This window comes from Streptomyces sp. a15 (genome assembly GCF_059026085.1).
This window is the reverse complement of record NZ_JBWLKM010000073.1, coordinates 1-41,373: the sequence shown is the minus strand read 5'-3', so window position 1 is coordinate 41,373 and position 41,373 is coordinate 1. Positions and strand designations below refer to the sequence as shown.

Genomic DNA, 41,373 nt, shown 5'->3' with positions numbered 1-41,373 from the left:
TTCTGGATGACGTCACGGGCGGCGCCGATGCCGTCGTAGTAGCCGGCCCGGCCGCCGATGCCGATGTCCTCGGCCATGGTGATCTGTACGTGGTCCACGAAGGACCGGTTCCAGATCGGCTCGAACATCGTGTTGGCGAAGCGGAGCGCCAGGATGTTCTGGACGGTCTCCTTGCCCAGGTAGTGGTCGATACGGAAGACCTGGTCCGGGGCGAAGACCTCCTCGACCGTCGTGTTGAGCTCCTCGGCCGACTTCAGGTCGTGGCCGAAGGGCTTCTCGATGACCGCGCGCCGCCAGGAGCCGCTCGACTGGTCGGCCAGTCCGTGCTTCTTCAGCTGCTGGATGACCACCGGGAAGGCGCCCGGCGGCACGGACAGGTAGAAGGCGAAGTTGCCGCCCGTGCCCTGGGCCTTGTCCAGCTCCTCGATCGTGCCGCGCAGCCGCTCGAACGCCTCGTCGTCGTCGAAGGTGCCCTGGACGAAGCGCATCCCCTGGATGAGCTGCTGCCAGACCTCCTCGCGGAACGGCGTGCGGGCGTGCTCCTTGACGGCGTCGTGGACCTCCTGCGCGAAGTCCTCGTGCTGCCACTCACGCCGTGCGAAGCCGACCAGCGAGAAACCCGGCGGCAGCAGACCCCGGTTCGCGAGGTCGTACACGGCGGGCATGAGCTTCTTTCGTGACAAATCGCCCGTGACGCCGAAGATGACCAGGCCCGACGGCCCCGCGATACGCGGGAGCCGTCGGTCGGCGGGGTCACGCAGCGGGTTGCTGCTCGACAAGGTGTCAGCCCTCCGAGGGGGCGAGGCGCTTGAGTTCCGCCTCGGTCGACTTGAGCAGGTCGTTCCAGGACGCCTCGAACTTCTCGACGCCCTCGTCCTCCAGGAGCTGGACCACGTCGTCGTAGCCGATCCCGAGCTTCTCGACCGCGTCGAGGTCGGCGCGGGCCTGCTCGTACGTGCCGGCGATGGTGTTGCCGGTGATCTGACCGTGGTCCTCGGTGGCGAACAGGGTCGCCTCCGGCATGGTGTTGACCGTGTTCGGCGCCACCAGGTCGTCGACGTACATCGTGTCCTTGTACGCCGGGTCCTTCACGCCGGTCGACGCCCACAGCGGACGCTGCTTGTTCGCGCCCGCGTTCTCCAGGGTGCTCCAGCGGTCGGTCGAGAAGACCTCCTCGTACGCCTGGTAGGCCAGACGCGCGTTGGCGACGCCGGCCTTGCCGCGGGCCGACTTGGCCTCGGGGGTGCCGAGCGCGTCGAGCCGCTTGTCGATCTCGGTGTCCACACGGGACACGAAGAAGGACGCCACGGAGTGGATCTTCGAGAGGTCGAGACCCGCCGCCTTGGCCTTCTCCAGGCCGGACAGATAGGCGTCCATGACCTCGCGGTAGCGCTCCAGCGAGAAGATCAGCGTCACGTTGACGCTGATGCCGCGACCGATGGTCTCGGTGATCGCCGGCAGACCCGCCTTGGTGGCCGGGATCTTGATGAGGGTGTTGGGGCGGTCCACCAGCCAGGCGAGCTGCTTGGCCTCGGCGACCGTCGCGTGCGTGTTGTGGGCCAGGCGCGGGTCGACCTCGATCGACACCCGCCCGTCCTGGCCGCCGGTGGCGTCGAAAACCGGGCGCAGGATGTCGGCGGCGTCACGGACGTCCGCCGTGGTGATCATGCGGATGGCTTCCTCGACCGTGACCTTGCGGGCGGCGAGGTCGGAGACCTGCTGGTCGTAGCCGTCTCCCTGCGAGATCGCCTTCTGGAAGATCGACGGGTTGGTGGTGACGCCCACGACGTGCTGCTGGTCGATCAGCTCGGCGAGGTTGCCGGACGTGATCCGCTTGCGCGACAGGTCGTCCAGCCAGATCGCCACGCCTTCCTCGGAGAGGCGCTTGAGTGCGTCTGTCATGGAAATTGCATCTCCTACGTGTCGTATATGAGCGTCAGCGCTGGGCGGCGGTGAGGGATTCCCGGGCCTTGGCGGCCACGTTCTCGGCAGTGAAGCCGAACTCCTGGAAGAGGACCTTGCCGTCGGCCGAAGCACCGAAGTGCTCCAGGGAAACGATGCGACCGGCGTCGCCCACGTACTTGTGCCAGGTGAGACCGATGCCGGCCTCGACCGCGACTCGCGCCTTGACCGCCGGCGGCAGGACGCTGTCCCGGTACCCCTGGTCCTGCTCCTCGAACCACTCCACGGACGGCATGGACACGACCCGCGTCGGCACACCGTCGGCCTCGAGCTGCTCGCGCGCCACGACGGCGACGTGCACCTCGGAACCGGTGGCGATCAGCACCACCTCGGGCGTGCCCGTGGAGGCCTCGAACAGGACGTAACCGCCCTTGGCCGCGTCCTCGTTCGGCTCGTACGTCGGCACGCCCTGGCGGGTCAGCGCCAGGCCGTGCGGGGCACCCTTGCCGAACACCTTGGTGTAGCGGCGCAGGATCTCGCGCCAGGCGATCGCGGTCTCGTTGGCGTCGGCCGGGCGGACCACGTTCAGACCCGGGATGGCGCGCAGCGAGGCCAGGTGCTCGACCGGCTGGTGGGTCGGGCCATCCTCGCCCAGACCGATGGAGTCGTGCGTCCACACGTACGTCACCGGCAGGTGCATCAGGGCCGACAGGCGCACCGCGTTGCGCATGTAGTCCGAGAAGACCAGGAACGTACCGCCGTAGATACGGGTGTTGCCGTGCAGCGCGATGCCGTTCATCTCCGCGGCCATCGAGTGCTCACGGATACCGAAGTGGATCGTGCGGCCGTACGGCTTCGCCTCCGGCAGCGGGTTGTCCGCCGGGAGGAACGACGAGGTCTTGTCGATCGTCGTGTTGTTCGAGCCGGCCAGGTCGGCGGAGCCGCCCCACAGCTCGGGGATGACCGCACCGAGCGCCTGGAGCACCTTGCCGGACGCGGCACGGGTGGCGACACCCTTGCCCGCCTCGAAGACCGGGATCTTCTCCTCCCAGCCGGCCGGCAGCTCGCCCGCGGCGACGCGGTCGAACTCGGCGGCGCGCTCGGCGTTGTTGTTGCGCCACTCCTGGAAGGACTTCTCCCACTCGGCCTTGGCCTGACGGCCCCGCTCGCCCAGCGCGCGGGTGTGGCCCAGGACCTCGTCCGCGACCTCGAAGCTCTGCTCCGGGTCGAAGCCAAGGACCCGCTTGGTGGCCGCGACCTCGTCGTCACCGAGCGCCGAGCCGTGCGCGGCCTCGGTGTTCTGCGCGTTCGGGGCGGGCCAGGCGATGATCGAGCGCATCGCGATGAAGGACGGCTTGTCCGTCACCTGCTTCGCGGCCTCGATCGCGTTGTAGATGGCGTGCGGGTCGAGGTCGCCGTCCGGCTTCGGGGCGATCCGCTGCACGTGCCAGCCGTACGCCTCGTAGCGCTTGGCGGTGTCCTCGGAGACGGCCGTCTCGGTGTCACCCTCGATGGAGATGTGGTTGTCGTCCCACAGGAGGACGAGGTTGCCGAGCTTCTGGTGGCCGGCCAGCGAGGACGCCTCCGCGGAGATGCCCTCCTGGAGGCAGCCGTCACCGGCGATCGCGAAGATGTAGTGGTCGAAGGGGCTCTCGCCGGCAGGCGCGTCCGGGTCGAACAGACCGCGCTCGTAGCGGGCGGCCATCGCCATGCCCACCGCGTTGGCGACACCCTGGCCCAGCGGGCCGGTCGTCGTCTCCACACCGGTGGTGTGGCCGTACTCGGGGTGACCGGGGGTCTTCGAACCCCACGTCCTGAAGGCCTTCAGGTCGTCCAGCTCCAGGCCGAAGCCGGCCAGGTACAGCTGGGTGTAGAGGGTCAGGGACGAGTGGCCCGCGGACAGCACGAAGCGGTCGCGGCCGACCCAGTCGGGGTCCGCCGGGTCGTGCCGCATCACCTTCTGGAAGAGGGTGTACGCGGCGGGTGCCAGGCTCATCGCCGTACCGGGATGGCCGTTGCCGACCTTCTGTACGGCATCGGCGGCCAGGACGCGGGCGGTGTCGACGGCCCGCTGGTCCAACTCGGTCCACTCGAGGTCTGTGGTGGTCGGCTTGGTGCTCACCCTGGGTCAGGGCTCCTCTCCACATGTCACGCATGTCGAATGCCGGTGCACTGAACGTCCCGGCCGTTGTCGAGCCTACCCCTGTAAGAACGTGCGTTTTTTCGAGTCATTACAGACTGCCGGGACTCTTCGGGATCCGCCTCCCGACTGGGCCGTTCCGCATTCGGCATGTGAATACGGAACCGCTCGTCCGAGTGCTCAATCGAGTGCCGCGCGGCTCTTCCGGCGGCGCTGCTCAAACACGACCCCACCCCCGCGAATGTCGGGGTATGGGCAACGTCTACAGTGGCGTGGTACGCGCGAGCCTTTACCGGGACTTCACACGGCTGGGCTTGCTGGGATGTCTCTGTAGGGGTGTGCGTGACGGCCGTCGAATCCCGTCCAGCGGGGGTGCTCGGTGCGAGCCAGAGCCCGAGCCACCGGCCGTTCGGGGCCCGTGTCAAGGCGTTCGTAGCTCTGACCAAGCCTCGGATCATCGAGCTGTTGCTCATCACCACGGTTCCGGTGATGTTCCTGGCCCAGCAGGGCGTCCCTGATCTGGAGCTCGTCCTGCTGACCTGCATCGGCGGCTATCTCTCCGCGGGCGGCGCCAACGCGCTGAACATGTACATCGACCGCGACATCGACGCGCTGATGGACCGCACCTCGCAGCGTCCGCTGGTCACCGGCATGGTCAGCCCGCGCGAGTGTCTCGCCTTCGGCATCACCCTCGCCGTCGTCTCCACGCTGCTGTTCGGCCTCGCCGTCAACTGGCTCTCCGCCTGGCTGTCGCTCGGAGCGCTCCTCTTCTATGTCGTCGTCTACACGATGATCCTCAAGCGCCGAACGTCGCAGAACATCGTGTGGGGCGGCATCGCCGGCTGCCTCCCGGTGCTCATCGGCTGGTCCGCCGTCACGAACTCGATGTCGTGGGCGCCGATCATCCTCTTCCTCGTCATGTTCTTCTGGACGCCGCCGCACTACTGGCCGCTGTCCATGAAGGTCAGGGAGGACTACGCGCGCGTGGGCGTGCCGATGCTCCCGGTCGTCGCCTCCAACAAGGTCGTCGCCCGGCAGATCGTGCTCTACAGCTGGGTGATGGTCGCGGTGTCGCTGCTGCTTCAGCCGCTCGGCTACACCGGCTGGTTCTACACGGCGGTCGCGCTGCTGGCCGGTGGCTTCTGGCTGTGGGAGGCGCACGGCCTGCAGAACCGGGCCAGGGCCGAGGTGACCGGCGCCAGGCTCAAGGAGATGCGGCTGTTCCACTGGTCGATCACCTACGTGTCGATCCTGTTCGTGGCGGTGGCGGTGGACCCCTTCCTGCGGTAGACACCCTTGTCGCTTCTGACGGCCGGGGTGCGTGGTCAAGGCCACGCACCCCGGCCGTCGCCGTTTGATCTACCCGTCGGTAGCATCCTGGCCATGGCAGACACGCAGCAGGTGGACCCGAAGGCCGAGCGCAAAGTGACCCGGCTCGCCAAGCAGATCAGCAGCTTCTCCAAGGAGCACGGCGGGGCCGAGGGCCAGATCGCGTACCTCGGGGACCGCGGCGCCCGCATCGTCCTCGTCGGCGAGGACGGCGCCTGGGGCGACCTGGTGGCCCCCTCGACCGCCCTCGCCGAGCAGGCGGTGGCGAAGTCCGGCATCACCGTCCACGAGGACTTCGACGGCGAGTTCGCGGCCAAGGTCAAGACGGGCCCGTACGAGTGGAGCCGCATGGCGGGCATCCAGGTGGGCGGCCCGAGCAACGGCTGAACAACGCCCTCAAGGGGCGCGGGACTGTATCGATGTGCGGCTCCGCCGCGTGGGCGCGACCAGACAGCTACATGCGGCCCGCAGCCGCCAATTACCCGTACCCCAGTGACTAATCCGCGTTCGGCTCCCCCGCGGAGCGCTTCGCACGGGGTGTGTATACGCAACACCTGATCCCGGGTGCACCCGTTAGGCCCTGTAAGCCAGCGCAGCGTCTTCGCGGGGAGTCCGGATGATCGAAACGCCGTCCCTCGTGGACCAGTACTGTCACGGCGTCCTGAGAACGGAGCTGGGCCTCGGTACCTTCGAGGCCCAGTTGGCCCGGACCGAGGGGCCGCCCGCGCCGGGTACGACGCTCTTCGACACGCAGACCGGGTTCGCGGTACGCCGTTGGTGCCCGCCGTTACTCGGTCTGGAGCCGCACTGCCCGCCCGCCCGCTATCTCGCCCGGCGCCGTGAACTCGGCGTACTGGAGTCGGGCCGTCGGCTGCTGCGCGGCAGCGGGATCACGACGTATCTGGTCGACACCGGGCTGCCCGGCGACCTGACCGGCCCCGGCGAGATGGCCTCCGCCGCGGCCGCCGAGGCCCGCGAGGTCGTGCGCCTCGAACTCCTCGCCGAACAGGTCGCCGACACCTCCGGTACTGTCGAGTCCTTCCTCGCCAACCTCGCCGAGTCGGTGCACGGCGCCGCCTCGGGCGCCGTGGCCTTCACCTCCGTGGCGGGCGTACGGCACGGACTCGCGCTCGCGCCCGAACCGCCGGGGCCGGGAGAGGTCCGCGGCGCCGCCGGCCGCTGGCTCGCCGGACGCCGGGTGGGCGGGGAGCTGAGCGACCCGGTGCTGCTGCGGCACCTGCTGTGGATCGCCGTCGCCTCGGGCCTGCCGCTGCAACTGCACGCCGGGCTCGGCGAACCGGGGCTGCGGATCGACCGTACGGATCCCGTGCTGCTCACGGACTTCGTCCGGGCCACGGCCGGCCTCGGCACAGACCTCGTGCTGCTGCACGGCTACCCCTACCACCGGCACGCCGCCCACCTCGCCGGGGTCTTCCCACACGTGTACGCCGACTCGGGCGCCGCACTCGTACGGACCGGGGCCCGGGCCGCCACCGTCCTCGCGGAGATCCTGGAGCTGGCCCCCTTCGGCAAGATCCTCTTCTCCAGCGGCGCCCAGGGCCTGCCCGAGCTGCACGTCGTTGGCGCGCGGCTGTTCCGGGAGGCGCTGGGCCGGGTGCTGGGCACCTGGGTCGCCGAGGGGGCGTGGTCGCTGGCGGACGCGCAGCGGGTGGCGGGGCTGATCGCGGCGGGGAACGCCAGGCGGGTGTACGGGCTGGAGTGAGCCGGTGGGCCGGTGGGCCGGTGGGCTACGGCGAGGTGGCGCTCACGCCCGCGTCAGCGTCGCCTCGCTCGAAGGGCCCGGCACATCGGCCACGACCTCCGCCCGCTCCCGCAGGGACAGCAGCACACGCAGCACCGCGATCCACACCAGGGCCGAGCCGAGCATGTGCAGGCCGACCAGGATCTCGGGCAGGTCGGTGAAGTACTGGACGTAGCCGATGACGCCCTGCGCGAGCAGGATCAGGAAGAGGTCGCGGGTGCGCCCCAGCGGCCCCTTGGGGGAGTCGACCGCCTTGAGGACGAACCACAGGGCGAACGTCAGCGACACCACGATCCAGGCCAGCACGGCGTGCACCTTGCTGACGGTCTCCCAGTCGAGCGGCATCCGCTCGACCTCGCTGGAGTCGCCCGCGTGCGGCCCCGCACCGGTCACGACCGTGCCGACCAGGATCAGCAGGACGGAGGCGGCGACCAGGAACCACACCAGCTGCTGCACGGACCTGCCGACCAGCGGCCGGGGCGTCCCGTCGCTCTCCCGGGTGCGGTGCCACATCACCGTGGCGATGGCGATCAGGGCGGACGTCGCCACGAAGTGGGCCGCGACCGTATACGGGTTGAGGCCGACCAGGACCACGATGCCGCCGAGGATCGCGTTGCTCATCACGACCCAGAACTGCGCCCAGCCCAGCCGGGTCAGGCCGCGCCGGTACGGCTTCTCGGAACGCGCGGCGATGATCGCCCAGCCGACCGCCGCGCACAGCACGTACGTCAGCATGCGGTTGCCGAACTCGATGGCGCCGTGGAAGCCCATCGCGCTGGTGGCGGTCAGCGAGTCGTCGGTGCACTTGGGCCAGGTCGGACAGCCGAGCCCGGATCCGGTGAGCCGCACCGCCCCGCCGGTGACCACGATGAGCACCGACATGACGAGCGCGGCGAGGGCCGCCCGCCGGACCGTCCGTGGGGTCGGGGTCCAGCGTTCGGCGATGAAGGCGAGCGGGTTGCGGACGGCCGCTACGGAGTCGGCGCGGGTCACTTTTGGCACGCGTCCCATCGTAGGGGGCCGCTTGTGCACGAATTCACTTGGGTGGGTTCCAGCGACCGCCTCAGGCGCCGATCGCATCCTTGATGTGCTGGGCTCGGATGAGGTACGCCGAGGCCTCTTGGGCGTTGTGGGTGCACACGGCGAGCCTTTCGTACACGGCGACGAGTGAGGGATGGACGTCCGTCAGCCGACTGCAGATGATGTCCTCCGCCTCGCGCAACGCCTGCTCGGCGGCTCGGCGGTCCCCGGCGCTGAGGAGGACCGGGCCCAGCCGGGACAGGGTCTTGGCGCGGTAGTGGTGATCGCTGCTGTACTTCGTGACGTAGATCTCCTCGGCTTCTCGAAGGGTCTCCAGAGTCTTGGCCGTACGGCCTTGTGCGTGCTGGAGGGATCCGAGCTTGTTGAGGCAGGCGGCGTATTTGTGCGCCTCCGCCTCGCGGCGCTTGCGATTCGACTCGACCACCGCGTCGAGCAGCTGCGCCGCCTCCCGGAGGCGGGCGCGGGCCTCCCGGTGCAGGCGCCGCCGGAGGTAGGGACGGGGTGTCCGGCGGGCGCGCAGGCGCAGTTCCTCGCCCTGGCGACGCCGTACATCGCCGAGCGACTTGGCGATCTGAGAGGTCTCGAAGTCGTCCATACCGCGCGAAGCCTTCAGAACCTCGAGGGCCTCGCGCAGCTCTTGTTCCGCCTTTTCCAGGTCACCGCGGTCCTGAGCCACGATTCCCACGTCCCTCTGGAGCATCGCGCGGAAGATCTTGTGCTCGCGCGGTTCCTGGCTGCCGTTGCGCGGGATGCGGCGGCCGGCTTGCGCGTAGCGGTCGAGTGCTTTGGCGAGCTGTCCGGCATTCCGATGGATCATGCCGGCTTCCTGCTCAGCGACGGCCCAGTCGAGCCCGTCCCACTCCGCGCCGTGCCGTTCGTAGATGTCTATCGCCAGCTCGACGGCCTCCAAGGCCTCGGGGAACTGGAGGTTCTCGCGCAGAATGCCGCCAAGTTGGCGCAGGCACTGCGCGCGCAGAGGGAGGAAGGCGGGATCGTCCGGCCGCAGGAGGCACTGGTCCACAGCCCGCGGCGATGAACTGGTCCTCGGACCCTTCGGTGGTGCCGCGTTGGGGATCGGCGAGGCGCAGTGCACTGAGGTCGGCGAGTCCCCGCCGTACCAGCCTCTTGAGCCGCCGGTCGCTCTCGATCACGAGATCGTTCCAGGGCGCCGGATCGGTGGGAGCCACAGGATGCCCGGGAGGAGTCGGGATGGCGCTGCCGTCGACACAGAGCTGGACCGTCCAGCACTCGCCGGGGCGCAACACAACTCGGGACCAGGTCAGGGTGCCCCCTTCGGGGCCCTGGGAGGTTTCGGGCTCGGGACCGGACAGCACCCGGATCCGGGCGCGTCCGGTGCGGGAACTCCAGGCGAGCGAGGCCGGGGCCGCCGTGCACCGCACCACGGGGCGCCGGTGTCCGCGTTTGACGTCCGCGATGTCGGCGAGGTCCGACGCGGCGACCAGCTCCGCCCGCAGTCGGCGTCCCAGCGTGCCGATGTTGCGCAGCGTGATGGTCTCCGTCGCCCGTTCGGACGCGTTCGACGATCAGGGTCGGGTCGTCGGTACGGTCCCGGGGGTAGCGGTGGACGGCGGTGAATCTCACCTGGTGAGGAGCAGGCACAGGGTGTGCAGCACACGTCGGTCGTGGTCGTAGAACCCCTCCGCCCGCTCGCCCCTCAGTTGCCCGTCACGGGACGAGGCCGCGAAAGCGGGAGCGGCCACGCAGATGACCACGTCGTGCAGGAGCGGCTGTAAGGCGCGTGGTGCTGAAGAATCCGCAGATTCGAACACGGGGCGGGTCTTCCCCGTTCGCGCACGTCCCATTCACATCGCTCACTCCCAGCGGAAGAACTTCCCCGCCGCCGCCAACCCCACGACCGCCCACACGCCCAGAATCCCCAGGTTCCCCCACGGCATCCCGGCCCCGTGCTGCAACACGTCCCGCAGACCGTCCGACAGCGCCGAGATCGGCAGCAGCCCGAGCACGTCCTGGGCGCCGGCCGGGAACTTGTCCAGCGGCACGATCACGCCGCCGCCCACCAGGAGCAGCAGGAAGACCAGGTTGGCGGCGCCCAGCGTGGCCTCCGCCTTCAGCGTGCCCGCCATCAGCAGGCCGAGCCCCGAGAACGCGGCCGTCCCGAGGACCAGCAGAAGCAGTACGGCGAAGGGGTTCCCGTGCGGCGACCAGCCCAGGGCGAAGGCGATCACCGTCAGCAGGACGATCTGGAGGACCTCCGTGACCAGCACGGCCAGCGTCTTCGCGGCCATCAGGCCCCAGCGGGGGAGGGGGGAGGAGGCGAGGCGCTTCAGGACGCCGTACCGCCGCTCGAATCCCGTCGCGATGGCCTGCCCGGTGAACGCCGTCGACATCACGGCGAGGGCGAGGATGCCGGGGGTCAGGAAGTCGACGGCCTCGCCGGCTCCGGTGTCGACGATATCCACGGAGCTGAAGAGAACGAGGAGCAGTGTCGGGATGACGACCGTCAGCAGCAGCTGCTCGCCGTTGCGCAGGAGCATCTTCGTCTCCAGCGCGGCCTGCGCCCCGATCATGCGGGGGAGCGGCGCGGCACCCGGCCGCGGTGCGTAGGTGCCGGTGGTACCGGTGGTACCGGTGGTCATGAGCGCAGCTCCTTGCCCGTGAGCTCCAGGCTGTGTTCTCCCGGGGGATAACCCCCGGACCCCCAGCCGGTCCCTGTGCGAGCCGTAATCATGAGCGCAGCTCCTTGCCCGTGAGCTCCAAAAAAACGTCTTCGAGAGTGTGCCGTTCGACCGAGATCTTCTCCGGCATCACCCCGTGCTGCGCGCACCACGAGGTCACCGTCGCGAGCAGCTGCGGGTCCACCTTGCCGCCGACCCGGTACGAGCCCGGCGTCAGCTCCGCGGCCGTGCAGTCGGCGGGGAGCGCCTTGAGCAGGGACCCGACGTCCAGTCCCGGACGGCCGGAGAAGCGCAGGGTGTTCTCGGCGCCGCCGCGGCACAGCTGCTCCGGGGAGCCCTGGGCGACGACCCGGCCCGCGTCGATGATCGCGACGTCGTCGGCGAGCTGCTCGGCCTCGTCCATGTGGTGCGTCGTGAGGATCACGGAGACGCCGTCGGCGCGCAGGTCCCGTACGAGGTCCCAGGTGGCGTGGCGGGCCTGCGGGTCGAGGCCGGCGGTGGGCTCGTCCAGGAAGACGAGTTCCGGGCGGCCGACGACCGCCATGGCGAGCGCGAGCCGCTGCTGCTGGCCTCCCGACAGGCGCCGGTACGTCGTCCGGCCGCAACTGCCCAGCCCCAGACGCTCGATGAGCGCGTCCACGTCCAGCGGGTGGGCGTGCAGCTTGGCGACATGCCGGAGCATCTCGTCGGCCCGGGCACCCGAGTAGACGCCCCCGGACTGCAGCATCACGCCGATGCGAGGGTTCAGCTGTCGCGACTGTCGCACCGGGTCGAGGCCCAGGACGCGCACCGTGCCGGAGTCCGGCTTCCGGTACCCCTCGCAGGTCTCGACCGTCGTCGTCTTGCCCGCGCCGTTGGGGCCGAGTACGGCCGTCACGCCCGCCTTGGCCACCAGGTCGAGGCCGTCCACCGCGGTCTTCGTGCCGTACCGCTTCACCAGGGCCTGGACCTGGACCACGGGCTCACTTCGCATGGGTCCAGAGTCTAGGTTCGCGAACCGGAGCCCAGACCGGCGGGTGCGAGATCTCCACCCGGCCCGGGCGGACGGGCCTCAGACCTCCTCCTCGCGCGACCGGTGCACGGCCAGCCACCGCTCCGCGTACGCCACCGCCTCCGCCACGGGGAACAGCCGTACGTCGGCCGCGCCCACCTGTCCGCGTTGTACGACGGGACGGTCCCGCTCGAAGTCATGCCCCAGTTCGTCGAACCGGTCCGAGTCGATCGACACCTCGGTCACCACCTCCCAGCCCGCCGGTCCGGGCCTGCCGACCTTCACGCGCGGCGCCGGTATGCGGTACTCGGCCAGGTGGAAGCTGGTGCACGCGTCGTAGCCGGCGCCGAGCAGCAGCACGCGCGCGTGGAGCGTTTCCAGTCGGGCCAGGGGGCTGTGCTCGCCGAGTCGGCAGTCCGGCGCGTGCCCCTCGATGATCTCCGCCGCGCGCGGGCCGACGGCGGCGAACGAGGTCTGCGGGTGCGCGCTGCGCAGGGCGCCCGGCCAGGTCCGTACGGTCTCCGGGATCACGCCGACCCCGCGGCTGGGCGTGACCAGGGGGTCGTACGCGGGCATGGTGGCCCGGATCGTGTCCCACCACGCCTCGGGGACCGGCGGGTTTGCCCACAGGGCCGGGTCCGAGAGGCTGCCGGTCTGCGTGGGGACGACCAGTGTGCCGTCCGGACCGAGCGTGTCGAGAATTCCCTGGACGACCGCCACGGCCCCTCCGCAGACCCATCCGAGGGAGCTGAGGGAGGAGTGGATCAGGAGGATTTCGCCTGGTTCGACACCCAGGGCGCGCAGCTGGGTCGCGAGGGTGTCCCGGGTGACAAGAGGGCCGGTGGGAGGGGGTGTGGGCATGGTTGTGGAGTGTCCCGGACGGGGCTCGCCGACGCCACCGATTTGATCGATCAAAGATCGTTTGCCCAGGTCAGATTAGGTAAACCTAAGTGACGCAGGGCACCGTCCGCCGTGCCGGACGCCGCTTGCCTGCCTCAGAGGAATTACGCAACAATGGCGTTGTGAAAAACGTCGGCGAGGCTCGGGAGACCCCCACGGGGGCCCCGCAGGAGGAGCTAGCGACCGGTGAGCGCTCGACGCGCAACCGGGTCGCTCGGTCCATCCTGGACCACGGGCCGTCGACCGCGACCGAGCTGGCCGGACGGCTGGGGCTCACCCAGGCGGCCGTACGCCGGCATCTGGACGCACTGGTCGCCGACGACGTCGTGGAGGCCCGGGAGCAGCGGGTGTACGGGGCGCGGACGCGCGGCCGGCCCGCCAAGGTCTTCGCCCTCACGGACTGCGGCCGCGACGCGTTCGACCAGTCCTACGACAAACTCGCCACGGACGCCCTGCGCTGGATCCAGGAACGGTTCGGCGGGGACGAGGCGGTCGTCGCCTTCGCCCGCGCCAGGATCGCCGAACAGGCCACCGCCTACCGCAAGGCCATCGAGGCGGCCGCCCCCGAAGAGCGGACCGAAGCCCTGGCCAAGGCCCTGAGCGCGGACGGGTACGCTGCTACGGCGCGAAGCGCACCGGTCGGCGAGCAGCTCTGCCAGCACCACTGCCCGGTGGCCCACGTCGCGGAAAAGTTCCCGCAGCTCTGCGAGGCGGAGACCGAGATCTTCTCCCAGCTGCTCGGCACCCACGTCCAGCGACTGGCGACCATCGCGCACGGCGACGGCGTCTGCACGACGTTCATCCCCAAGATTTCCCACACGACTGACAACGCATCTGCAAGCACGGCCGGGAGGAACCCCGCATGACGCTCCCCACGGAGACTGCCCACCCCGAGCTCGAGGGCCTGGGCAAGTACGAATACGGCTGGGCCGACTCCGACAAGGCCGGCGCCTCTGCCAAGCGCGGCATCAACGAGGACGTCGTCCGCGACATCTCGGCGAAGAAGAGCGAGCCGGAGTGGATGACCAAGCTCCGCCTCAAGGGCCTGCGCCTGTTCGGCAAGAAGCCCATGCCGAACTGGGGCTCGGACCTGTCGGGGATCGACTTCGACAACATCAAGTACTTCGTACGTTCCACGGAGAAGCAGGCGGAGTCCTGGGAGGACCTGCCCGAGGACATCAAGAACACGTACGACAAGCTCGGCATCCCCGAGGCGGAGAAGCAGCGCCTCGTCGCCGGTGTCGCGGCCCAGTACGAGTCCGAGGTCGTCTACCACCAGATCCGCGAGGACCTGGAGGAGCAGGGCGTCATCTTCCTCGACACCGACACCGCGCTGAAGCAGCACCCGGAGCTCTTCAAGGAGTACTTCGGGACCGTCATCCCGGTCGGTGACAACAAGTTCGCGTCGCTGAACACCGCGGTGTGGTCGGGCGGCTCCTTCATCTACGTGCCGCCGGGCGTGCACGTCGAGATCCCGCTGCAGGCCTACTTCCGTATCAACACGGAGAACATGGGCCAGTTCGAGCGGACCCTGATCATCGTCGACGAGGGTGCCTACGTGCACTACGTCGAGGGTTGTACGGCGCCGATCTACAAGTCGGACTCGCTGCACTCCGCGGTCGTCGAGATCATCGTCAAGAAGAACGCCCGCTGCCGTTACACGACCATCCAGAACTGGTCGAACAACGTCTACAACCTGGTCACCAAGCGCGCCGTGGCGTACGAGGGCGCGACCATGGAGTGGATCGACGGCAACATCGGCTCCAAGGTGACGATGAAGTACCCGGCCGTCTACCTGATGGGCGAGCACGCCAAGGGCGAGACCCTGTCCATCGCCTTCGCGGGCGAGGGGCAGCACCAGGACGCCGGCTCCAAGATGGTCCACATGGCGCCGAACACCTCCTCCAACATCGTCTCCAAGTCGGTGGCGCGCGGTGGCGGTCGTACGTCCTACCGTGGTCTCGTCGAGATCGGCGAGGGCGCCCACGGCTCCAAGTCGAACGTGCTGTGCGACGCGCTGCTCGTCGACACCATCTCCCGCTCCGACACGTACCCGTACGTGGACGTCCGCGAGGACGACGTGTCCATGGGCCACGAGGCGACTGTCTCCAAGGTCTCCGAGGACCAGCTCTTCTACCTGATGAGCCGTGGTCTGACCGAGTTCGAGGCGATGGCCATGATCGTGCGCGGCTTCGTCGAGCCGATCGCGAAGGAACTCCCCATGGAGTACGCCCTCGAACTCAACCGGCTGATCGAGCTGCAGATGGAAGGCGCGGTCGGCTAAGGCCCGCCTCTCCACAACCAGCTAGCGAAATCTGACGTAGGAAGAGAGCAGACCGACAGCCATGGCTGAGGCTCAGAACTCCCCCACCCTCGAATCCGCTCGGGCGGGGGGACCCCCACCGCTGGGGTCCACCACCGCCGGCCAGATCGCGGTGGCCGCCGAGTCGACCGTCGCCACGCGCATGAGCGCGCCCCCGTCCTTCGACGTGCAGGACTTCCCGGTCCCGCACGGCCGTGAGGAGGAGTGGCGGTTCACCCCGCTGGAGCGGCTGCGCGGGCTGCACGACGGCACCGCGGTCGCCACCGGCGACGGCCTGAAGGTCGACATCGACGCGCCCGAGGGCGTCGTCGTCGAGACCGTCGGCCGTGACGACGCGCGCCTGGGCAAGGCGGGCGTCCCGGTGGACCGCGTCGCCGCCCAGGCGTACTCGGCGTTCGAGAAGGCCGGCGTGATCACCGTCCCCAAGGAGACGGTCCTCACCGAGCCGATCCGAATCGCCGTGCACGGCGAGGGCGGGACCACCTTCGCCCACCAGGTCATCGAGCTGGGAGCCTTCGCCGAGGCCGTCGTCGTCCTCGACCACACCGGTGACGCCGTGCTCGCCGCCAACGTCGACTACCTCCTGGGGGACGGCGCCAAGCTGACCGTCGTCTCCGTCCAGGACTGGGACGACAAGGCCGTGCACGTGGCCCAGCACAACGCGCTGATCGGCCGCGACGCCACCTTCAAGTCGTTCGTGGTCACCTTCGGCGGCGACCTGGTCCGCCTGCACCCGCGCGTCACGTACGCCGGCCCCGGCGGTGAGGCCGAACTCTTCGGCCTCTACTTCACGGACGCCGGCCAGCATCAGGAGCACCGCCTCCTGGTCGACCACAACACCCCGCACTGCAAGTCGAACGTGGCCTACAAGGGCGCGCTCCAGGGCGAGGGCGCCCACGCGGTGTGGATCGGCGACGTCCTCATCGAGGCCAAGGCCGAGGGCACGGACACGTACGAGATGAACCGCAACCTGGTTCTGACCGACGGCGCCCGTGTCGACTCCGTGCCGAACCTCGAGATCGAGACCGGCGAGATCGTCGGCGCCGGCCACGCCAGCGCCACCGGCCGTTTCGACGACGAGCAGCTCTTCTACCTGATGGCCCGCGGCATCCCGGCCGACGAGGCCCGTCGTCTGGTGGTCCGCGGCTTCTTCGCCGAGCTGGTCCAGCAGATCGGCGTCGACGACATCGAAGAGCGCCTTCTCGTGAAGATCGACGAGGAGCTGGAGGCGTCGGTCTGATGGCCGCCTTCGACCGTGCCCGTTTCGTTCGGGCCTGTGGGCTGAGCGAGCTGGAGGAGGACACCCCGAAGCGGGTGGAACTCGACGGCACGCCGGTCTCGGTCGTGCAGACCGAGGGGGAGGTGTTCGCGATCCACGACATCTGCTCGCACGCGAACGTCTCGCTCTCCGAGGGCGAGGTGGAGGACTGCCAGATCGAGTGCTGGCTGCACGGCTCCAGCTTCGACCTCCGCACCGGCAAACCGTCCGGCCTGCCCGCGACGCGCCCCGTCCCCGTATATCCCGTAAAGATCGAAGGGGACGATGTGCTCGTCTCCCTTTCCCAGGAGTCCTGAGGCAACCCATGGCAACGCTTGAAATCCGAGACCTGCACGTCACCGTCGAGGCCGACAACTCCACCAAGGAGATCCTCAAGGGCGTCGACCTCACCGTGAAGCAGGGCGAGACGCACGCCATCATGGGCCCGAACGGCTCCGGCAAGTCGACGCTCGCCTACTCGCTCGCGGGTCACCCGAAGTACACGATCACCAGCGGCACCGTCACCCTCGACGGCGAGGACGTCCTGGAGATGTCCGTCGACGAGCGCGCCCGCGCGGGCCTGTTCCTGGCGATGCAGTACCCGGTCGAGGTCCCCGGCGTCTCGGTCTCCAACTTCCTCCGTACGTCCGCCACCGCCATCCGCGGCGAGGCCCCCAAGCTGCGGACGTGGGTGAAGGAGGTCAAGGAGACCATGCAGCGTCTCAACATGGACCCGGCCTTCGCCGAGCGCAACGTGAACGAGGGCTTCTCCGGCGGTGAGAAGAAGCGCCACGAGATCCTCCAGCTTGAGCTCCTCAAGCCGAAGGTCGCGATCCTCGACGAGACGGACTCCGGTCTGGACGTCGACGCGCTCCGGGTCGTCTCCGAGGGCGTCAACCGCGTCCGTGAGAGCGGCGAGGTGGGCACCATGCTCATCACGCACTACACGCGCATCCTGCGCTACATCAAGCCCGACTTCGTCCACGTCTTCTCCGCGGGCCGGATCGTCGAGTCCGGCGGCGCCGAACTCGCCGACAAGCTGGAGAACGAGGGCTACGAGGCTTACACGAAGGGTGGAGTATCCGCGTGACACAGCTGCCGGGCCTCCTCGACGCCGAGGCGATCCGAAAGGACTTCCCGATCCTGGACCGCCTGGTCCACGACGACCGGAAGCTCGTCTACCTGGACAACGCGGCGACCTCGCAGAAGCCGCGCCAGGTACTGGACGCCCTGAGTGAGTACTACGAGCGCCACAACGCCAACGTCCATCGCGGTGTGCATGTGCTCGCCGAGGAGGCCACGGCGCTGTACGAGGGCGCGCGCGACAAGGTCGCCGCGTTCATCAACGCGCCGAGCCGCGACGAGGTGATCTTCACCAAGAACGCCTCCGAGTCGCTCAACCTCGTGGCGAACATGCTGGGCTGGGCCGACGAGCCCTACCGCGTGGACCACGAGACCGAGATCGTCATCACGGAGATGGAGCACCACTCCAACATCGTGCCGTGGCAGCTGCTGGCGCAGCGCACGGGCGCGAAGCTGAAGTGGTTCGGGCTGACCGACGACGGCCGCCTCGACCTCTCCAACATCGACGAGATCATCACGGAGAAGACGAAGATCGTCTCCTTCGTCCTGGTGTCCAACATCCTGGGCACGGTGAACCCCGTCGAGGCGATAGTGCGCCGTGCGCAGGAGGTCGGCGCGCTGGTGTGCATCGACGCCTCGCAGGCCGCTCCGCACATGCCGATGGACGTACAGGCCCTCCAGGCCGACTTCGTGGCCTTCACCGGCCACAAGATGTGCGGCCCGACCGGCATCGGCGTCCTCTGGGGCCGCCAGGAGCTGCTGGAGGACCTGCCTCCGTTCCTCGGCGGCGGCGAGATGATCGAGACGGTGTCGATGCACTCGTCGACGTACGCCCCGGCACCCCACAAGTTCGAGGCGGGCACCCCGCCGATCGCGCAGGCGGTCGGGCTGGGAGCGGCGATCGACTACCTGTCGGCGATCGGCATGGACAAGATCCTCGCCCACGAGCACGCGCTCACCGAGTACGCGGTCAAGCGCTTCGCGGAGGTTCCGGGCCTCAGGATCATCGGCCCGACCACGGCCGAGGACCGGGGCGCGGCGATCTCCTTCACGCTCGGTGACATCCATCCGCACGACGTGGGCCAGGTCCTCGACGAGCAGGGCATCGCGGTACGCGTGGGTCATCACTGCGCACGCCCGGTCTGCCTGCGGTACGGAATTCCTGCGACCACGCGAGCGTCGTTCTATCTGTACTCCACGCCGGCCGAGATCGACGCACTGGTCGACGGCCTGGAGCACGTACGGAACTTCTTCGGCTGAGGGGCTGGCTGGAATCGTGCTGTGCAATCCCGGGGGACAACCCCCGGACCCCCGGCCGAGGGGCCACGCAAGGGAAGACGGGACGCGAGGGCGGTCGCTGTGAAGCTGGATTCGATGTACCAGGAAGTCATCCTGGACCACTACAAGCACCCGCACGGGCGCGGTCTTCGGGATGGCGACGCCGAGGTGCACCACGTCAACCCGACGTGCGGCGACGAGATCACGCTGCGCGTGAAGTACGACGGCACCACGATCGAGGACGTCTCGTACGAGGGCCAGGGCTGCTCGATCAGCCAGGCCTCGGCCTCCGTACTGAACGACCTGCTGGTCGGCAAGGACCTGGCGGACGCGCAGAAGATCCAGGAGACCTTCCTGGAGCTGATGCAGTCCAAGGGCCGGATCGAGCCCGACGACGCGATGGAGGAGGTGCTGGAGGACGCGGTCGCGTTCGCCGGTGTCTCCAAGTACCCGGCGCGGGTGAAGTGCGCCCTCCTGAGCTGGATGGCGTGGAAGGACGCGACGGCCCAGGCCCTGGGCGGAGCCGACGCCGAAAGGAAGACCGCATGAGCGAGACCGTTGAGATGAAGCCGGCCTCGGAGGAAGAACTCCGCGAGGCCCTGTACGACGTCGTCGACCCCGAACTGGGCATCGACGTCGTCAACCTCGGCCTGATCTACGGCATCCACATCGACGACGCGAACATCGCGACCATCGACATGACCCTGACCTCGGCGGCCTGTCCGCTGACGGACGTCATCGAGGACCAGGCCAAGTCCGCCACGGACGGCCTCGTCAACGAGCTCCGCATCAACTGGGTCTGGATGCCCCCGTGGGGCCCCGACAAGATCACGGACGACGGGCGCGAGCAGCTGCGGGCGCTCGGGTTCAACGTCTGAGTTCCACGAGCTGATGCGAACGGCGACGCCTTCGGGCGTCGCCGTTTCTCGTGCTCAGGCCAGCCCGCCCACCAGCCGGAACGCCGAGTCCGCCTGGTACCCGCCGCTGTGCTGGTACGACTCCAGGCGGAGTATGAAGTCCTTGTGGCGCAGGAAGCGGCCCGGGTAGTTGACCGACTCCAGCATGATCGCGCCGGACACCGGTGAGCTGCGGGGGCAGAACGTGGCGTCCTGCTTGAAGAGGGACGAGCCGTCGTTCCGGTCCGCGCGGAGGATGAAGTCGCGGTGGCGGAGATACGTGCCGTCGGCCGTGGCGAAGGACTGGCAGGAGCTGTCGGCCAGGCCCTTGACCAGCTTGAAGGTGGAGTCCTCGCGGGATTCCGAGCCGCCGACCGGGTCGAGCTTCACCAGGCCGCCGCTGACGTGCCAGTAGCGGTCGGGGTAGTTCACCGAGCGGACCGAGCGCCAGGTCGTCGACGGCTTCGGGGCGGACGAACCGGGCTGCGAGGTGGGCGGCTTGGGCGGAGCGGCGGGCGGGGGCGCGGAGGTCGAGCCCTGTGGTTCGGAGGCGCTCGTCGTCGTCCGGGCGGACGGGGAGGCGCTCTTCTCGCCGGGCGTCGGAGAGGGCGTCGCGGAGGGGGTGCCGTAGGAGATCAGGCCGGGGCCGCTCGGGTCCGCGACGGCCGCCTGGTCCGGGTCGGGTGACGGGTAGTCAGGCTGTTGCTCGGTCACGACGATCGCCGTCACACAGGCGGCGACCGTGGCTATCGCCAGCGCACCGGCCAGCCACAGGCGTCGCGTTCCCGGCACCCGGGAGGTGTCCGGAGCCCAGCCGCTCTCCCATGGCTGGTTCTGAGGGGGCCGGGACTTGCTTTCTGCCATGCGCGATTCCTCCGGCGGGCGCCTTGGGCGACGGCTGCGGCCGAGACGGGGAAGTAGGTGAACGGTGAAACACTAGTGGAGCCGGTGCGCTCCTGGGAGCTGTTTGCGTGAGCGGTTTCCGGCCGCTCCGGTTCCGCATCCCGCTCGATGTTCACAGCTCTTTCTCAGGCCGGGCCCAGCCCGGCCTCATTCGGCCACGGCAGCGTCGGAGCGTGGTCACCTCTGCACCTGCCTTCGTACGCCCTGCCTTCGTACGCCCTGTCTTCGTACGCCCTGTCTTCGTACGCCCTGTCTTCGTGCTCGGCTGTCCGCGTTCCGGGACCACCCTGTTGCAGCTGATGCTGCACGCGCACCCGAGGATCGCGCTGCCCCCGGAGACCCTCCCCCATAGCCCTTAAGGGGCATGGGGGGACCCCCATCGTTCTGCCCGCCTATGAAAGGCGGTTGCGCTTCGGGGACTTGCGGGACCCGGGCAACCGGGCCGGGCTCGCCGCCTGGATCACTGGGCGAAAGGAGACCCGGTTCCATGAGCTGGGGCTCGACGCCGACGCCGTGGCCGGGCGGATCGCGGAGGGCCCGCCCACCCTCGGCTCCGCCCTCGGGATCAGGCTCAAGGCCTACGCGGAACGGCACGGCAAGGTCCGCTGGGGCGACAAGCGGCCCGCCTACGCCCTGCACGTGGCGGAGATCCTGCGGCTCTTCCCGGACGCGCAGTTCGTGCACCTCGTACGGGACGGCCGCGACTGCGTCGCCTCACTGCTGGGGATGCCCTGGTGGCACCGCGGCTTCCACGAGGCCGTCGCCACCTGGGCGCAGGTGATGGACGTGACCCGGCGGTACGCGGGCCGGCTCGGACCGGACAGCTGGCACGAGCTGCGCTTCGAGGATGTGGTGGCCGACCCGGAGCCTCGACTGCGGGAGTTGTGCGGCTACTTGGGCGAGGAGTACGCCCCGGAGGTGGCCGAGCCGCACCGGCTGGCCCGCACGGCCGTGCCCGCCCGCAAGACCTGGCACCGGCGCACCCACACCACCCTGGACACCTCACGGGCGGGCAGCTGGCAACAGCGGCTGACGCCCGACCAGATACGGCTGTGCGACGCCGTGCTGGGAGAACGGCTGGAGCGCAACGGCTACGAGCTGAGCGGAGCGGTCCGGCCCGATCCCGCCGAGCTGCTCCGGTACCGCAAGGTGCCCGCCCTGCGGCGCGCCGCCCGCGCCAAGCGGCGGATCGCCGACCGCCTGGCGCGGGTGCGTGAACCGGGCCCGGTGGCGGCGCGGTCGGTCACCGTGTCCGGGTTCCATGTCTGACGTCGGGACCGGTCCGAGCCCGGCTCTGTGCCGGCGCTGTTATGTACACTCGTACACATGGGATACCTGTTGCTCGCCGGCGCCATCGCCGCCGAGGTGGCCGCCACGACCTTCATGAAGTACAGCGACGGCTTCAGCAGGCTCTGGCCCTCCCTGCTGACCGCTCTGGGGTACGTCGTCGCCTTCGCGCTGCTCGCGCAGACGCTGAAGACCGTCTCGATCGGCACGGCGTATGCGATCTGGGCCGGGGTCGGCACCGCGGTCATTGCGGCCATCGGCATGGTGTTCCTGGGGGAGGGGATGAACCTGGCCAAGGCCGCCGGTATCGCGTTGATCATCGTCGGTGTGGTGGTGCTGAACCTGGGCGGTGCGCACTGATGGCCCGCCGCTACGACCCCGAGCGACGCCAGCGGATCATCGACGCGGCGATCCGGGTCGCCGGGCAGAAGGGCCTTGCCGGGCTGAGCCACCGTTCCGTCGCCGCCGAGGCCGATGTGCCGCTCGGCTCCACGACGTACCACTTCAAGACCCTGGACGAGCTGATGGTCGCGGCGCTCCGCCAGGCCAACGAGGGCTTCGACAAGGTGATCGCCTCCCGCGGCGGCCTCGCCGGACCGCGCACCGAGCTGGCCGCCGAACTCGCCGGACTGCTGGGCGAGTGGCTGGCCGGCGAGCGCACCGGCGTCGAGCTGGAGTACGAGCTCTACCTCGCCGCCCTGCGCCGCCCCGCCCTGCGCCCGATCGCCGCCGAGTGGGCCGACGACCTCGCCGCCCGGCTCACCGCCCGCGTCGACCCGGTCACCGCGCGGGCGTTGGTCGCGCTGATGGACGGGATCTGTCTGCAGGTGCTGCTGACGGGGACGTCGTACGACGAGGAGTACGCGCGGGAGATGCTGGCGAGGATCATCGACGGCGCCGCGTGAGCCCGAGCGGCCGCGGTCCGTGAACGCCAGGCCGTGAACGCCGTGAACGCCAGGCCGTGAGCGCCGTGAACTCCGGTCCGTGAACCCCTTTGCCGACGTCGGGGAACAGCGGGTGACATCCTCACCCCGAACACACCCACGGAGGCCGCCACGTGACCGGACCACCGGACCCGTCCTCGCCCGAGGACGCCCAGGTCGTCGCCCACTCCCTGGAGGAACCGGAGCTCTTCGCCCGCCTCTACGACTGGTACGCCCCCGACATCCACCGCTATGTGGCACGCCGGCTGGGCGTGGGCGCCGCCGACGACATCACCGCGGAGACCTTCCTCATCGCCTTCCGCATCCGGTCCCGCTACGACACCGCCCGCCCCAGCGCCCGCCCCTGGCTCTACGGCATCGCCGGCAACCTCGTCGGCAAGCACCGCCGCGCCGAGGTGCGGGCCCTGCGGGCGCTGGCCCGCACCGGGCACGACCCGGTCGCCGAGACCTGGTCCGAGCGCGCCGACGACCGGGTCACCGCGCAGGCCGCCCAGGCCCCCCTCGCCGGGGCGCTCGCCGCGCTGTCCGTGGGCGACCGGCATGTGCTGCTGCTCGTGGCCTGGGCCGACCTGACGTACACCGAGGTCGGTGAGGCGCTCGGGATCCCCGTCGGCACCGTGCGCTCCCGGCTCAACCGCGCCCGCCGCAAGGTCCGTTCGGCCCTGGGCGCCGACCCCGCATTCACGCTCGACGCCACGGAGGTGTTCTGACATGGACGAGATGACGGCGGTTCGCGAACTGCGGGCCGAGGCCCCGGCGGCCGAGCGCGCACCCTTCTTCGCCGGACGCGACCGGCTGCTGCGGGAGGCGACGGGCCGCAGCCGTGCCCGCCGGCTGCGCGGCGACTGGCGGCTGATGGCCGCGGCGACGGCGGCCCTGATCACGGCGGTCGCCGTGATCGGGACGCAGGTGATCGACCGCGGCCCGGACGGAGTGCAGCCGGGCGCACGGCCCGGGTACACCCTCGAACTCGGCAGCGCCAAGGACCTCCTGAACGACGCCGCCGACGCCATCGCCGCCGGTCCCGCGGTCACCGCACGCGACGGCCAGTGGATCTACGTGAAGTCCGTCGAGACGAACATGACGGACGACGAGAAGCCGGGGCCGCAGACCAGCGAGGACTGGTATGCGTACGCCGATCCGAAGATGGAGGACGGCAAGGCCGGCGACGACCACTCGCCCAGGGAGGAGTACGCGTTCCTCAAGAGCCTGCCGGACGACCCGGCGAAGGTGCGGGTGAAGGCGCGCGCGTTCTTCTACGCCACCGACAAGTCCGAGTCCGGCACCCAGCACGAGTACCGGGCCCTTGTGGCTGTCCTCAGCCGGGCCTACGCCTACGACCCCGCAGGCCTCGCCAAGGTCTACCGGGCCCTCGCCACGATCCCCGGCGTACAGGCCGCGGAGGTCCAGGACGCGGCGGGGCGCAGCGCCTACGCGCTGTACCTGAAGAGCTCCGTCGTCACCTCCCGCGACGAAGTGCTCCTCGACCCGGCCACCTACCTCTACGCCGGGTACCGGTCCGTGGCGCAGAGCGGCGACCTGCAGTGGGACAAGGGCGACGTCGTGCTCGGCGGGGCACGGCTCGTGACGGCGGTAGTGGACGAGAAAGGGGAGCGGCCCTGATCCGGGCCGTCGGCACGGCCTGAGCCCGGTCCGATCCGCGACCGGTCCGGGCCGGATCCCGGACGGTGCGCCCGGCACCTGAGACGCCGTGCGCACCGGTTCGCCCAGGCGCCCCCCGCCACGTTAGGTTGCCCTTATGACCGACACGACTGCTCCTCGCACCACCGGCGCCGTTGCCGCCGGCCTCGCCACGATCGCCGCCGACGGCACCGTCCTCGACACCTGGTTTCCCGCGCCCGAGCTCACCGCCGAGCCCGGCCCGTCCGGCACCGAGCGGCTGTCCGCCGAGCGTGCCGCGGAGCTGCTCGGCCCAGGCGCCACCGCGGCGCTCGGTCCGGATGCCCGCCGGGGCGTCGAGGTGGTCGCGGTCCGTACGGTCATCGGCTCGCTCGACGACAAGCCGATCGACGCGCACGACGTCTACCTGCGCCTGCACCTGCTCTCGCACCGCCTGGTCCAGCCGCACGGCCAGAGCCTGGACGGCATCTTCGGCCACCTCGCCAACGTCGCCTGGACCTCGCTCGGCCCGGTCGCCGTGGACGACGTCGAGAAGGTGCGGCTGAACGCCCGCGCCGAGGGCCTGCACCTCCAGGTCACCTCGATCGACAAGTTCCCCCGCATGACGGACTACGTGGCCCCGAAGGGCGTCCGCATCGCCGACGCCGACCGGGTCCGCCTGGGCGCGCACCTCGCCGACGGCACGACCGTCATGCACGAGGGCTTCGTCAACTTCAACGCCGGCACGCTCGGCACGTCGATGGTCGAGGGCCGTATCTCCGCCGGTGTCGTGATCGGCGACGGCTCGGACATCGGCGGCGGCGCCTCCACCATGGGCACCCTGTCCGGCGGCGGCAACGTCCGCATCACCATCGGCGAGCGCTGCCTGATCGGCGCCGAGGCGGGCGTCGGCATCGCGCTCGGCGACGAGTGCGTGGTCGAGGCCGGCCTGTACGTCACCGCCGGCACGCGTGTCACCATGCCCGACGGGCAGATCGTCAAGGCGCGCGAGCTGTCCGGGGCCTCGAACATCCTGTTCCGCCGCAACTCGGTCACCGGCACGGTCGAGGCTCGCCCGAACAACGCGGTCTGGGGCGGTCTGAACGAGATCCTCCACAGCCACAACTGACCATCTCAAGATCTCGTATGGGTTACTCAGCGTGACCTTCTTGTGGTTTCGGCAGATGAACGGGTGGACGCAGTGTCCGATCAGACGCCGAAACGACGAACGAGGGATCGCGCAATGACGAACGAGCGGGCGAGGACCGTGGCACGGTGGCTGTCCGGGGCGCTGACCCTGACAGTGGTGTGCGGGCTGCCGGCACAGGCCGCGCACGCGGACGAGACCAACAGCGCCTCGCACAACGGCCCGCGGATCGGACTGGTCAACGTGGGCCAGGTGGACGATCCGATGGAGGACGTACTGGAGCACGTGCTGCTGATCGGCGACGGGTACACCTGGCGCTGATCACGCCCGCCGAGGGCCGGGGCCCGTACCGCACACCTGTGCGGTACGGGCCCCGGCCCTTTCCGCCGGGAAAATCCTCCGGAGAGATCTTCCAGAAAATTCTTCGGCGGGGTGGCATAGCGGCGGGCGGTCGCACGCGTCACAAGGAAGACAGGGGGCGGAGCGCAGGGACCGCCGGGGAAGAGAAGGTGACGATGAATGCCGAAGGGCTGGAGAGCTTCCGGGAGTTCGTGGACAACCGGTCGTCGGCGCTGCTGAAGACGGCCGTGCTGCTCTGCGGGGGAGACCAGCACGCCGGTGAGGACCTGCTGCAGACGGCGCTCGCCAAGGCGGCCGGGAAGTGGCAGCGGATCGACGAGCCCGAGGCCTATGTGCGCCGGATCCTCTACCGCCAGCAGGTCAGCCGCTGGCGGCTGAAGTGGCGCAGACGGGAGGTCAGCGTCGCCGAGCCGCCCGAGGCGGGCGTGGGAAGCGTCGACGCGGCGGCTGCGGCCGAACTGCGTGTCGTGATGCGCGAGGCGCTGTCGCGGCTCACCGCCCGCCAGCGGACCGTGCTCGTGCTGCGATACTTCGAAGACCTTCCCGAGGCCGACGTGGCCCGGCTCCTCGGCTGCACCGTGGGCACCGTACGGTCCACCACCCACCGCTCCCTCGCCCGGCTGCGCTCGCTGGCGCCCGAACTGGCCGCCCTGGGACCGGCCGACGCCGAGCGGCAGCCGTCCCGTGACTACTCGCCTCTGGAGGTGCGGCCGTGAACGTCGAGGAACTCGTGCGCGACGCGCTGCGGGAGCAGGCCGCCGAACAGTCCCCGGCACGGCCGGGGTTCGCCGACCGGGTGCTGGCGTTCCGCCGGCGCCGCCGTACGCGCCGGATCGCGACCGCCGCCGTCGCCACGGCCGCCGTGCTCGCCGTCGCGGTGGGCGTGCCGATGCTGGACTCGGGCCGGGGCACCGACGTACGCCCCGCGGACGTCGTACCGAAGACCGAGGTGACCGCGCATCCGGACCAGTCGCCGCCACGCGAGCTGATCTCCGCCGGGAACACCCAACTGGCCGCGTACTTCATCCCGAAGACCGTCGGGAAAACGGCCGACACCGCCGTCTACGAGCGCACCTACTGGCTGCTCGACCAGAAGACCGGCAGGTACGAGAAGACCACGAAGTGGTCCTGGGTGGCCGTGGCCCCCGGCATGAAGACCGCCGCCGTCCTGGAGCAGGACCTGCCCGCCTCACGCATCGGCCTGCTCGACCTGACCACCGGCGAGGTCGCGCGGTGGATCGCCGTCGACCACCCCGTCGGCGGACTCGCGTTCTCGCGCGACGGCCGCAAGCTGGTCGCGACGACGTACGGCGAGAACCCCGACCTGCGGGTCAAGATGGAGGGTTCCGACGGCTGGGACCAGAAGCAGCCGTCGAGCCGCACCGGTTTCCATGTCCTCGACGTGGCCTCCGGCAAGGGCTCCTGGACCGAGGTCGGGCTCGGCGGTGACCCCGAGGACCCCACAGGAAGCTTCCTCAACTCCCGCCAGGACTTCGCCCTCACCGGCGACGGCAGGTACGTCTGGGCGGGCAACCCCATGGGCGACATCGGCAAGCAGTTCTACGACTTCACGGGTAAGGAGGTCCCCGCGCCCGCGGGCGACAAGCACCTGTCGTGGTACGTCGACGCGGGGAAGTCGCCCGACGGCAGGCTCGTCGCCGGTGACTTCGCGGGCGAGAAGTGGAAGACCTCCTCCTGGGTCCTCGACGCCGCGACCGGCAAGAGGACCGAGGTCCACGGACAGCAGTTGCTCGCCTGGGTCGGCAACACGTCTCTCATCGCCTGGGACATCGCCAACGGCGGCAAGAACGAGTTCCACCAGCGGCTCGTACTGGTCACCATCGGCAGCGACAAGGTCGTACCGCTCAGCGACTTCCGCAAGGGCAACGACGGAGACGCCGGACGCTGGGAGCCCGTCTTCGCCGAACGCTGATCAGAAGGCGCTGGTCAGGAGGCCATGAACTGTTCGTACGCCGCCAGCAGCCCGTCGACCGTCTCGCGGTCGGCGGGCCGCAGCGGTGCGCGGACCGGGCCCGCGGGCAGGTCGAGTGCGTTGAGGAGGGCCTTGGCAGTGACCGTGCCGGGCAGGCCCGCCGACATCATCGGCTCGATCAGCCGCGTGGCCCGCTGCTGGAGGCGGGCGGCCACGGGGGTGTCGCCCGCCTCGAACGCGTCGAGGACCGCACGGAGGTGCGCCGGGACCACGTTGGCGACCGTGCTGACGTATCCGGCGGCGCCCACCGCGTAGAGGGCGAGGTTGTGTTCGTCGCAGCCCGCGTAGTACGCCAACTCCGTGCGGTCCAGGACCTTCTGGGCGCCGAGGAAGTCGTAGGAACAGTCCTTGACCGCGACGATGCGGGGGTGCCCGGCGAGGCGGATCAGGGTGTCCGGCTCGATCCGGGTGCCGGTGCGCCCCGGGATGTCGTACAGCACGAGCGGCAGCCCGGAGGCGTCCGCGACCTCGCGGAAATGCGCCTCCAGCGCGTCCTGCGGGGGCCTGCTGTAGTACGGGCTGACCACCAACAGACCGTCCGCGCCCGCCTTTTCGGCCGCCAGGGCCAGCTCAATGGTGTGCCGGGTGTCGAAGGTGCCCACACCCGCGACGATCGACGCCCGTCCGCCCACCGCCTCCCGGACGGCCGTGACGAGCGCGGCCTTCTCCGCGTCCGTCGTGGTCGGCGACTCGCCCGTCGTCCCGGACAGGACGAGACCGTCGCAGCCTTCCGTCACCAGCCGGTCGGCCAGCCGCTGCGCGCCGTCGAGATCGAGCGCGCCCGCGTCGGTGAAGGGCGTGATCATGGCGCAGAGGGCGCGGCCGAAGGGGCGAGGTGTCGTCATGAGGGTAGTCTCGGCGCGCCGACAGTGAAGCTCCACTTAATTCTTCTACGAGGTATTGATAAGGACTACTGACGGGTCCTCGGTCTGTGCGCAGGTGCCAGGCCCTATGTCCAAGTCGGCCCCTCATGGGTCACCATGGCCAGGACGGTCATCGGCCCCAGGTCATTGGGAGGCGTCATGAAGCTCGGCAAGGCACTCGCCACCGGAGTCGCGGAAGAGCGGCCGCAGGTGCACGGTCAAGAACCCGAAGAACTCGAGCTCCCTGAGGAGCTCAAGGAACTGAAGGCGCCCGAAGAGGTCCCGGCCGCCCGATGAGGCTGCGGCTCCCCGAGGAACGCCCGACGGAGCCGCCGACCGGATACAAGATCGCCCACCCGGTGCTGTCCCAGGACGGCACCCGGGCCGGGTTCACCGGTGTGTCGCTGGGCGGCGCGCTGCCGTACGGAGTCCTGGCCGACGCGTCCTGCGTCTACGGCCTGCGGCACCAGGCACCGCACCGCCGCTGCGACTGCGGCTTCCACTGCGTGCACGACCGTACGACGGCCGAGGCACTGCTGTGCACGGCCGAGCACCGTACGGCCGTCCTGCTCGAGGTCTCCGTACTCGGCCGCTACCTCCGCTTCGAGCGGGGCTTCCGGTACGCCCGTCAGCGCGTCCGCACGGCCACCGTCGGCCCGTGCGCCTGCGGCACGATCGCGGTGGCACTGGCCGACGCGGGCTGGGGCCGACCGGGCTGGCACGCGCTGGCTCCCTCCTGCGCGGGGTGCCTGCGCGGTCGTACGTCCGTCTCGTTGGCCGGGTTCGCCCGGCTGGCCGGGGACCGGCTGCGGGTGGTGGCGGGGGACGGCCTGCGGGTGGCGGGGGACGAGCTGCTGCCGGCCGCCGGCCCGGGTGTGCCCGGCGGATTCGGGGTGCCCGAACTCGTTGCGGAGGCCGCCCTGTTGCAGGCCCGGCTCGACTGGTTCCAGAGCCAGCTGGCCCGGCTCGGCGAGCGCGGTCCCGGAGGCGGGCCGCAGGGGTAGCGAGGGCCGGTCAGGGTACCCGGGGGTTCCGATACCGAGAGGAGGCGGAACCGTGACCGGGACCATGGCCCCCAGGCCCGTACATGACGAACATCATTCGGTCGGCGACCTCGTCGGACAGGCCACCGAACAGGTCTCCCGGCTGGTACGACAGGAAGTGGCCCTCGCCAAGGAGGAGCTTGCGCAGAAGGGCCGTCGCGCGGGGCGCGGCGGTGGGCTGCTCGGCGCCGCGGGCGCTGTCGCCTACGCCGGCTTCCTCGCCCTGGCCGCCACGGGTGCCGCCGCGCTCTCGCTGGTACTGCCCGTCTGGGCGGCGGCGCTCATCGTGACGGCCGTCCTGTTCGCGCTCGCGGGCCTGCTCGCGGTGACCGGCCGCGCCCAGCTGCGCCGCGCCACACCGCCCACGCCCGAGGAAGCGCTCGGCAGCGTCAGGGCCGACGTCCAGGAGATCAGGGGAAGGGCGCACCGATGACGGACAAGACAGCGCACGAGGCCGGCGCCAAGGGGCCCGACGAGCTGCGTCGGCAGATCGAGCGGACGCGGAGCGAACTCGGCGACACCGTGGAGGAGCTGGCCGGCAAGGTCGACGTCAAGGGGCGTGCGCGGGCACGGGCCGCCGACCTCCGCGACAAGGCGGGCGCGATGACGGTGCAGCTGCGCAGCAGTGCGGCGCAGGCCGGGCATACGGTCCAGGACCGGGCGAGTCATGCGGGGCATGCCGTTGAGCACAGCCTGCCCGGGCCGGTTCGCTCCGCCGTGCAGGTCGGGGTGCGGCATCCGCGGCCGGTGCTGGTTCTGGGGGCGGCGGCGGTGGGTGTGGTGGTCGTCGGAGAGGTGGTGCGGCGGCGTCACGGGCGGTGACGGTGCGGGTGCGGGCGCCGGGGTTGCCCTTGAGGTGGGTGACTTCGGCGCCCGGCGTCTGCGTGACCGTCCCTGAGGGCTCCGCCCCCAGACCCCCGGCCTTTGCCCACCCCCCACCCGACTCGGTTGGCTGTGGGGCGAGGTTTGGCGCTGGACCGACTGCTCGGTCGGCTTCGGTCGGCTGTGGCGTGGGGTTTCGTCGTGGCGACTCGGTTGGCTGGGGGAGGTGGGGTCAGGCGCCGGCCGGTCTCGTCTCGGTGGGCTGTGGGGAAGGGCGGCTGGGCGCTGGACCGACTGCTCGGTCGGCTGAGTGGTGAGGTGGTGCCCCGCCGCCCCCGTCACTTCCCCCGCGCCGCCCGCAACCTCGCCGGCCACTTCCTCGTGTCCCTCGGCTCCACGTACGGCTCCTCCGTCGGCGGGCGGCCGCCCGTGATCGCTCGCTCGCGTGCCAGTTCCGCGTCGAACTCCAGGCCCAGGAGGATCGCCATGTTGGTCAGCCAGAGCCAGACGAGGAAGACGATGGCGCCCGCGAGCGTGCCGTACGTCTTGTTGTACGAGCCGAAGTTGGACGCGTACACGGCGAAACCCGCGGACGCGGCCAGCCAGATCAGCGTGGCGAGGACGCTGCCGGGGGAGATCCAACGGAAGCCGCGGCCACGGACGTTGGGGGCGGCCCAGTACAGCAGGGCGATCATCAGGACCACCAACAGAAGCAGTACCGGCCACTTCGCGACGTCCCACACCGCGATCGCCTCGTCACCGAGCCCGATCGTCGTGCCGGCCCGCTCGGCCAGCGGCCCCGTGAACACCACGATCAGCGCGCTCGCGGCCAGCATCAGCATCAGCACCACGGTCAGCGCCAGCCTCAGCGGCGTGAGCTTCCACACCGGGCGGCCCTCCGGAAGGTCGTACACCGCGTTGGACGCGCGAATGAACGCGGCGACATACCCGGACGCCGACCACAGGGCGAAGAGCAGGCCGAGGACGGCCAGCACGCTGCCGGTGCCGCCGCTGTCGCCGAGCTGGACCACCGCGTCCCGCAGGACGTCCCGGGCGGGGCCGGGGGCGAGGTCCCCGATGTTGTCGAGGATCTTGTCCGTGGCGCGCTGTCCGACCACACCCAGCAGGGACACCATCACCAGCAGCGCCGGGAAGAGCGACAGCACGCCGTAGTACGTCAACGCGGCCGCACGGTCGGAGAGTTCGTCGTCCAGCAACTCCTTGAACGTGCGCCCCACCACCGCCCGCCACGACCGCGCGGGCAACTCGGAAGGGCTGTCCGTCCCGGCCGTCTCGTGCATCCCGGCCGGCTCGCCCTGCTCCACCGTCTCGGCCCTCTGGGCCTTCTCGTCCATGACCAGCCGGGTCTCCCGAATTCGCCGCTCAAATCGGGTACTTGACCTGAATCTTGGTTGAGGTTGAAGGGTGGGCGGTGCACGCATCCCGTACCGACCGACGGAGGCCCGCCGTGACCCGCCGCACCGACACCCGCCGCACCGACACCCACCCCGACCTCACCCGGCCCGATGTCGGCGCCGCCCTCTTCAGCACCTGGCGTGTGGGCACCCCCGAGCGGCAGAAGCAGGCCGTCGAGGCGATCGCGCACACCTGGGAGCGCCGGCCCTGGCCCGCCGACGGCCTGCTCGGCTACCACGTCTACACCGGGCACGACGGCGAGACGCTGATGCACCATTCGCAGTGGGCGAGCGAGTCGGCCTACGAGGCCTTCGTGCTGCATCCAACAGCGGCTTCGCCGCGGGCCCACCGGCAGGAACGCAACGACGAGATCGACACCGCCGTCCCGGGCATCGAGCGCGTCGCACTCGACCGGTACCGGTACTACCGCGGCGAAGAGCGTGCCGCCTGCGACCAGCGTGTGCCGGGGCTGATCGTGACCGTGCGGATCGACTTCGAGCCGGGTGCGGCCGAGCGGCGCCGGGACTGGATCGACCTCCTGCTGCGCACCGCCCCCGGCCCGGTCGCCCACCGCGGACTGATCGCCGCCCACTTCCATCTGTCCACCGACGGCACCCACGTCCTCAACTACGCGGAGTGGGAGACCCCTCAGGCCTACGACAAGGCCCTCACCGTGCCCGTCGACGAGGAGTGGGAGCGGGTGCGGACGTACCCGGGCGTGCGGGGCTTCACGGGCAGGCGCTACGACCACGCCCTCGGTCTCGTGCCCCAGTGAGATCAACCCAGGTCTATCCGACGACTCAATGAGTCTGGACAAAAAAAGTTTTCGGTGAGACGGTGGACCCATGCTGGACGTGACCGTGATCGAGGATCCCGAGGCCGCAGCCGCCTCCCTGGACCCAATAAGGGCCCGGCTGCTCGCCGAGCTGGCCGCAGGCCCCGCCTCGGCTGCGATGCTGGCCGGCAAGGTCGGACTGCCCCGGCAGAAGGTCAACTACCACCTGAAGACCCTGGAGCGGCACGGCCTGGTCGAGCTGGCCGGCGAGCGCCGCAAGGGCAACGTCACGGAGCGGCTGATGCGGGCGACCGCCGCGTCGTACGTCATCTCACCGCTCGCGCTCGCCGCCGTGCAGCCGGACCCGGACCGCTTCCGGGACCAGCTCTCCGCGCGCTGGCTGCTCGCGCTCGGCGCCCGGCTCGTCCGGGACGTCGGCTCGCTGATCACCGGCGCGACGAAGGCCCGCAAGCGGCTGGCGACGTACGCGCTCGACGGCGAGGTCCGCTTCGCCTCGGCCGCCGACCGGGCCGCGTTCATCCAGGAGCTGACGGCGGGAATCACCGCGTTGATCCGCAAGTACGACGCTCCGGACACCGAGGACGGCCGTGATCACCGGATCGTCGTGGCCGTCCATCCCACGCTCAAGCCCACGGTCGAGGACCGGCCCGTCCCGGAACCCGTCCCGGAAATCGACAGCTAGACCAGTCCGTACTCAGGAGCCCACCATGTCCAAGGAATTCGAGATCGCCCGCGAGTTTGAGGTCGATGCCTCACCGGAGGAGGTCTGGGAGGCCGTCACCGCCCAGACCGGCGGCTGGCTGTGGCCGATGGAGCCCCCGGAGCCGCGCGAGGGCGGCAAGGGACCCTTCGGGTCCACGGTCACCGCCTGGGACCCGCCGCACCGCTACACCAACCGCGTCGAGAACGTCGAGGGCATCTCCGAGCAGACCCTCAACCAGCTCGACTACACCATCGAGCCGCGCGACGAGGGCCGGCGTGCCTGGGTGCGGTACGTGCACAGCGGGATCTTCGTCGACGACTGGGACAACCAGTACGACGGCGCCGCCAAGCACACCGACTTCTACATGGCGACCCTGCGCCAGTATCTGGTCCACTTCGCGCCCCGCACGGCCGCCTTCGCCACCTTCGACGGACCCGACGCCTCCAAGGCCACCGGTTCCTTCGCCGCCGTCGGCCGGGCGCTCGGCCTCGCGGACGACACCGCCGAGGGGGCGCGGGTGCGGGTCCGCGGCCCCGAGGACCAACTCCTCGACGCCGAGGTCGACTTCCGCAACCCGTACTTCCTCGGGCTGCGCACCGATGGCGCCCTGATCCGCGTCTTCGGGCGCGACCACTGGGCTTACCCGGTCGGGATCAGCGTCCACGACTTCGCGCCGGGCGCGGACGCGGAGGCGGTCGAGACCGCCTGGAAGGGCTGGCTGGACAAGGTGTTCAGCCAGCCCCGGTAGAGCACTGCGACCGACGGTCGGCGACTACGGCTTGAACCGCAGCACCTGCGGGTCGTGGTCGCTGATCTGGTCGTTGAACTCCGCGTTGATGTGCACGCTGTCGTACTCGAAGTCGCACGAACGCCGGATCGACGGACTGACCAGGATCTGGTCGAGGACCTGGGCGTTGCCCTGGTAGACGTACGAGTAACGCTCGCTCTTCGGCAGCGACTTGATCGCCGACCAGAGCGCGCCGTCGCTCTCCAGGATCTCGGTGGTGCCGGAGAACTCGAAGTCGTTGATGTCACCGAGGGTGACGACGTCCGCGTTCTTCTGGGTGGCCAGGATCTCCTTGACGAACCCGTTCACCGCGGTCGCCTGGAGGGCGCGCTGGGTCTCCGAGCTGCGCGCCGGCGGCTGGTACTGCGAGGTCAGAGCCTGGTCGCCGCCCTTGGAGTTGAAGTGGTTGGCGATCACGAAGACCGTCCGGCCACGGAAGGAGAACTCGCCGGCCAGCGGCTTGCGGCTGCTCGCCCAGGCGGTGTTCGCCGGGTCGATCCGGCCGGGGGAGACCGTCAGCGCGGCCTTGCCGTGCTCCTTGGTGACGCCGGCGGCGGTGGTGGCGTCGCCGCCCGCGCGGTCGGTGAAGGAGACCCGCTCCGGGTTGAACAGGAACACCTGGCGGATGTTGCCGCCCGGCTCGCCGCCGTCGGTGTTGTTCGCCGGGTCGATGGAGCGCCAGTCGTACGTCGGGCCGCCGGCCGCGGCGATCGCGTCGATCAGCTTGGTCACCGTCAGGTCGGCCGCGACCGTGCCGTCGTTCTTCGCGCCGTTGTTGTCCTGGATCTCCTCCAGGGACACGATGTCGGGCGACTGGAGGTTGTGCACGATCGCGGCGGCGTGCTCCTCGAAGGAGGCGTCGGACGGGTCGAGGTTCTCGACGTTGTACGTCGCGACCGCAAGCTCGCCGTTCTTCTGCTTCTCGGTGGTCTCCCGCGCGAGCCCGGCGCTCTTCAGCGTGCCGATCCGGTTGGCGACGAGGGTGTAGCCGCCGAACTGGTTGTAGTCCAGCGGGCCGGCGGTGGCGCCGGTGAGGACGTCGCCGACGTTCGCCTTCGGGAAGTCGGCGGTCGCGCCCAGGGACTGGATCTGGAGCCGGCCGGTGTTCTGCGACTCGTAGGAGCCGTAGACCGTGCCGCCGCGGCGGTTGCTGTTCTCGCGCGGCTTCACCGTGACCCACAGCTCGGTGAACGGGTCGGTGGCGCCGACCACGCGGGTGTCGGAGACCTGGACGTTCATGCCCTCCAGGGACTCGTAGTAGTCCAGGGCGTACTTCGACGGACGCAGGGTCAGAGCGTTGACCGAGCCGCTCGCGGCGGTGTCGCCGGCCGGGGCGTAGGCGCTCGGCACCGACCTGGCGTCGACGACGGTGGCGGCCGGGACCGCGTTGCCGCTGGAGACGACCGTCACCGTCGGGCGGACGATCTCGGTCACCGCCTGGTTGCCGGAGGCGGCGCCGCCCGGGACGAACTCCGTGATCGTGCCGGACACGGTCACCGCGTCGCCGACCGCGACCTTCGGGGTGGAGCTGGTGAAGACGAAGACGCCCTCGCTGGTGGCGGGGTCGGCGTCCGGGTTCGGGTCCTGGATCCAGAAGCCTCTGGAGGAGCCGTAGGTGCGCACGCCGGTGACGATTCCGGCCACATCCGTGACCGCCTGGCCGGCGTACGGGGATATCCGGGTCGTGCCCTGGATGTCATGGATGCTCACGGCCGCCGCGTGCGCGGGCGAGGTGAGTACGACGGTGGAGGCCGCGGAACAGACGGCGGCGACGGTGAGCGCGGCGAGACGCACGGAAGACTTGCTCGGCAACGGGATCCCTCCGGGGACGTACATGGGCGCCGGGACGAGGGTGAAGCGAAAGGCGCGTATGACGCGCGTAGAAGCGAGTGAACACCTGTCCCCCGGCTTCTACGCGCGTCAATCTCGTGCCTGGTCAGGCCACTTGTCAAGGTTTCAGCCATGTACGGCCCCGGACCGGGAGATGAACCGGGCGGCATGGGTGGAAAGCGGTCTAGGCTGAGCGGCTGAGTGGTACGACGCGCCTCTAGGAGAACCAGCCGATGTCAGACAGCTCCCCACTGCCGCCGGTGCGGCTGCACCCCGAAGCGGAGCTGGCGCGGGACGCCCTGTCCACGCCGCTGCTGTCACGGGCCGCGCGGCTCGCCCGCTGGGCCGGGCCGACGACGCGGATCGACGCCGGGGGCGGGCTCGTCGAAGAGCAGCTGCCCGAGGCGGCCGAGGTGCTCGGGCTGAGCGGGGACGACGCGGCGGCGTACGCGAGCGAGGCCTGGCGGGTCGCCGTCGACACCGGGCTCGTCGAGGTCGTCGACGAGGAAGCCGGCACCGTCGCCGCGGGTGAGGAACTGGCCGTGCTCACCGGCGGCGCCCCGCACGACGTGCTCGGTGTGTGGCTGGCGGCGCTGGAGACCGTGCTCGCCGACGCGAGCGGGCCCGACCTGGACGACCTGGTCGGCGCGATGGACGCGGGGGGCGAGGTCGACTTCTCGTCCCTGGACTGGGACCCGGAGGCCGAGGCCGAGTTCCTGGACGGCGTGCTCGGCAACCTCTACCTCCTCACCGCCGGCGAGGAGAGGCCCGGCAGGGCATTCGTGCCGCTGCCCGCGCTGGCCGCCTCGATGATCGTCCCCAGCGACATGGGCGAGCCCACCAACGACGTGCTGGAGCAGGTCTCCGACGCGATGATGCGGCTCGACGACCAGTTCCGGCTCCTTGAGCCGGTCGGGCTCGTGGCATACCAGCCCGTCGACGAGGCGCTGATGGCCGACACCGACGAGGAGCCCGCCTCCCCGGTCGACGAGACCGACGTCTCCCGCTACGGCATGGTCCGGCTCACCCCGCTCGGCCTCTACGGGCTCAGGGCCCGGCTCCTGGAGGCCGGGTTCGAGGCACCCGCGGTCGGCGACCTCGCCGACAAGGGCGCCGACGCGCTGCTCGACGGCACGGCCGCCTTCCCGCCCACCGCCGCCCAGGCCGAGACCGAGCAGTGGCTGGCGCGCCGTGAATCCCTCGCCGCCGCGCGGGAGTTGCTGGCGGCGGCGCGGGGCCTGGACGCCGGGGCGCCGCTCAGGCGACTGCGCTGCCAGCAGGCGCTGTCCCTGGTGGGCAACGAGGACGAGCCGGCCCTGCGCGAGGTCCTCGACGACCCCGAGCTCGGCGGACTGGCCCGGGTCTGGCTGGCCGAGCGGGGCGCCTCCGAGGTGCCGGCACCCTCCGAGGACCTGGTGTTCTGGCTGACCGTCGACACGCTCGCCGCGCAGCTCGCGGCGGAGGGCAACTCCGACGAGCTGAGGGGGCTGGTCGAGGGACTGGCCCAGCAGCACAGCGGGTTCTTCGCGGCGGCCTGGCGGGTCGACCACCCCGCCACGGCGGACGTGCTGGAGGCGATGGGGCGGCTGCACCCCGACAAGAGGATCGCGAAGGAAGCACGGAAGGCCGCGTTCAAGGCGCGGTCGCAGCAAGGGGGTTGAGCCGAGGGACCGCTCGGCGGTCCATGCTCGGCCGGAGGCGGCCGGGGCCCGCACATCGGGGCTCCGGCCGCCTTTTCCGCGGCCTGACGCCCGGACGGACGGCCCGGACGGACGGCCCGGACAGACGCTCGCACACACGGCCCGACGCTCTCGGGAACTCGCACCTGCCGCAATTGCGACCTATATCTGATTAGCATTCAGAAATCTGCTTCCTGCGACTTTGTCGTACGTGGCGCACAGGTCCTGCGTGCAATCAACCGCGAGAGGAGGCCACATGGCCTCATCAGGCCGTCGTAGATCGCTGCTGCACCACACTTCTTCTCGACACGACCTCGAACTGCGTGCCGCAGCACCGCACTTCGGGCGGCGCCGCTTCTTCACGATCGCCGCGGCGGCCGCCGCCCTCGCCTTCACCACCAACCTGCCGGCCCGGGGCGCGGCGGGCTCCTCCGAGCTCGACGCGGCGAGGATCTCCAGCGACCCGTTCACGCTCGGCATCGCCTCCGGAGACCCGCTGCCCCACTCCGTACTGCTGTGGACGCGGCTCGCCCCCGCCCCGTACCAGGCGGACGGCGGTCTGCCCGGGCGGTACGTCGCCGTCCAGTGGGAGGTGGCCACCGACGAACGCTTCGCCCTGACCGTCCGCACAGGCGTCGCCATCGCCTATCCCGAGTACAACCACAGCCTGCACGTCGAGGTCGACGGCCTCGACCCCGACCGTGTCTACTACTACCGGTTCAAGGCCGGAACCTGGATCAGCGAGACGGGCCGCACCCGCACGGCGCCCGCCACCACGGCCGCCGCCGCGACGCTCACCTACGCCGCCGTCGCCTGCCAGGCCTACTTCGACGGGTACTACACGGTGCACCGCCATCTCGCCCAGGACGACGTCGACGTGGTGTTCCATCTCGGCGACTACCTGTACGAGTACGCCGTGAACTCCGTGGGCGGCCACCGGAACTACACCGACCGCAAGCTGCCCGACCTCTTCAACCACGAGGCCACGACCCTGGAGGACCACCGGCTGCGCTACGCCCTCTACAAGAGCGACCCGGACCTGCGGGCGGTCCACGCGGCCCACCCCTTCGTCGTCACCTGGGACGACCACGAGACCGAGAACAACTACGCGGGCGCCATCAGCGAGAACAACGACCCGCCGGAGACGTTCCTGCTGCGCCGCGCCGCCGCCTACCGGGCGCACTGGGAGAACCATCCGCTGCGCAACGCACAGCTGCCCAGCGGCCCGGACATGCAGCTCTACCGCCGGCTCCACTGGGGAACGCTCGCCCAGTTCGACGTCCTCGACACCCGCCAGTACCGCTCCGACCAGTTGTACGGCGACGCCAAACACGTCGTCCTCGGCCCCGAGGTGGACGACCCGACACGCACCATGACGGGGGCGGCGCAGGAGAGCTGGCTGATCGACGGCTGGCGCGCCTCCGAGGCCCTGTGGAACGTGATGTCGCAACAGGTCTGCTTCTCCCAGCGCAAACTCGACCTCAACGCGGAGGCGAAGACGTCCATGGACGCCTGGGACGGCTACCGGGCCTCGCGTCGGCGGATCCTCGACGGCGCGAAATCGGCCGGGGTCGAGAACCTGGTGGTGATGACCGGGGACGTGCACGTCGGGTACGCCTTCGACATCAAGGACGACTTCGACGATCCGGCGTCCAGGACCCTGGGCACGGAGATCGTCGCCACGTCGGTGGCGAGCGGCCGGGACGGCGCCGAGAGGCCACCCACCTGGGACACCTACCTCAAGGCCAACCCGCATCTGAAGTTCTACGACGGGCGGCGCGGCTATGTGAGGGTCGTACTGGACCGCCTGAAGGCGCGGGCCGACTTCAGGACCGTGTCCGCCGTGACGACGCCGGGCGCGCCGATCACGACCGCCGCGTCCTTCGTGACCGAGGCCGGTAACCCCGGACTCAAGCCCGCGTGACACCGGTACCGGATGCTGACGGGCCGACACCCGTACCGGGGTGTCGGCCCGTCAGCATCCGGTACTCCGCCGGGCGGGCCCTTCATGTCGTCCAATGCGCGGAACGGACGGGAACCGGACATCTTCTGAGCCCTCTTCGGCAAAACCTAGGTTTTCGAGGCCCTTCTGCCACCGAAACCCGAGGAGACGCCTGATGGTCCACAGACACGCCGGAGCCTGCTGTGCCGCCTTGACGGTGCTCGGCGCGCTCGTGCTCGCGGGGCTGCCCCAAGCCGCGGCCGCCGAGCCCCCCGCGCCGACACCGGCACCCTCCGCCGCCGAGACGCTCGGCGCCGACAAGCCGTCGCCCGCAGTCCTGCGCGCGTTGGTGCGCGACCTGGGCCTGACGGACACACAGGCCAGGACGCGCCTGGTGAACGAGGCCGAGGCGGGCACGCGCGCCGGCCGGCTCCAGAACGCGCTGGGCAAGCACTTCGCGGGAGCATGGGTGAGCGGCGCGACCTCCGCCGACCTGACCGTCGCGACCACCGACGCCGCGGACGTCCCCGCCATCGAGGCCGGCGGGGCGAAGGCGGCGGTCGTCAAGACCGCGCTGGAGGACCTGAGGAAGGCCAAGAAGAAGCTGGACGGCGCCGTGACCGGCAAGGCCCTCGACACGCCGGTGCGGTACATCGACGTACGGACCAACCGGGTGACGGTCCAGGCGACGAGCCGTGCCGCCGCGGACACGCTCATCGCCGACGCCGGAGTCGCCGCTGGGCTCGTGGACGTCAAGGTGTCGGCGGAGCGGCCTCGCGCCCTGCACGACGTACGGGGCGGTGACGCCTTCTACATCGACGACCAGGCCCGTTGCTCCGTGGGATTCTCCATCACCAAGGGCGAGCAGCAGGGCTTCGCCACAGCCGGTCACTGCGGCAAGGCGGGCGCCAAGACGACCGGCTTCAACAAGGTCGCCCAGGGCACCTTCCAGAACTCCGTCTTCCCCGGCCTGGACATGGCGTGGGTGGGCGTCAACAGCGACTGGACCGCAACGCCCGCCGTCAAGGGGGAGGGTGACGAGAACGTGCAGACCGCCGGCTCGGTGAAGGCCCTGGCGGGCGCCGCGGTCTGCCGGTCCGGGTCGACCACCGGCTGGCACTGCGGAACGATCGAGCAGCACGACACCAGCGTCAGCTATTCCGAGGGCACCGTCGACGGCGTGACCCGCACCACGGTGTGCGCCGAGCCGGGCGACTCCGGCGGCTCCTACATCTCGGGAACCCAGGCCCAGGGCGTCACGTCGGGGGGCTCCGGCGACTGCACGAGCGGCGGAACGACCTACTACCAGCCGATCAACCCGGTGCTCAGCGCCTACGGCCTCACCCTCAAGACCGGGGCGGCCGAGAGCGGTACCCAGGCCCCCCAGGACGGCCAGGCGGGTGGCTGGGCCGTGGGTCAGGTCTACGAGGTCGGCGCGCGGGTGACGTACGACGGCGTCTCCTACCAGTGCCTGCAGGCGCATCAGGCGCAGGGCGCGTGGCAGCCCGCCCTCACTCCGGCCCTGTGGCAGCGCGTTTGACGACCACGACGATGCCGCGGCGGGGGGGGGGGGGGGGGGGGGGGGCAAACGGCGCGCGGCAGGGTTTTTTGGGTTCCCACCCGCACCGCCGGTGCGGCTTTCGTGGTCGGGTGCGGGTGGCCCTGGTGGGGGCGGAGC

General features: G+C 70.4%; 44 protein-coding genes and 1 pseudogene. 31 read left to right on the top strand and 14 right to left on the bottom strand.

The window, feature by feature from the left end; genetic code table 11:
• From AC5P09_RS40945 to tkt, 3 genes are all read right to left on the bottom strand, one after another.
• On the bottom strand, positions 1–779 hold a 779-nt coding region (locus tag AC5P09_RS40945), incomplete at its 3' end, for a glucose-6-phosphate dehydrogenase (protein WP_493878780.1).
• Positions 780–783: 4 nt separating this feature from the next.
• Positions 784–1,902, bottom strand: a complete 1,119-nt coding sequence (gene tal / locus AC5P09_RS40940; protein WP_493878779.1) for a transaldolase — start codon at positions 1,900–1,902, stop codon at positions 784–786.
• Between the two features lie 34 nt (positions 1,903–1,936).
• Entirely contained in the window at positions 1,937–4,024 is a 2,088-nt protein-coding gene (tkt, locus tag AC5P09_RS40935) for a transketolase (RefSeq protein ID WP_493878778.1), read from the bottom strand.
• Positions 4,025–4,378: 354 nt separating this feature from the next.
• Here tkt and AC5P09_RS40930 point away from each other — a divergent pair, with 354 nt between their 5' ends.
• The 3 genes from AC5P09_RS40930 (at position 4,379) to AC5P09_RS40920 (ending at position 7,094) form a co-directional block, all read left to right on the top strand.
• Positions 4,379–5,332, top strand: coding sequence for a heme o synthase (locus AC5P09_RS40930; RefSeq protein ID WP_493878777.1), 954 nt, complete (start codon positions 4,379–4,381; stop codon positions 5,330–5,332).
• Positions 5,333–5,425: 93 nt separating this feature from the next.
• The gene (locus tag AC5P09_RS40925) at positions 5,426–5,758 is read left to right on the top strand and encodes a hypothetical protein (RefSeq protein WP_493878776.1); all 333 of its coding nucleotides are present in this window, start codon (positions 5,426–5,428) and stop codon (positions 5,756–5,758) included.
• 229 nt (positions 5,759–5,987) lie between these two features.
• Positions 5,988–7,094: an amidohydrolase family protein gene (locus tag AC5P09_RS40920; RefSeq protein ID WP_307673975.1), complete on the top strand. Its 1,107-nt coding sequence runs from the start codon at positions 5,988–5,990 to the stop codon at positions 7,092–7,094.
• Positions 7,095–7,136: 42 nt separating this feature from the next.
• Here the strand turns inward: AC5P09_RS40920 and AC5P09_RS40915 are convergent, their stop codons facing one another.
• The 7 genes and pseudogenes from AC5P09_RS40915 to AC5P09_RS40885 all read right to left on the bottom strand — a co-directional run bounded on the left by AC5P09_RS40915 (position 7,137) and on the right by AC5P09_RS40885 (position 12,683).
• Entirely contained in the window at positions 7,137–8,144 is a 1,008-nt protein-coding gene (locus AC5P09_RS40915) for a COX15/CtaA family protein (RefSeq protein WP_493878775.1), read from the bottom strand.
• Between the two features lie 52 nt (positions 8,145–8,196).
• Positions 8,197–9,195: a tetratricopeptide repeat protein gene (locus AC5P09_RS40910; protein WP_493878774.1), complete on the bottom strand. Its 999-nt coding sequence runs from the start codon at positions 9,193–9,195 to the stop codon at positions 8,197–8,199.
• Positions 9,196–9,415: 220 nt separating this feature from the next.
• A pseudogene (locus AC5P09_RS40905) lies at positions 9,416–9,685 on the bottom strand (glycogen debranching N-terminal domain-containing protein); the annotation flags it as partial.
• Positions 9,686–9,772: 87 nt separating this feature from the next.
• Positions 9,773–9,895 carry a glycogen debranching N-terminal domain-containing protein gene (locus AC5P09_RS40900; protein WP_493878773.1) on the bottom strand — a complete coding sequence of 41 codons (123 nt, stop codon included), beginning with the start codon at positions 9,893–9,895 and terminating at the stop codon, positions 9,773–9,775.
• A gap of 111 nt (positions 9,896–10,006) precedes the next feature.
• Positions 10,007–10,792, bottom strand: a complete 786-nt coding sequence (locus AC5P09_RS40895; RefSeq protein WP_493878772.1) for an ABC transporter permease — start codon at positions 10,790–10,792, stop codon at positions 10,007–10,009.
• An 88-nt stretch (positions 10,793–10,880) separates the two neighbouring features.
• Positions 10,881–11,804, bottom strand: coding sequence for an ABC transporter ATP-binding protein (locus AC5P09_RS40890; protein ID WP_493878771.1), 924 nt, complete (start codon positions 11,802–11,804; stop codon positions 10,881–10,883).
• Positions 11,805–11,882: 78 nt separating this feature from the next.
• Entirely contained in the window at positions 11,883–12,683 is an 801-nt protein-coding gene (locus tag AC5P09_RS40885) for an AAC(3) family N-acetyltransferase (protein ID WP_493878770.1), read from the bottom strand.
• 161 nt (positions 12,684–12,844) lie between these two features.
• Between AC5P09_RS40885 and AC5P09_RS40880 the strand changes: the two genes are divergently transcribed.
• The 8 genes from AC5P09_RS40880 (at position 12,845) to AC5P09_RS40845 (ending at position 19,542) form a co-directional block, all read left to right on the top strand.
• On the top strand, positions 12,845–13,588 hold the full coding sequence (locus AC5P09_RS40880; protein ID WP_266441537.1) for a helix-turn-helix transcriptional regulator: 744 nt from the start codon (positions 12,845–12,847) through the stop codon (positions 13,586–13,588).
• Entirely contained in the window at positions 13,585–15,006 is a 1,422-nt protein-coding gene (sufB, locus tag AC5P09_RS40875; RefSeq protein ID WP_307673968.1) for a Fe-S cluster assembly protein SufB, read from the top strand. The genes AC5P09_RS40880 and sufB overlap by 4 nt, the downstream gene beginning before the upstream one ends.
• A gap of 61 nt (positions 15,007–15,067) precedes the next feature.
• Complete coding sequence (gene sufD, locus AC5P09_RS40870; RefSeq protein WP_493878769.1) at positions 15,068–16,285, top strand: Fe-S cluster assembly protein SufD; 1,218 nt, start codon at positions 15,068–15,070, stop codon at positions 16,283–16,285.
• Positions 16,285–16,620 carry a non-heme iron oxygenase ferredoxin subunit gene (locus AC5P09_RS40865; protein ID WP_493878768.1) on the top strand — a complete coding sequence of 112 codons (336 nt, stop codon included), beginning with the start codon at positions 16,285–16,287 and terminating at the stop codon, positions 16,618–16,620. Before sufD ends, AC5P09_RS40865 begins: the two co-directional genes overlap by 1 nt.
• Before the next feature lie 8 nt (positions 16,621–16,628).
• On the top strand, positions 16,629–17,393 hold the full coding sequence (sufC, locus tag AC5P09_RS40860) for a Fe-S cluster assembly ATPase SufC (RefSeq protein WP_266441551.1): 765 nt from the start codon (positions 16,629–16,631) through the stop codon (positions 17,391–17,393).
• Positions 17,390–18,646 (top strand): cysteine desulfurase, encoded by a 1,257-nt coding sequence (locus AC5P09_RS40855; RefSeq protein WP_493878767.1) that lies wholly within the window; start codon positions 17,390–17,392, stop codon positions 18,644–18,646. The genes sufC and AC5P09_RS40855 overlap by 4 nt, the downstream gene beginning before the upstream one ends.
• A gap of 99 nt (positions 18,647–18,745) precedes the next feature.
• Complete coding sequence (gene sufU / locus AC5P09_RS40850; protein ID WP_493878766.1) at positions 18,746–19,213, top strand: Fe-S cluster assembly sulfur transfer protein SufU; 468 nt, start codon at positions 18,746–18,748, stop codon at positions 19,211–19,213.
• A complete protein-coding gene (locus tag AC5P09_RS40845; RefSeq protein WP_037743875.1) occupies positions 19,210–19,542 on the top strand; it encodes a metal-sulfur cluster assembly factor in 333 nt (110 codons plus the stop codon). Before sufU ends, AC5P09_RS40845 begins: the two co-directional genes overlap by 4 nt.
• 54 nt (positions 19,543–19,596) lie before the next feature.
• On the opposite strand, the gene AC5P09_RS40840 is transcribed toward AC5P09_RS40845, so the two are convergent.
• Positions 19,597–20,424 (bottom strand): AbfB domain-containing protein, encoded by an 828-nt coding sequence (locus AC5P09_RS40840; RefSeq protein ID WP_493878765.1) that lies wholly within the window; start codon positions 20,422–20,424, stop codon positions 19,597–19,599.
• A 107-nt stretch (positions 20,425–20,531) separates the two neighbouring features.
• On the opposite strand from AC5P09_RS40840, the gene AC5P09_RS40835 reads away from it, so the two are divergent.
• The 10 genes from AC5P09_RS40835 (at position 20,532) to AC5P09_RS40790 (ending at position 27,754) form a co-directional block, all read left to right on the top strand.
• The gene (locus tag AC5P09_RS40835) at positions 20,532–20,822 is read left to right on the top strand and encodes a sulfotransferase (protein ID WP_493878764.1); all 291 of its coding nucleotides are present in this window, start codon (positions 20,532–20,534) and stop codon (positions 20,820–20,822) included.
• Positions 20,823–20,868: 46 nt separating this feature from the next.
• Complete coding sequence (locus AC5P09_RS40830; protein ID WP_493878763.1) at positions 20,869–21,732, top strand: sulfotransferase family protein; 864 nt, start codon at positions 20,869–20,871, stop codon at positions 21,730–21,732.
• A gap of 57 nt (positions 21,733–21,789) precedes the next feature.
• Positions 21,790–22,110 (top strand): DMT family transporter, encoded by a 321-nt coding sequence (locus AC5P09_RS40825; protein WP_493878762.1) that lies wholly within the window; start codon positions 21,790–21,792, stop codon positions 22,108–22,110.
• Complete coding sequence (locus tag AC5P09_RS40820; protein WP_493878761.1) at positions 22,110–22,655, top strand: TetR/AcrR family transcriptional regulator; 546 nt, start codon at positions 22,110–22,112, stop codon at positions 22,653–22,655. Before AC5P09_RS40825 ends, AC5P09_RS40820 begins: the two co-directional genes overlap by 1 nt.
• A 152-nt stretch (positions 22,656–22,807) precedes the next feature.
• Positions 22,808–23,404, top strand: coding sequence for an RNA polymerase sigma factor (locus tag AC5P09_RS40815; RefSeq protein ID WP_493878760.1), 597 nt, complete (start codon positions 22,808–22,810; stop codon positions 23,402–23,404).
• A 1-nt stretch (position 23,405) separates the two neighbouring features.
• Positions 23,406–24,317, top strand: coding sequence for a CU044_5270 family protein (locus AC5P09_RS40810; RefSeq protein WP_493878759.1), 912 nt, complete (start codon positions 23,406–23,408; stop codon positions 24,315–24,317).
• A gap of 136 nt (positions 24,318–24,453) precedes the next feature.
• Positions 24,454–25,443 (top strand): 2,3,4,5-tetrahydropyridine-2,6-dicarboxylate N-succinyltransferase, encoded by a 990-nt coding sequence (dapD, locus tag AC5P09_RS40805; protein WP_493878758.1) that lies wholly within the window; start codon positions 24,454–24,456, stop codon positions 25,441–25,443.
• A gap of 114 nt (positions 25,444–25,557) precedes the next feature.
• Positions 25,558–25,782: a hypothetical protein gene (locus AC5P09_RS40800; RefSeq protein ID WP_266441571.1), complete on the top strand. Its 225-nt coding sequence runs from the start codon at positions 25,558–25,560 to the stop codon at positions 25,780–25,782.
• A 194-nt stretch (positions 25,783–25,976) separates the two neighbouring features.
• The gene (locus AC5P09_RS40795; protein WP_493878757.1) at positions 25,977–26,537 is read left to right on the top strand and encodes a SigE family RNA polymerase sigma factor; all 561 of its coding nucleotides are present in this window, start codon (positions 25,977–25,979) and stop codon (positions 26,535–26,537) included.
• On the top strand, positions 26,534–27,754 hold the full coding sequence (locus tag AC5P09_RS40790; RefSeq protein ID WP_493878756.1) for a WD40 repeat domain-containing protein: 1,221 nt from the start codon (positions 26,534–26,536) through the stop codon (positions 27,752–27,754). The genes AC5P09_RS40795 and AC5P09_RS40790 overlap by 4 nt, the downstream gene beginning before the upstream one ends.
• Positions 27,755–27,768: 14 nt before the next feature.
• Here AC5P09_RS40790 and dapA read toward each other — a convergent pair whose 3' ends face one another.
• Positions 27,769–28,659: a 4-hydroxy-tetrahydrodipicolinate synthase gene (gene dapA, locus AC5P09_RS40785; protein WP_493878755.1), complete on the bottom strand. Its 891-nt coding sequence runs from the start codon at positions 28,657–28,659 to the stop codon at positions 27,769–27,771.
• 177 nt (positions 28,660–28,836) lie between these two features.
• Between dapA and AC5P09_RS40780 the strand changes: the two genes are divergently transcribed.
• From AC5P09_RS40780 to AC5P09_RS40765, 4 genes are read left to right on the top strand one after another with little or no spacing between them, the layout of a single operon-like run.
• The gene (locus AC5P09_RS40780) at positions 28,837–28,974 is read left to right on the top strand and encodes a hypothetical protein (RefSeq protein WP_493878754.1); all 138 of its coding nucleotides are present in this window, start codon (positions 28,837–28,839) and stop codon (positions 28,972–28,974) included.
• Positions 28,971–29,681 (top strand): hypothetical protein, encoded by a 711-nt coding sequence (locus AC5P09_RS40775; RefSeq protein WP_493878753.1) that lies wholly within the window; start codon positions 28,971–28,973, stop codon positions 29,679–29,681. The genes AC5P09_RS40780 and AC5P09_RS40775 overlap by 4 nt, the downstream gene beginning before the upstream one ends.
• A gap of 52 nt (positions 29,682–29,733) precedes the next feature.
• A complete protein-coding gene (locus tag AC5P09_RS40770; RefSeq protein WP_493878752.1) occupies positions 29,734–30,153 on the top strand; it encodes a phage holin family protein in 420 nt (139 codons plus the stop codon).
• A complete protein-coding gene (locus AC5P09_RS40765) occupies positions 30,150–30,542 on the top strand; it encodes a DUF3618 domain-containing protein (protein ID WP_493878751.1) in 393 nt (130 codons plus the stop codon). Before AC5P09_RS40770 ends, AC5P09_RS40765 begins: the two co-directional genes overlap by 4 nt.
• A 338-nt stretch (positions 30,543–30,880) precedes the next feature.
• On the opposite strand, the gene AC5P09_RS40760 is transcribed toward AC5P09_RS40765, so the two are convergent.
• The gene (locus AC5P09_RS40760) at positions 30,881–31,897 is read right to left on the bottom strand and encodes a YihY/virulence factor BrkB family protein (protein ID WP_493878750.1); all 1,017 of its coding nucleotides are present in this window, start codon (positions 31,895–31,897) and stop codon (positions 30,881–30,883) included.
• A gap of 113 nt (positions 31,898–32,010) precedes the next feature.
• Here AC5P09_RS40760 and AC5P09_RS40755 point away from each other — a divergent pair, with 113 nt between their 5' ends.
• The 3 genes from AC5P09_RS40755 to AC5P09_RS40745 all read left to right on the top strand — a co-directional run bounded on the left by AC5P09_RS40755 (position 32,011) and on the right by AC5P09_RS40745 (position 34,205).
• A complete protein-coding gene (locus AC5P09_RS40755; RefSeq protein WP_493878749.1) occupies positions 32,011–32,733 on the top strand; it encodes an antibiotic biosynthesis monooxygenase in 723 nt (240 codons plus the stop codon).
• A gap of 70 nt (positions 32,734–32,803) precedes the next feature.
• Entirely contained in the window at positions 32,804–33,436 is a 633-nt protein-coding gene (locus AC5P09_RS40750; protein ID WP_493878748.1) for an ArsR/SmtB family transcription factor, read from the top strand.
• A gap of 25 nt (positions 33,437–33,461) precedes the next feature.
• Entirely contained in the window at positions 33,462–34,205 is a 744-nt protein-coding gene (locus AC5P09_RS40745) for an SRPBCC family protein (protein WP_493878747.1), read from the top strand.
• Positions 34,206–34,229: 24 nt separating this feature from the next.
• Here the strand turns inward: AC5P09_RS40745 and AC5P09_RS40740 are convergent, their stop codons facing one another.
• Positions 34,230–36,056, bottom strand: coding sequence for a DUF8508 domain-containing protein (locus AC5P09_RS40740; RefSeq protein ID WP_493878746.1), 1,827 nt, complete (start codon positions 36,054–36,056; stop codon positions 34,230–34,232).
• Between the two features lie 251 nt (positions 36,057–36,307).
• On the opposite strand from AC5P09_RS40740, the gene AC5P09_RS40735 reads away from it, so the two are divergent.
• From AC5P09_RS40735 to AC5P09_RS40725, 3 genes are all read left to right on the top strand, one after another.
• Entirely contained in the window at positions 36,308–37,735 is a 1,428-nt protein-coding gene (locus AC5P09_RS40735) for a hypothetical protein (protein ID WP_493878745.1), read from the top strand.
• 274 nt (positions 37,736–38,009) lie between these two features.
• Entirely contained in the window at positions 38,010–39,677 is a 1,668-nt protein-coding gene (locus tag AC5P09_RS40730) for an alkaline phosphatase D family protein (protein ID WP_493878744.1), read from the top strand.
• Between the two features lie 193 nt (positions 39,678–39,870).
• Entirely contained in the window at positions 39,871–41,235 is a 1,365-nt protein-coding gene (locus tag AC5P09_RS40725; RefSeq protein ID WP_493878743.1) for a carbohydrate-binding protein, read from the top strand.
• Positions 41,236–41,373 lie beyond the last annotated feature (138 nt).

Bases quoted from the DNA above. Each gene is read 5' to 3' on its own strand.
- AC5P09_RS40795 (WP_493878757.1), top strand. From the start codon at position 25,977: ATGAATGCCGAAGGGCTGGAGAGCTTCCGGGAGTTCGTGGACAACCGG.
- dapA (WP_493878755.1), bottom strand. From the start codon at position 28,659: ATGACGACACCTCGCCCCTTCGGCCGCGCCCTCTGCGCCATGATCACG.
- AC5P09_RS40865 (WP_493878768.1), top strand. From the start codon at position 16,285: ATGGCCGCCTTCGACCGTGCCCGTTTCGTTCGGGCCTGTGGGCTGAGC.
- AC5P09_RS40725 (WP_493878743.1), top strand. From the start codon at position 39,871: ATGGTCCACAGACACGCCGGAGCCTGCTGTGCCGCCTTGACGGTGCTC.
- AC5P09_RS40745 (WP_493878747.1), top strand. From the start codon at position 33,462: ATGTCCAAGGAATTCGAGATCGCCCGCGAGTTTGAGGTCGATGCCTCA.
- AC5P09_RS40920 (WP_307673975.1), top strand. From the start codon at position 5,988: ATGATCGAAACGCCGTCCCTCGTGGACCAGTACTGTCACGGCGTCCTG.
- AC5P09_RS40775 (WP_493878753.1), top strand. From the start codon at position 28,971: ATGAGGCTGCGGCTCCCCGAGGAACGCCCGACGGAGCCGCCGACCGGA.
- AC5P09_RS40810 (WP_493878759.1), top strand. From the start codon at position 23,406: ATGGACGAGATGACGGCGGTTCGCGAACTGCGGGCCGAGGCCCCGGCG.
- AC5P09_RS40825 (WP_493878762.1), top strand. From the start codon at position 21,790: ATGGGATACCTGTTGCTCGCCGGCGCCATCGCCGCCGAGGTGGCCGCC.
- AC5P09_RS40760 (WP_493878750.1), bottom strand. From the start codon at position 31,897: ATGGACGAGAAGGCCCAGAGGGCCGAGACGGTGGAGCAGGGCGAGCCG.
- dapD (WP_493878758.1), top strand. From the start codon at position 24,454: ATGACCGACACGACTGCTCCTCGCACCACCGGCGCCGTTGCCGCCGGC.
- AC5P09_RS40840 (WP_493878765.1), bottom strand. From the start codon at position 20,424: ATGGCAGAAAGCAAGTCCCGGCCCCCTCAGAACCAGCCATGGGAGAGC.
- AC5P09_RS40890 (WP_493878771.1), bottom strand. From the start codon at position 11,804: ATGCGAAGTGAGCCCGTGGTCCAGGTCCAGGCCCTGGTGAAGCGGTAC.
- AC5P09_RS40750 (WP_493878748.1), top strand. From the start codon at position 32,804: ATGCTGGACGTGACCGTGATCGAGGATCCCGAGGCCGCAGCCGCCTCC.
- AC5P09_RS40925 (WP_493878776.1), top strand. From the start codon at position 5,426: ATGGCAGACACGCAGCAGGTGGACCCGAAGGCCGAGCGCAAAGTGACC.
- AC5P09_RS40730 (WP_493878744.1), top strand. From the start codon at position 38,010: ATGGCCTCATCAGGCCGTCGTAGATCGCTGCTGCACCACACTTCTTCT.
- AC5P09_RS40885 (WP_493878770.1), bottom strand. From the start codon at position 12,683: ATGCCCACACCCCCTCCCACCGGCCCTCTTGTCACCCGGGACACCCTC.
- AC5P09_RS40780 (WP_493878754.1), top strand. From the start codon at position 28,837: ATGAAGCTCGGCAAGGCACTCGCCACCGGAGTCGCGGAAGAGCGGCCG.
- AC5P09_RS40915 (WP_493878775.1), bottom strand. From the start codon at position 8,144: ATGGGACGCGTGCCAAAAGTGACCCGCGCCGACTCCGTAGCGGCCGTC.
- AC5P09_RS40845 (WP_037743875.1), top strand. From the start codon at position 19,210: ATGAGCGAGACCGTTGAGATGAAGCCGGCCTCGGAGGAAGAACTCCGC.
- sufB (WP_307673968.1), top strand. From the start codon at position 13,585: ATGACGCTCCCCACGGAGACTGCCCACCCCGAGCTCGAGGGCCTGGGC.
- sufD (WP_493878769.1), top strand. From the start codon at position 15,068: ATGGCTGAGGCTCAGAACTCCCCCACCCTCGAATCCGCTCGGGCGGGG.
- AC5P09_RS40735 (WP_493878745.1), top strand. From the start codon at position 36,308: ATGTCAGACAGCTCCCCACTGCCGCCGGTGCGGCTGCACCCCGAAGCG.
- AC5P09_RS40820 (WP_493878761.1), top strand. From the start codon at position 22,110: ATGGCCCGCCGCTACGACCCCGAGCGACGCCAGCGGATCATCGACGCG.
- AC5P09_RS40895 (WP_493878772.1), bottom strand. From the start codon at position 10,792: ATGACCACCGGTACCACCGGTACCACCGGCACCTACGCACCGCGGCCG.
- tal (WP_493878779.1), bottom strand. From the start codon at position 1,902: ATGACAGACGCACTCAAGCGCCTCTCCGAGGAAGGCGTGGCGATCTGG.
- AC5P09_RS40800 (WP_266441571.1), top strand. From the start codon at position 25,558: ATGACGAACGAGCGGGCGAGGACCGTGGCACGGTGGCTGTCCGGGGCG.
- sufC (WP_266441551.1), top strand. From the start codon at position 16,629: ATGGCAACGCTTGAAATCCGAGACCTGCACGTCACCGTCGAGGCCGAC.
- AC5P09_RS40765 (WP_493878751.1), top strand. From the start codon at position 30,150: ATGACGGACAAGACAGCGCACGAGGCCGGCGCCAAGGGGCCCGACGAG.